Source organism: Bacillus sp. SJS (assembly GCF_000732485.2).
Lineage (GTDB): Bacteria > Bacillota > Bacilli > Bacillales > Bacillaceae > Metabacillus_B > Metabacillus_B sediminis.
On record NZ_JAQV02000002.1, the window covers coordinates 57,672 to 115,342 of the forward strand.

The 57,671-nt window shown below is 42.6% G+C and carries 61 protein-coding genes and 1 riboswitch (2 of these 62 cut by a window edge); of the genes, 6 read left to right on the plus strand and 55 right to left on the minus strand.

Features of this window, described 5'->3' with window-relative positions; translation table 11 throughout:
- The 26 genes from pulA to AS29_RS00715 form a co-directional block, all read right to left on the minus strand.
- Positions 1 to 959 carry the 5' end (the start) of a type I pullulanase gene (pulA, locus tag AS29_RS00590; protein ID WP_051860709.1) on the minus strand. 4,690 nt of this gene lie to the left of the window's left edge, so only the first 959 of its 5,649 coding nucleotides appear in the window; its start codon is at positions 957 to 959; the stop codon falls past the left edge of the window.
- A gap of 170 nt (positions 960 to 1,129) precedes the next feature.
- Positions 1,130 to 1,669, minus strand: coding sequence for a ReoY family proteolytic degradation factor (locus tag AS29_RS00595; RefSeq protein WP_035408680.1), 540 nt, complete (start codon positions 1,667 to 1,669; stop codon positions 1,130 to 1,132).
- Between the two features lie 74 nt (positions 1,670 to 1,743).
- Complete coding sequence (locus AS29_RS00600; protein WP_035408679.1) at positions 1,744 to 3,015, minus strand: tetratricopeptide repeat protein; 1,272 nt, start codon at positions 3,013 to 3,015, stop codon at positions 1,744 to 1,746.
- Between the two features lie 15 nt (positions 3,016 to 3,030).
- Positions 3,031 to 3,927: a hypothetical protein gene (locus AS29_RS00605; protein WP_035408677.1), complete on the minus strand. Its 897-nt coding sequence runs from the start codon at positions 3,925 to 3,927 to the stop codon at positions 3,031 to 3,033.
- Between the two features lie 453 nt (positions 3,928 to 4,380).
- A complete protein-coding gene (aroA, locus tag AS29_RS00610) occupies positions 4,381 to 5,664 on the minus strand; it encodes a 3-phosphoshikimate 1-carboxyvinyltransferase (protein WP_035408674.1) in 1,284 nt (427 codons plus the stop codon).
- Between the two features lie 11 nt (positions 5,665 to 5,675).
- Positions 5,676 to 6,779 carry a prephenate dehydrogenase gene (locus AS29_RS00615; protein WP_035408672.1) on the minus strand — a complete coding sequence of 368 codons (1,104 nt, stop codon included), beginning with the start codon at positions 6,777 to 6,779 and terminating at the stop codon, positions 5,676 to 5,678.
- 158 nt (positions 6,780 to 6,937) lie between these two features.
- Positions 6,938 to 7,063 carry a hypothetical protein gene (locus tag AS29_RS21860; protein ID WP_269449380.1) on the minus strand — a complete coding sequence of 42 codons (126 nt, stop codon included), beginning with the start codon at positions 7,061 to 7,063 and terminating at the stop codon, positions 6,938 to 6,940.
- Between the two features lie 89 nt (positions 7,064 to 7,152).
- Positions 7,153 to 8,232: a histidinol-phosphate transaminase gene (gene hisC / locus AS29_RS00625; protein ID WP_035408667.1), complete on the minus strand. Its 1,080-nt coding sequence runs from the start codon at positions 8,230 to 8,232 to the stop codon at positions 7,153 to 7,155.
- A 15-nt stretch (positions 8,233 to 8,247) separates the two neighbouring features.
- Positions 8,248 to 9,048 carry a tryptophan synthase subunit alpha gene (gene trpA / locus AS29_RS00630; protein ID WP_035408664.1) on the minus strand — a complete coding sequence of 267 codons (801 nt, stop codon included), beginning with the start codon at positions 9,046 to 9,048 and terminating at the stop codon, positions 8,248 to 8,250.
- Positions 9,014 to 10,237 (minus strand): tryptophan synthase subunit beta, encoded by a 1,224-nt coding sequence (gene trpB / locus AS29_RS00635; protein ID WP_035408662.1) that lies wholly within the window; start codon positions 10,235 to 10,237, stop codon positions 9,014 to 9,016. The genes trpA and trpB overlap by 35 nt, the downstream gene beginning before the upstream one ends.
- Positions 10,221 to 10,874, minus strand: a complete 654-nt coding sequence (locus AS29_RS00640) for a phosphoribosylanthranilate isomerase (protein WP_035408661.1) — start codon at positions 10,872 to 10,874, stop codon at positions 10,221 to 10,223. The genes trpB and AS29_RS00640 overlap by 17 nt, the downstream gene beginning before the upstream one ends.
- Complete coding sequence (gene trpC / locus AS29_RS00645; protein ID WP_035408659.1) at positions 10,871 to 11,629, minus strand: indole-3-glycerol phosphate synthase TrpC; 759 nt, start codon at positions 11,627 to 11,629, stop codon at positions 10,871 to 10,873. Before trpC ends, AS29_RS00640 begins: the two co-directional genes overlap by 4 nt.
- Positions 11,622 to 12,638 (minus strand): anthranilate phosphoribosyltransferase, encoded by a 1,017-nt coding sequence (gene trpD / locus AS29_RS00650; RefSeq protein ID WP_035408656.1) that lies wholly within the window; start codon positions 12,636 to 12,638, stop codon positions 11,622 to 11,624. Before trpD ends, trpC begins: the two co-directional genes overlap by 8 nt.
- Positions 12,610 to 14,148 (minus strand): anthranilate synthase component I, encoded by a 1,539-nt coding sequence (trpE, locus tag AS29_RS00655; protein ID WP_035408654.1) that lies wholly within the window; start codon positions 14,146 to 14,148, stop codon positions 12,610 to 12,612. Before trpE ends, trpD begins: the two co-directional genes overlap by 29 nt.
- 306 nt (positions 14,149 to 14,454) lie before the next feature.
- Positions 14,455 to 14,823, minus strand: coding sequence for a chorismate mutase (gene aroH / locus AS29_RS00660; protein ID WP_035408651.1), 369 nt, complete (start codon positions 14,821 to 14,823; stop codon positions 14,455 to 14,457).
- Complete coding sequence (gene aroB / locus AS29_RS00665) at positions 14,820 to 15,911, minus strand: 3-dehydroquinate synthase (protein WP_035408648.1); 1,092 nt, start codon at positions 15,909 to 15,911, stop codon at positions 14,820 to 14,822. Before aroB ends, aroH begins: the two co-directional genes overlap by 4 nt.
- Positions 15,911 to 17,083 (minus strand): chorismate synthase, encoded by a 1,173-nt coding sequence (gene aroC, locus AS29_RS00670; protein WP_035408646.1) that lies wholly within the window; start codon positions 17,081 to 17,083, stop codon positions 15,911 to 15,913. Before aroC ends, aroB begins: the two co-directional genes overlap by 1 nt.
- Positions 17,084 to 17,176: 93 nt before the next feature.
- The gene (locus tag AS29_RS00675; RefSeq protein WP_035408642.1) at positions 17,177 to 17,944 is read right to left on the minus strand and encodes a CheR family methyltransferase; all 768 of its coding nucleotides are present in this window, start codon (positions 17,942 to 17,944) and stop codon (positions 17,177 to 17,179) included.
- Between the two features lie 122 nt (positions 17,945 to 18,066).
- Positions 18,067 to 18,516 (minus strand): nucleoside-diphosphate kinase, encoded by a 450-nt coding sequence (ndk, locus tag AS29_RS00680; RefSeq protein WP_197491558.1) that lies wholly within the window; start codon positions 18,514 to 18,516, stop codon positions 18,067 to 18,069.
- Positions 18,517 to 18,610: 94 nt separating this feature from the next.
- Positions 18,611 to 19,573: a heptaprenyl diphosphate synthase component II gene (gene hepT, locus AS29_RS00685; protein WP_035408637.1), complete on the minus strand. Its 963-nt coding sequence runs from the start codon at positions 19,571 to 19,573 to the stop codon at positions 18,611 to 18,613.
- A 24-nt stretch (positions 19,574 to 19,597) separates the two neighbouring features.
- Complete coding sequence (locus tag AS29_RS00690; protein ID WP_035408635.1) at positions 19,598 to 20,308, minus strand: demethylmenaquinone methyltransferase; 711 nt, start codon at positions 20,306 to 20,308, stop codon at positions 19,598 to 19,600.
- Between the two features lie 2 nt (positions 20,309 to 20,310).
- Positions 20,311 to 21,126, minus strand: coding sequence for a heptaprenyl diphosphate synthase component 1 (locus tag AS29_RS00695; protein WP_051860708.1), 816 nt, complete (start codon positions 21,124 to 21,126; stop codon positions 20,311 to 20,313).
- Positions 21,127 to 21,299: 173 nt separating this feature from the next.
- Positions 21,300 to 21,527, minus strand: a complete 228-nt coding sequence (mtrB, locus tag AS29_RS00700) for a trp RNA-binding attenuation protein MtrB (RefSeq protein WP_035408631.1) — start codon at positions 21,525 to 21,527, stop codon at positions 21,300 to 21,302.
- A gap of 30 nt (positions 21,528 to 21,557) precedes the next feature.
- Positions 21,558 to 22,127, minus strand: a complete 570-nt coding sequence (gene folE / locus AS29_RS00705) for a GTP cyclohydrolase I FolE (RefSeq protein WP_035408628.1) — start codon at positions 22,125 to 22,127, stop codon at positions 21,558 to 21,560.
- Between the two features lie 260 nt (positions 22,128 to 22,387).
- Positions 22,388 to 22,666: a non-specific DNA-binding protein Hbs gene (hbs, locus tag AS29_RS00710; protein ID WP_035408626.1), complete on the minus strand. Its 279-nt coding sequence runs from the start codon at positions 22,664 to 22,666 to the stop codon at positions 22,388 to 22,390.
- 375 nt (positions 22,667 to 23,041) lie between these two features.
- Positions 23,042 to 23,473 carry a hypothetical protein gene (locus AS29_RS00715; RefSeq protein WP_051860707.1) on the minus strand — a complete coding sequence of 144 codons (432 nt, stop codon included), beginning with the start codon at positions 23,471 to 23,473 and terminating at the stop codon, positions 23,042 to 23,044.
- Positions 23,474 to 23,633: 160 nt separating this feature from the next.
- Here AS29_RS00715 and AS29_RS00720 point away from each other — a divergent pair, with 160 nt between their 5' ends.
- From AS29_RS00720 to AS29_RS00730, 3 genes are all read left to right on the plus strand, one after another.
- Positions 23,634 to 24,737, plus strand: coding sequence for a CotH kinase family protein (locus AS29_RS00720; protein ID WP_082883681.1), 1,104 nt, complete (start codon positions 23,634 to 23,636; stop codon positions 24,735 to 24,737).
- 124 nt (positions 24,738 to 24,861) lie between these two features.
- Positions 24,862 to 25,863 (plus strand): DUF2642 domain-containing protein, encoded by a 1,002-nt coding sequence (locus AS29_RS00725; RefSeq protein ID WP_035408623.1) that lies wholly within the window; start codon positions 24,862 to 24,864, stop codon positions 25,861 to 25,863.
- Positions 25,864 to 25,896: 33 nt separating this feature from the next.
- Positions 25,897 to 26,556 carry a hypothetical protein gene (locus tag AS29_RS00730; RefSeq protein ID WP_035408620.1) on the plus strand — a complete coding sequence of 220 codons (660 nt, stop codon included), beginning with the start codon at positions 25,897 to 25,899 and terminating at the stop codon, positions 26,554 to 26,556.
- A gap of 33 nt (positions 26,557 to 26,589) precedes the next feature.
- Here AS29_RS00730 and AS29_RS00735 read toward each other — a convergent pair whose 3' ends face one another.
- The 7 genes from AS29_RS00735 to AS29_RS00765 form a co-directional block, all read right to left on the minus strand.
- Complete coding sequence (locus AS29_RS00735) at positions 26,590 to 27,939, minus strand: ArsB/NhaD family transporter (RefSeq protein ID WP_035408617.1); 1,350 nt, start codon at positions 27,937 to 27,939, stop codon at positions 26,590 to 26,592.
- 282 nt (positions 27,940 to 28,221) lie between these two features.
- Complete coding sequence (spoIVA, locus tag AS29_RS00740) at positions 28,222 to 29,700, minus strand: stage IV sporulation protein A (RefSeq protein ID WP_035408616.1); 1,479 nt, start codon at positions 29,698 to 29,700, stop codon at positions 28,222 to 28,224.
- A 182-nt stretch (positions 29,701 to 29,882) separates the two neighbouring features.
- Positions 29,883 to 30,599 (minus strand): hypothetical protein, encoded by a 717-nt coding sequence (locus AS29_RS00745; protein WP_051860706.1) that lies wholly within the window; start codon positions 30,597 to 30,599, stop codon positions 29,883 to 29,885.
- Positions 30,600 to 30,617: 18 nt separating this feature from the next.
- On the minus strand, positions 30,618 to 30,821 hold the full coding sequence (locus AS29_RS00750; protein ID WP_035408613.1) for a DUF2768 domain-containing protein: 204 nt from the start codon (positions 30,819 to 30,821) through the stop codon (positions 30,618 to 30,620).
- Between the two features lie 309 nt (positions 30,822 to 31,130).
- The gene (locus AS29_RS00755; protein ID WP_035408610.1) at positions 31,131 to 32,168 is read right to left on the minus strand and encodes an NAD(P)H-dependent glycerol-3-phosphate dehydrogenase; all 1,038 of its coding nucleotides are present in this window, start codon (positions 32,166 to 32,168) and stop codon (positions 31,131 to 31,133) included.
- A gap of 36 nt (positions 32,169 to 32,204) precedes the next feature.
- The gene (der, locus tag AS29_RS00760) at positions 32,205 to 33,515 is read right to left on the minus strand and encodes a ribosome biogenesis GTPase Der (RefSeq protein ID WP_035408800.1); all 1,311 of its coding nucleotides are present in this window, start codon (positions 33,513 to 33,515) and stop codon (positions 32,205 to 32,207) included.
- A gap of 354 nt (positions 33,516 to 33,869) precedes the next feature.
- Positions 33,870 to 34,475: a YphA family membrane protein gene (locus AS29_RS00765; protein WP_035408608.1), complete on the minus strand. Its 606-nt coding sequence runs from the start codon at positions 34,473 to 34,475 to the stop codon at positions 33,870 to 33,872.
- A 229-nt stretch (positions 34,476 to 34,704) separates the two neighbouring features.
- Between AS29_RS00765 and AS29_RS00770 the strand changes: the two genes are divergently transcribed.
- Positions 34,705 to 34,833 carry a YpzI family protein gene (locus AS29_RS00770; protein WP_066098912.1) on the plus strand — a complete coding sequence of 43 codons (129 nt, stop codon included), beginning with the start codon at positions 34,705 to 34,707 and terminating at the stop codon, positions 34,831 to 34,833.
- 61 nt (positions 34,834 to 34,894) lie between these two features.
- Here AS29_RS00770 and fni read toward each other — a convergent pair whose 3' ends face one another.
- From fni to AS29_RS00865, 20 genes are all read right to left on the minus strand, one after another.
- Positions 34,895 to 35,947: a type 2 isopentenyl-diphosphate Delta-isomerase gene (gene fni / locus AS29_RS00775; protein WP_035408606.1), complete on the minus strand. Its 1,053-nt coding sequence runs from the start codon at positions 35,945 to 35,947 to the stop codon at positions 34,895 to 34,897.
- A gap of 12 nt (positions 35,948 to 35,959) precedes the next feature.
- A complete protein-coding gene (gene rpsA, locus AS29_RS00780) occupies positions 35,960 to 37,108 on the minus strand; it encodes a 30S ribosomal protein S1 (protein ID WP_035408798.1) in 1,149 nt (382 codons plus the stop codon).
- Positions 37,109 to 37,258: 150 nt separating this feature from the next.
- Positions 37,259 to 37,840 carry a lysophospholipid acyltransferase family protein gene (locus AS29_RS00785; protein WP_035408604.1) on the minus strand — a complete coding sequence of 194 codons (582 nt, stop codon included), beginning with the start codon at positions 37,838 to 37,840 and terminating at the stop codon, positions 37,259 to 37,261.
- A 5-nt stretch (positions 37,841 to 37,845) separates the two neighbouring features.
- On the minus strand, positions 37,846 to 38,517 hold the full coding sequence (gene cmk, locus AS29_RS00790; protein ID WP_035408601.1) for a (d)CMP kinase: 672 nt from the start codon (positions 38,515 to 38,517) through the stop codon (positions 37,846 to 37,848).
- 80 nt (positions 38,518 to 38,597) lie between these two features.
- Positions 38,598 to 38,771 carry a DUF5359 family protein gene (locus AS29_RS21175; protein ID WP_156505825.1) on the minus strand — a complete coding sequence of 58 codons (174 nt, stop codon included), beginning with the start codon at positions 38,769 to 38,771 and terminating at the stop codon, positions 38,598 to 38,600.
- Between the two features lie 210 nt (positions 38,772 to 38,981).
- Entirely contained in the window at positions 38,982 to 39,641 is a 660-nt protein-coding gene (locus AS29_RS00795) for a flagellar brake protein (RefSeq protein WP_035408598.1), read from the minus strand.
- A 132-nt stretch (positions 39,642 to 39,773) separates the two neighbouring features.
- Positions 39,774 to 41,123, minus strand: a complete 1,350-nt coding sequence (gene ypeB, locus AS29_RS00800; protein WP_035408596.1) for a germination protein YpeB — start codon at positions 41,121 to 41,123, stop codon at positions 39,774 to 39,776.
- 15 nt (positions 41,124 to 41,138) lie between these two features.
- Complete coding sequence (sleB, locus tag AS29_RS00805) at positions 41,139 to 42,068, minus strand: spore cortex-lytic enzyme (protein WP_035408595.1); 930 nt, start codon at positions 42,066 to 42,068, stop codon at positions 41,139 to 41,141.
- A gap of 290 nt (positions 42,069 to 42,358) precedes the next feature.
- Positions 42,359 to 43,012 (minus strand): glutamic-type intramembrane protease PrsW, encoded by a 654-nt coding sequence (gene prsW / locus AS29_RS00810; protein WP_035408592.1) that lies wholly within the window; start codon positions 43,010 to 43,012, stop codon positions 42,359 to 42,361.
- A gap of 84 nt (positions 43,013 to 43,096) precedes the next feature.
- Positions 43,097 to 44,068 carry an asparaginase gene (locus AS29_RS00815; protein ID WP_035408590.1) on the minus strand — a complete coding sequence of 324 codons (972 nt, stop codon included), beginning with the start codon at positions 44,066 to 44,068 and terminating at the stop codon, positions 43,097 to 43,099.
- Positions 44,065 to 45,036, minus strand: a complete 972-nt coding sequence (locus AS29_RS00820) for a YpdA family putative bacillithiol disulfide reductase (RefSeq protein WP_035408588.1) — start codon at positions 45,034 to 45,036, stop codon at positions 44,065 to 44,067. Before AS29_RS00820 ends, AS29_RS00815 begins: the two co-directional genes overlap by 4 nt.
- A 131-nt stretch (positions 45,037 to 45,167) precedes the next feature.
- The gene (locus tag AS29_RS00825; protein WP_035408586.1) at positions 45,168 to 46,439 is read right to left on the minus strand and encodes a Glu/Leu/Phe/Val family dehydrogenase; all 1,272 of its coding nucleotides are present in this window, start codon (positions 46,437 to 46,439) and stop codon (positions 45,168 to 45,170) included.
- Between the two features lie 243 nt (positions 46,440 to 46,682).
- Positions 46,683 to 47,270 carry a genetic competence negative regulator gene (locus tag AS29_RS00830; RefSeq protein WP_035408584.1) on the minus strand — a complete coding sequence of 196 codons (588 nt, stop codon included), beginning with the start codon at positions 47,268 to 47,270 and terminating at the stop codon, positions 46,683 to 46,685.
- 122 nt (positions 47,271 to 47,392) lie between these two features.
- Complete coding sequence (locus AS29_RS00835) at positions 47,393 to 48,310, minus strand: MerR family transcriptional regulator (RefSeq protein WP_035408582.1); 918 nt, start codon at positions 48,308 to 48,310, stop codon at positions 47,393 to 47,395.
- A gap of 100 nt (positions 48,311 to 48,410) precedes the next feature.
- On the minus strand, positions 48,411 to 49,184 hold the full coding sequence (locus AS29_RS00840) for a metallophosphoesterase (RefSeq protein WP_035408795.1): 774 nt from the start codon (positions 49,182 to 49,184) through the stop codon (positions 48,411 to 48,413).
- 19 nt (positions 49,185 to 49,203) lie between these two features.
- Complete coding sequence (locus AS29_RS00845) at positions 49,204 to 49,662, minus strand: YpbF family protein (RefSeq protein WP_035408579.1); 459 nt, start codon at positions 49,660 to 49,662, stop codon at positions 49,204 to 49,206.
- Positions 49,663 to 49,766: 104 nt separating this feature from the next.
- Positions 49,767 to 50,501, minus strand: coding sequence for a LysM peptidoglycan-binding domain-containing protein (locus AS29_RS00850; protein WP_082883684.1), 735 nt, complete (start codon positions 50,499 to 50,501; stop codon positions 49,767 to 49,769).
- A 4-nt stretch (positions 50,502 to 50,505) separates the two neighbouring features.
- Positions 50,506 to 51,093 carry a CPBP family intramembrane glutamic endopeptidase gene (locus tag AS29_RS00855; protein WP_035408574.1) on the minus strand — a complete coding sequence of 196 codons (588 nt, stop codon included), beginning with the start codon at positions 51,091 to 51,093 and terminating at the stop codon, positions 50,506 to 50,508.
- Positions 51,074 to 52,558, minus strand: coding sequence for a RecQ family ATP-dependent DNA helicase (locus tag AS29_RS00860; RefSeq protein WP_035408571.1), 1,485 nt, complete (start codon positions 52,556 to 52,558; stop codon positions 51,074 to 51,076). Before AS29_RS00860 ends, AS29_RS00855 begins: the two co-directional genes overlap by 20 nt.
- Before the next feature lie 7 nt (positions 52,559 to 52,565).
- A complete protein-coding gene (locus tag AS29_RS00865) occupies positions 52,566 to 53,603 on the minus strand; it encodes a helix-turn-helix domain-containing protein (protein WP_035408569.1) in 1,038 nt (345 codons plus the stop codon).
- Between the two features lie 268 nt (positions 53,604 to 53,871).
- Between AS29_RS00865 and AS29_RS00870 the strand changes: the two genes are divergently transcribed.
- Positions 53,872 to 54,120, plus strand: coding sequence for a ferredoxin (locus AS29_RS00870; protein WP_035408566.1), 249 nt, complete (start codon positions 53,872 to 53,874; stop codon positions 54,118 to 54,120).
- Positions 54,121 to 54,170: 50 nt separating this feature from the next.
- Here AS29_RS00870 and AS29_RS00875 read toward each other — a convergent pair whose 3' ends face one another.
- The gene (locus AS29_RS00875) at positions 54,171 to 54,746 is read right to left on the minus strand and encodes an ECF transporter S component (protein ID WP_035408792.1); all 576 of its coding nucleotides are present in this window, start codon (positions 54,744 to 54,746) and stop codon (positions 54,171 to 54,173) included.
- A gap of 145 nt (positions 54,747 to 54,891) precedes the next feature.
- Positions 54,892 to 55,026, minus strand: a riboswitch (FMN riboswitch).
- A 203-nt stretch (positions 55,027 to 55,229) separates the two neighbouring features.
- On the opposite strand from AS29_RS00875, the gene serA reads away from it, so the two are divergent.
- Positions 55,230 to 56,801 carry a phosphoglycerate dehydrogenase gene (gene serA / locus AS29_RS00880; RefSeq protein ID WP_035408564.1) on the plus strand — a complete coding sequence of 524 codons (1,572 nt, stop codon included), beginning with the start codon at positions 55,230 to 55,232 and terminating at the stop codon, positions 56,799 to 56,801.
- 124 nt (positions 56,802 to 56,925) lie between these two features.
- Here the strand turns inward: serA and AS29_RS00885 are convergent, their stop codons facing one another.
- Positions 56,926 to 57,671, minus strand: the 3' portion of a protein-coding gene (locus tag AS29_RS00885; protein ID WP_035408562.1) for a histidinol-phosphatase. Its footprint extends 67 nt past the window's final position; only the last 746 of its 813 coding nucleotides appear in the window; the start codon falls outside the window, past its right edge; it ends in the stop codon at positions 56,926 to 56,928.

Genomic DNA, 57,671 nt, shown 5'->3' on the forward strand with positions numbered 1-57,671 from the left:
TACATATAATATTTACCGTTTAAATCACTAGGTGCTTCGACAGACCATACTCCATTGTCTGCTCGATTCATTGCTATTTCTTTTCCATTGGAGTGCTGATTAACTGTTCCCTGATCTGTATATGTACCCTGGGTGTCGAACAGGGCAACACTGGCTTTTTTAGCTGTCGGTGCCCACACTTTAAAGTCTGTTTTTCCGAGAGTATATGACGCTCCCAAATCGTTTCCGCTGTGAAAGAATTTTTTATCATCCAACGCTTTTCTAACGGTTACTTTTCCCGTTCCAAAACGTGTGCTCTTAACTGCATACGCATTTCTAACATCAATTGAATTTGCATCAGCGATTAGGAGCATGACCTGATTGTCTTTCACTTTTTTTACTTGTGCTGCTATTTCCTTGCCATTTGTTTCATCAACCAGTTTAAACTGATTCAGGTCTTCATCTTTTAAGGAATGAGAGGAACTGACTATGATTCGATCAAGCGAATCCATTAATGCTGATGTCAGCCTTTCGCCAACATTTGTTTCTTCCTTGCTGAAGTATACAGCCGGATCTCCCTCAGCAATCCAAGCTTCGGCTGACTGCTGTCCTTCAGGAATTTGAATCGTCCGGGTCATTTCCTGCGAGGTCCAATTTCCAGGTCTTGCAATGACATTGATTTTGTTTGAGGATGCTTCAATCTTGGCTTGGGCAAAACCTTCCTTCACTTCGGTAAAGTCTACTTCTTTGCCATCTTTCCCGTCTTCCCAAACCCATAAGTCCCAATTCAAAGGCTTTCCATCATATCTGTAATAATTTATTGTGTAGCTGTAATTCTGCTGAGTCTGATCTGCCGCCTCCCCCAATGCAACCGTTTGCAATCTGGATTGAGCAAAAGCCCCAGGTGTGCTGATGAATGTACTTAGTACAAGCAGCACGGCTAATAATGATGATATGATTCCCTTGAATTTCCCTTTCATTTCCTTCCCCCTATGTTCGGACTATGAAACCGATTGCTTCTGCAAACGGTTTCATCCCTAATTTTCACACGTTAATAAGATAAAATCAATCGCGTGCAGAAAATTGAGAATATTTTACCATTTATAGAAATAGCAAGAAAAAAAGCCCTCAAAAATTGAGGACTTTCAGCTTATTTTAGTGCATTCAGCCTGCTCGTCAAATCCTTGAAAGCATGCTCGTCATGCCGGTCCAGCGCATCGTCAATCATTTGCAGGAGTTTATCCTTTTGGTAAGTTTGGATTGCGCTCTCAAGTACCCGTTCAGCAATGATGCGATCTTTCTCATTGCCGTTAAGGTGCTTGGGCATGAAAGGATTCCCTTCCATTACAGCCGCGTATTGAGGGGATTGATAGGCTGATCTGAAGTTAATTTGAATATAGAGCTCTTCCTCCCGATTCAGCCGAATATCATGAAACGATTTTTCAGCATCTGTCGTCATGACATTTTCTTTGTAGAAACGGAATGGAACTTCTTCCACACAATGAGTAGACATGATGATTCCGCGGGGACAATATTGGGCCTGTTCTACAAAATGGACTCTTTCCATCAGGGAATCATGGCTCATCAGGTAATTCAGAATCCATACACATTCTCTCCGTTTTAGCTGGTAATGGTTTAAAAACCATCTGATAAAATCCTTCTTCTCGTGGACAGAAACAGGGGTCATCATTATCGTTCCCTCCTCTGCAAGAACGTTTCTTTATACTAAAAATTTCAACACAGTGAAATCAAAATCCTGCCTGACTACTGTTTTAATTCGTCTTCCAAATGCATCAATAAGGCTTCAATTTCGACATTCGCAGGGTCAAGAGATAAAATCTTTCTGAATAATTCCATCGCTTTTTGGCGATTTCCCTCTTCCAATAGGAAACGGGCGTATTCTTCAAGGAAATCGGTCTGGTCTTTAAAAAATTTATATGCGCGATCATAATAGTCTAATGCCTGTGAAAAATTTTCGGTTTCATTGTAGCTTTTGCCAAGAAGCCAAAAATACTGCGGATCTTCTTCTTCAAATTTCATCACTTCTGTAAGCAAATCAATGATTGCCTGAAATTGCTCCTGATGAAGATAAATATTGGCCAGTGTCAGAACCGCTTCTGCGTGGCCTGGATCAATGGCCGCTGCTTCACGAAGCAATTGGACTGCCTTATCCGGCTGCTGATTTTTTAAAGAAATCTTCCCGGCGAATAAATAGAGGTCTTTATTAAACTCATCTTCTTTAATGCCTTCCAGAGCCGTTTCCTGGCTTTCCTGCAGCATCCCCTCTTCTTCATAAGCCCGTGCGAGCGGCAGATAAAGAGAAGAGAAGCCTGGATCCAGCTCTTTTAAATTCTCAAGCTGCTGAATTGCGGTTTTTGTCTGGCCTGCCCTCAGTGCAGCCAGCCCGTAGCCGAAGACAGAATGAGGATCTATCTTTTCATTGATTGTTTTTTCATAATAAGGCATTGCGGCCTCAAATTCACCTGATCCACTCAAAGCATCGGCTAATCTTTGGTTAATATTGACTCCTGCAAAAACTTCAGCTGAGAGTGCTGCTTTTTCATAATATGAAATCGAGGTTTTATCGTCTCCGCTATGATAATAAAATTCTCCTAGAGCAAAATCAATCAGGGGTTCATCAGGAAGAAGCTTCTTAGCTTCTTTCAGTTTACTTTCACTAACTTCCTGCAGTCCCTGCAGCTGATATAAATCGGCTTGGAGGAGCAAAGCCTGCGGATAGGCTGGATCATCCTTTGAAACTTGATCGAGAATGGAGATGGCTTCATCTTCCTGTTCCATATCAATGTAGGCTTCTGCCATCAAAAGGGAAATATCCGTTTCCTGAGGATATAAAAGATGAAGATCTGCCAGCAAATCCAAAGCTTTGTCCGGAAGGCCCCATTCATAATACTTGTCCGCAAGAAGAAACTTTTCTTCATCATGCAGGGTAGCCTGAAGCTTGGAAAGCTTATTCAATCCTTCCTCCGCTTCTCCTTGTTCTACCAGGTTAATTGCTTCTTCTAAAGAGATTGCCATGTGGCATGTTCCTTTCTATATAAGTGACAGGGTGCGGGCAAATGAGGACCGTATTGAAATGTGCCTTTCTTCTCCTCTGCCAGGATGAAAAAAAATACGATCCAGTGCCTTCACCACCCTGCCTCTGTGGATTGTTATGGTTGGAATATGACTATCATAATCGAGAAGCGGAATCGTTTCAACCGAATCGCTTAAGCAGGTTTTCCGATATAGATTATAATCCACGTCTCCATCAGGCCTGATCAGTCCCTTTTCAGGGTAGATACCGAGTTTCATCAAGTCGGCTGCAGGCAAGGGCTTCAAGGGGGCAAGTGCATGGGGCAGTACAGGAATGCCGATTTTCTTCATAAATTGATACCATTGCTTCTCTGCTTTAGGTTCCTCACTTTTCCAGACAGGAATTATCGTAATTGAATTTAAATATAGAGAATCCCGCAGCATTTGCCAATTAAACTGAGTAAATGGGAGATCAGAGCTGATTTCGGCAAACATGATGGCAATTCCTTGTTTCTTTAGCTCAAAAATTAAGGATGGGGTAAGAGCCTTTAACGGACAAGTGACGGCAAGATAATAGTCAGCAGATGAATTAACCAGGAGCTGCCGCCGCTTCTTCACTTTATCTTCTAGTTCACGCTTCCTTGAAACAGAAACAGCGGAAATAATAGCGGTGCATCCTTTTGCTGTGAGGCCAGTCATATGCTGCTTATAAGCTGAAAACGAGTGTCCTTCCTCCATTGTATCCAGGAAGATATATCCTGGAGTCATGATGTATTCCTCCAGATTCATTCGGGGATAAAGGCTGCGTTTTAAATCATCTCTGATCAGCCTGAACCGGTTCTTTTCTACACTGATTGAAACACGCCGCATCTTACCTTCATTCCATAATGTAACTTGATCGATAATATACGCCATCCGTTTCCTCCTGCAGCCCCTTTTAAGACAAGCTATGCGGAGAAAAGAAAAATTATGATCAGAACTAAAGGACAAGCCCTTTGAAGAATAAAGTACTGTTAAAGGTGCAGCGACCTGTCACTTCCTCGAACTGACCATCATCCTGCAGGCCCCGCAGGCTGATAAACTTATAACCTCAGATCTGGCTAGGCGCTGGATCTGGATGATAGTCCCCTCAGTTGAAGCTTATTTACAAGGACCTATTTTTTTAGCTCTGATAAACTTGGATGCTGATTGCTATTAGCAGGCGTTCGCTTCTCATTGCGCGGGCTGCTTGAGCCTCCTCGACGCTTTGCGCAGGCGGGGTCTCACCTGTCCCGCTGCTTCCAAGGGAGTCTCACGCCTTCCACTCCAATCAACACCATGCTTACTTTAAAACAATAACGAAAGCGGAAGCCAGTGCTCCCGCTTTTGTTATTGACTGACCCGTGCTAAATCATTAAAAAATCCTGGGTATGATACGTTAATCGCTTCAGCCTGTCCCAGTTCAACTGTTTTTTCAGTTAAACAAGCTGCAATAGAGAGCATCATTCCAATCCGGTGATCTCCATGACTGGAAACTTCAACTCCCCCGGTTAATGGTTTTTTTCCGTTGATGATCATCCCGTCTTCTGTCGCTTCAATATCTGCTCCAAGTTTTTTCAATTCATGAACCACTGTATCAATGCGATTGGTTTCTTTTACCTTTAATTCCTCCGCATCTTTAATGATCGTTTTTCCTTCTGCCTGAGTAGCTATTAAAGCGATGATTGGAATTTCATCGATTAATTTTGGAATCAGCTCACCGGATATAGTCGTTCCTTTTAAGTCAGATGTTTGAATTTCAAGATCTGCCATTGGCTCAAACGAAGCGGTTTCCACTTCGGTTACTTTGATTGCAGCACCCATCTGCTCAAGTACTTCCAATATTCCGGAACGGGTCGGATTGATGCCCACCCTTCTCAATATCAGTTTACTGTTTGGCACGATCGCTCCCGCAGCCAAAAAGAACGCAGCTGAAGAAATATCGCCAGGCACCTCAATTTGAGCACCTTTAAGCGCCTGTCCGCCTTTAATTGACACGGTTAAGCCATTTTCTTCGACTTCTGCACCAAATGATTTCAGCATTCGTTCCGTATGATCTCTTGATTTATGCGGCTCGGTTACACTCGTAAGTTCTCCTTCTGTACGGAGGCCGGCAAGAAGAATGGCGGATTTCACTTGGGCACTTGCTACATTGGATTTAAATGTTATGCCGCTTAAGCTGCCTCCTCTTATGGAGATTGGTGTAAAGTTTCCATGATCTCTTCCATCAATAGAGACGCCCATTTGCTTAAGAGGCTCTGTCACTCTTTTCATCGGACGTTTGGCGATAGATTCATCACCAATCAGACAGGAATGGAAGGGTGTACCGGCGAGCAGCCCAAGAATGAGGCGTGTAGTTGTGCCGGAGTTCCCGACATCGAGAATATCAGCTGGTTCCTGAAGACCTTCAAACCCTTTGCCATTTACTTCCACATTGGTCCCGTCAACGGTTATGTCCACCCCCATTTTTTTAAAACAGGAAATGGTACTTAAACAATCCGCTCCGTTTAAAAAATTCGTAATAACCGTTTTTCCTTCTGCAACTGAACCAAACATAACGGCCCTGTGTGAAATTGATTTATCGCCAGGGATATGAATTTCGCCCTGTAATCCTCTGCTCGAATGTAGTTTCATGTCATTTCCTCCTAGCCAAAAAACGTTCCGTAGCTTGTGTATTTTGCAATACAATTTTTTGCCCGTTCACGATCTGCTTCCCGTTGAAAGCTAATCCTCAGGACTCCGTTAATATCTTCTCTCGTTTCGATAATTCTAATATTGGTAATGCTTATTTTTTCCTTTGCAAGGTATCCCGTAATTTCTGAAATCACACCAGGATAATCAGGTACGTCTATATACAAATCATAGAAGGATGGAATCGCTCCCTGCTGTTTGACCGGCAGCCCGTCCCGAAATTCCTTTGCTTCATTAAAATATTGATAAATCGCACTGCTGTCTTCCCATTTAAGAAAATCGCGGACCCGCTCCATTTCCTGAAGCCAGTTTTCAAAAAGCTGCAGCATATGTTCTTTATTTTGAAGCAAAATATCACGCCACATTGCTGGACTGCTTGAAGCAATTCTCGTAATATCACGAAAGCCGCCGGCTGCAAGCCTTCTCGTAAGCGGATTTTCCTCTTCGTGCTGAACGGCCTGATGGACAAGCCCGGCAGCGATAATATGCGGGAAATGACTGATTACACCTGTTATCAGGTCGTGTTCCTTAGGATTCATGATGACAAAATTTGCTTTTGTTCCAGCAAATAGGGTTTTTAATTCTTCTATGTATGGAGCATGCTCTTCGCTTGAATCACAGAGCACATAAAATGCATTTTCAAAAAGGTGGGCTTTTGCCGCTGAAACACCAGACTTATGTGAACCAGCCATAGGATGCCCGCCTATAAAAATCATATCTTCAGTAAAAATTTTATTCGCATGAAGGGCAATCGTCTCTTTCGTGCTGCCTACATCCGTAATAATGACTCCTTTTTTCAAAGTCATCTTGCTCAATTGATCCATGATTAGCAATGTTTGCTGAACCGGTGCAGACAGAATGATGCAGTCTGCATGCTTTGCACCATCCTCAATTGAGAGAACAGCCTCGTCAATGACACCCAGCGTTACACCAAGCTGCGCTTGTTCAGGTTCAATATCATACCCCGCAATTCTGCAAGAGGGATGTTCTTTTTTTACCGCCATTGCTAAAGACCCGCCAATGAGGCCAAGTCCAATAAAAAACAGATTGTTTCTCATATCGGCACATCCTAACGTAAGGTGAGAAATCTGATGATGATCATTTTAGAAAGCTGCTTTCGCAAGTTTTGCTGTTTTGTCAGGCTGATTTCCGCTCCCGCCAGCCTAAACAGGATTCATTTAAAGAAGCTATTTAAAACAGCAGTCTTTTATAAAAGCTATGAAACCTGGCTGCTGATTTCCTCTGCAGGCGTTTGCTTGCTGCGGCGCGGGCACTGAGCTTCCACCGCGATATGCGCTTTCGGGGTCTCACCAGTCCCGCTTGCTGCCGCAGGAAGTCTCACGCATTCTGCTCCAATCAGCAGGAGTTAAAAACAACATCCCGCTCTAGAAAAGAGTTTTTTTAAAAACGCAAAAGAAGCTTCATGCCTCTTTAGAGCATCGTTTTTAATAAATCTATAATTTCACGGTTTTGTTCCTCAGACCCCACGGTAATTCTCAATGAGGTTGGAAACCCTAAAGCGGCACCTGATCTGACAATATATCCGCGCTCAAGCAGCTGCTGAAACAAGCTATTCGCATCACGGCTGAAATCAATCAGGATGAAATTTCCTTCAGAAGGATAGTAGGCAAGCTTCATTTCTTCGCAGAAAGCATAATACTGCTGCAAACCGGCTTTATTTCGGATCCGGCAGCTCTCGATGAATTCCTGGTCATCCAGTGCTGCAAGTGCTGCAGCCTGTGCAATTCTGCTTGTATTAAAGGGCTCCCTTGCCGGCTCAATTTTCTGTACCAGGCTTTTGCAGCCAATTCCATATCCGATCCTTAGTGCAGCAAGTCCGTAGGCTTTTGAAAACGTCCGGAGAATCATGACATTTTCGTACGTGTTCAGTAAGGGAAGCGAATTCGGAAAATCCTCTGCCGTTACGTATTCATAATACGCTTCGTCAAGAACAACGAGCACAGAGGCTGGCACTTTTTCAAGGAATGACTCTAAGCGGCTCTGATCCACATAGTTTCCTGTCGGGTTATTCGGGCTGCATACCCAGACAACCTTCGTGTATTCATCAATGGCAGCAAGCATCGCATCAAGGTCGTGTTCTCCACCTTTAAGAGGCACCTCTCTGATTTCAGCATTTTCTATGACTGCATTATGCCGGTACTGAGGAAAGGTTGGTGTAGCCATGATCGTATTGGACTGATGATCGAGCAGGGATCTGCAAATGATTTGCACAATTTCATCTGACCCATTGCCAAAAATAAGCTGATTTTTATCCACTCGAAGAAGTGCCGAAAGTTTCTCGCGGAGCTCCGTACTGTATCCATCCGGATAAAGAGCAAGCTGGCTCAGTTCCCTTTCAATGGCTTCCTTTGCTTTAGGGGAATACCCATATGGATTCTCATTAGAGGCCAATTTCACAATATGATTAAGACCGTATTCTCTCTTAACCTCATCAATTGGTTTGCCCGGCTGATAAGGTTTTAAATCAAGCAGCTGGCTTTTTACTTCCATCACAAACACCTCTCCCTAGACAGATTGAACGAATGATCTGGCGAAGGCTTCTACCTTTTGAAGGGCTTCATTGCGGTCAGCTTCAGACAGCAGCTGATCGTGAAGTTCTTCGAGCTTGCGAATGATAGAGCTTCCCACAACAACGCCGTCACCGACTTCATTCATTTTTCTGGCCTGCTCACCTGAGGAAATCCCAAATCCCACTGCAACTGGAATCGGCGAGACAGCTTTTACCTCATTAATAAATTGAAACACGTTTTGATCAAACGTTTTCCGCTCGCCGGTTACCCCTAAAGAAGAAACACAGTAAAGGAATCCGTCCGATGCCTGTGCAATTTTCTTCAACCGGGAAGAAGATGTCGGGGCTACCATTGAGATAAAATAAAGATTTTCAGCTTTGCAGCGGGTGCGGATCCGCTCATTTTCTTCAAACGGCAAATCCGGAATGAGCAGACCATCCACATTGTTTTCGCGCATTAAAGCGAAAAAGTTTTCTTCCCCCAATTGTAACACAGGATTGTAATAAGTGAACAGAATGACAGGAATCTCTACTCCATTTTCCCTCATTTGAGGTACAAGTTCCATTGCTTTTACAATATTCATTCCCTGTTTCAGCGCTCTTCCTGAAGCACGCTGTATAACAGGCCCGTCTGCAAGCGGATCAGAGTAAGGAATGCCAAGCTCAATTGCTGATGCTCCTGCTTTTTGAAGAGCCAGGGCGAGGTCAACAGTGGCTTCTGCATCAGGGTCGCCTGCTGTTATAAAAGGAATGAATAGTTTTTTATTTTGATCCAGAAGAGACTGAAAGTAATTCATCTTGATCCACTTCTCCTTTCAATGCTTTCATAAGGGTATGAACATCTTTATCTCCGCGTCCGGACAAGCATACGAGAATGGATTGTTCCGGTGACATCGTCTCAGCGATTATAAACGCCTTCGCCAGCGCATGCGCCGATTCAATGGCTGCAAGCAGCCCTTCCTCTTTAGCGGTCCTGTGGAGTGCATCAAGAGCCTCCTGATCTGTAGCGGAAATATATTGAACTCTTCCTGTGTCAGCTAAATGGGCATGTTCAGGACCGACGCCCGGATAATCAAGTCCTGCTGAAATGGAATACGGTTCAATGATTTGTCCAAATTCATCCTGAATCAGATAGGTTAAGGAGCCATGGATTACACCACTCGTTCCTTTTGTAATGGTTGCAGCATGAAGCGGTGTATCGATTCCCTTACCTGCGGCTTCCACCCCAATAAGTTCGACATCATCATGCAGGAAAGGATGGAACATGCCGATTGCATTGCTTCCCCCTCCGACACAAGCAATCACTTTATCTGGCAGCCCGCCCGTTCTTTCTGCAAATTGCTTTTTGGATTCCTCTCCAATCACTTTCTGAAAATCTCTGACAATCATAGGATATGGGTGGGGACCAACTACAGATCCAATCATATAAAAATGATCTTCGCAATGCTGCACCCAGTATCTGATTGCTTCATTTGTTGCATCTTTCAAGGTCTTATTCCCCGAGTGAACAGGCACAACTTCGGCTCCGAGCAACTCCATTCTGAAGACATTCAGCTGCTGCCTTTCAACATCTTCAGCACCCATGAACACTTTGCATTTCATACCAAACTTTGCTGCGACCGTAGCGGCAGCCACTCCATGCTGGCCTGCACCTGTTTCTGCGATTAGCTGATTCTTGCCCATCCTTTTCGCGAGCAGCGCCTGTCCGATTGCATTATTAATTTTGTGTGCTCCTGTATGATTCAAATCCTCACGTTTTAAATAGATGGACGCTCCGCCTATTGATTTCGTGAGATTTTCAGCGAATGTCAGCGCTGTGGGTCTTCCTGAGTATTCCTTAAGAAGATGCACATATTCTTCCTTAAATGCGGGGTCCGCAGCTGCTTCACGGTAGGCATTTTCCAGCTCTTCAAGCGGTTCCATTAACGTCTCAGGAACAAATTTCCCTCCAAAATCTCCATATCTTCCTTTAATGTCCGGATACATAATCAAACACCCTCTTCTCAAAATTTTTCAGCAGTTCTGCATCTTTGCTTCCATTCCGCTCAATTCCGCTTGCCAGGTCAATTCCTGCCGGTTCCGTCCTTAAAAGGTCTTGAACATTATCAGGGGCAACACCCCCAGCAATGAAACACGGTTTGCCCATTTGCTCTGCTTGCTCTAAATACCTCCCGGCTAATGACCAGTCAAAGGCCACTCCCGTTCCGCCCCATGAGCCCTTTACATGGCTGTCAATTAAAAATACATCTGTACAGGGTTCATATTGAGCCATCTTTGTCAATGCAGACTCATCATGCCTGATCGCTTTCCATAGTTCCTGGCTGTTCCTTTGTTTAAACTCTTCCAGTAAAGGAAGGGATTCTTCTCCATGAAACTGAACAGCATCTAAATTCAAGATTCGGCATGCTTCCTCAACCTCTTCAAGCGCTGGGTTCACAAAAACTCCAACATGCTTCTTACCGTTTTTCCCAAACTCGTCTATCCATTCTTTTACTTCAGAAGGTTCGGTTCTCCGTTTGCTTTCGGTGAAAATAAATCCAATGAAATCCGCTTTTGATCGGCTTGACAGTCTGTAATCCTCCTTGCTCTTGTTACCGCAATACTTAAGGAGCGGACGCTTCATTCTGCTTCACCAAACAGAATTCTTATTGCTTGCTCCTGATCCTGATGCCTCATGAGCGATTCTCCAACTAAAACGGCATGTGCACCGAATTCTTTTACTGCATCCAGATCAGCTTTTGTATGAATTCCGCTTTCACTTACTAATAATGACCCGTCTGGGATATAACCGGTAAATTCCCCTGCTCTTCTGATGTCTGTCTGAAATGTGGTCAAGTCACGGTTGTTTACACCGATCAGCTCAGGCGAGATCTCTTTTAAAATTCTCTCGAGAATCTGAACAGAATGGACTTCTACTAAAGCATCCATCCCGCGCTCTTTTGCATGATGATACAGCTCCGCAAGCAAGGAAGGATCCAGCGCTTCTCCAATCAGAAGAATGGCATCAGCACCGATAAGATCAGACTCTTCTATTTGAATGTGATCAACGATAAAATCCTTCCTTAGCACCGGCAAGCTCGTTTCACGCTTTGCAAGACTCAAATAGCTGTTTTCCCCTTTAAAGAACTTGCTGTCAGTCAGCACAGATAAACAGTCGGCCCCTCCAAGCTCATATTGTTTTGCATGAATTTCAGGAGAAAAAAGATCTTTTATAATTCCTTTTGAAGGAGAAGCCTTCTTCACTTCTGAAATCAGTCCAATCGTTCGTTTCGGATTTTTCAGCGCTTGATAAAACGGCCGCTTTGGGAGCTTTTGATCCTCTGGTTTCTGATAGGCAAGGATTTCTGTTTTTTTATGGTCAAGGATTTGGCTAAGCATATTTCTCCTCCTTTTTCATTTGCAGTCTCTCTAGCTGTGCAAGTGCCTTACCGGATATGAGGGCTTGTTTGGATAAGCGGACCCCTTCTTTCAGACTGCCGGAATATCCGGCTGTATAAAGTGCAGCTCCTGCATTTAAGGAAATAATGTCCTTTACGGCTTCAGGCCCTTTATTTTGAAATGCCTGGCATATAAGTGAGGCGCTTTCCTTCGGATTGGCTGCTTTCAAGTCAAGCGGATTCCCGCGCTCCATTCCAAATTCCTCAGGAGATATTGTATACCGTGATATCTCTCCGCCCCTCACTTCCAATACATTCGTTTCATCTGTGATCGTAATTTCGTCAAGTCCGTCTGCTCCTGTTACCAAAAGGGCATGTTCGGTTCCAAGCTCGCATAGCGCTTTAGCCATTAGTTCCGCATAACGATCTGAGAATACCCCAATCACCTGTCTTGAAGCATTCGCCGGATTAGCGAGGGGCCCGAGAAGATTAAAGGCAGTTCTAAACCCAATTTCCTTTCTCGGATTAACTGCATGCTTCATCGACGTATGGTACAGGGGGGCAAACAGGAATCCCATGTGGTTTTTTTCCACTTCTGCCGCTGCCTCCCGAGGGGTTTCCAGAGGCTTGATACCCAATTCTTCCAGTACATCGGCACTCCCGCTCTTGGAGGTGAATGAACGGTTTCCGTGTTTGGCTACTTTCACCCCGAAAGATGAAGCTGCAATGGCAGCAGACGTGGATATGTTAAAGGTCGAGGCATGATCCCCTCCCGTTCCGCACGTATCAACGGCACTCTCCAATCCGTGGATCACAATCATTTTTTCTTTCATCGCCTCAGTAAAGCCGATGATTTCTTCCACGGTTTCTCCTCTTAATCTTAAAATGGATAAAAAACTGGCAATCTGGCTTGGTGTGGCTTGCCCCTCCATGATTTCAAGCATGGCCTCTTTCGCCTCTAGTCTCGTAAAAAATGTACCTTCAACGGCTCGTGATAGGATGTTTTTCATAACGGACCTCCTTGCCAAAATGATCGTTTGCCAGCTCGATTGCTTTAATCAATGCGCTTGCCTTGCTTCGTGTTTCCTCATACTCGCTTTCCGGCACAGAATCAGCAACAATTCCTGCCCCCGCCTGGACATAGGCTTTATTGCCCTTCACCACAGCTGTACGGATGGCAATGCATGAGTCAATGTTGCCATCGAACCCGATATAAGCAATGCTCCCGGCATATTGATTTCTTGGGGTGGGCTCAAGCTCCTGCAGGATTTCCATCGCCCTCACTTTCGGTGCTCCGGAAACCGTTCCTGCAGGGAACGAAGCAAGCAATGCATCAGTCGGATGGATCCCCTCCCTCAGCTGTCCGGTCACTTTGGAAAGCAGGTGCATAACATGGGAAAAATACGTCAGTTCCATATAGTTTTCGGTTTTAACAGAATGATAGGCTGCTACTCTGCCAATATCATTTCTTGCAAGATCAACAAGCATCAGATGCTCCGCCTTTTCTTTTTCATCACCGAGCAGGCTTTCTCCCAGGGCAGCATCCTCCTGATCATTTCTCCCCCTCTTCCTTGTACCTGCAATCGGATGAATTTCTAAATGGCCGTTTTGAACATGGATCAATCGCTCAGGAGAGCTTCCCACGATTTCAATCCCGTCTGCTTTTAAATAAAAGAGATAGGGAGAAGGATTAACCTTTCGCAAAATTCTGTATAAATCAAATCCATTTGCCTGGATCGGGACCTCGAATCTTTGGGAGAGGACTGTTTGAAAAACATCGCCTGAAGCAATATATTTTTTGATCTTCTCGACTTTTTCAATGAATTCTTCTTTTTTCATGTTTGATTGGACCTCATCAAAACGAACGTTTGACCTATGATCATAGCTTAAAAACATTTCTTTCAGCGGCTTATTCTCTTCAAGCTCCTTCAGAATGCTATTGATTTTTGCATCTGCTTTTTGATACCTGGAAATGAGCTCTGCCTCTTCTTCCTTTCCATTCAAAAAGGAAAATTCGATAATGTACAGCTGATTCTCGGTATGATCAAATGCTATATATGTGCTGCATACAGCAAGGCTGCATACTGGCTCTGCCGGATTCAATCCGGGATGCTTTTTAACTTTTTCAAAAAGACTGACGGAATCATATCCAATACAGCCAACCGCTCCTCCCTTAAATGGGATGGGAATCTCGGGAAGCTTAATTTGCAGTGAATCATCAAGGTTCTTGAACACATCTGAAAAACTGGAAGACTCATATTTACTGCAGCCGTTTTTGTCCCGGATTGTAAATAGTCCTTGTTTTTCTTCTATGGTAAAGACTGTATTTAACCCGATAAATGAATAATTGGACCAGCTGGATTCACGATCGCTGCTTTCCAATATATAAACTGCCTGTTTTTCTAAAGCATTAAAAATTTGAATGGGAGTTAATGTATCAATTTTGTAGGTGTGGACGACCGGGATTGTCCGGAAGTCTTTTGCATCATGTAAAAATGAGGGTAAATCTGAATGGTTCATTCCTGGTTCCTCCTCTAATTTTGCAGAGGAGAATGGGATGAGTCGGAGGTTTTTTGACCGGCTATGCATTTTGGGTATGCGAAATAATATAAGCATACCGCCTATAACAAAATAAGCCCAAAAACATACATATGTATGTCTTTGGGCAGCATAGTCCGAATCATATACAAGAAAGTGATTCCTCAGCTATACTCATTCATTCTCAGCTACCCTAAACTCTTCTCTGCTCTTGCTCTCAACTAATTACTCTCTTGAACTTATTGAATATTCTAGTACGTTTGCGATGCTATGTCAACGCTGAAGAGTTTACTGCGATGGAAGCAAATCCGGTCTTAACACCACAGCTCCTTCTAAATAAACATGCTGTACCTGATCCTGCTTCAGTTCTGTATCTGCGTTTATCATAACGCGGATGCATTTTTCCAGGGCTCCAGGGACGGCGATTTCTGCCATGCACATAACCGGTACATGCTTCCACCCATCTAATTCCCTTAGTGCCTTTGCAGGAAACGCAGCATCAAGATCCTTCGTTGCCGTAATAATGACACTTGATACGTTTTCAGGAACGATATGATTATCTGCGGCTATTTTCCTGAAAAGCTGTTCAGATACGGCCCAAATCGATTCCTTTGTATTGTCAGGAGATGTCGTAGCGCCTCTAATCCCTCTAATCAAACAATCTCCTCCTTTCGGAATTCTTCCAGCAAGTCTTGAAGTCTCTCAGGAAGATACGAATGGATTACAGGTGTTCCGATTTCCTTCAGGAGCACCATATTTACTTTGCCGGATGCCGTCTTTTTGTCACTGAGCATAAAATTCATCAGTTCTTCAGAAGAAAGCTCTTCCGGTACAGCAACTGGAAATCCAATCTCTTTGAACCAATCCTTTAGCTCACCAGCAGACAGGTCGGCATTAAGCTCTTTTTCACTTAGCCAGCTGGCGAAAAGCATTCCTGCAGCTACGGCATCTCCATGCGTTATTCTGCCATAGCCAAGCGCTGCCTCAATAGCATGTCCAAGCGTATGACCAAAGTTCAAATAAGCCCTGACACCCGTCTCCTTTTCATCCTGAGAAACAATTCCCGCTTTTATTTTTATTCCTTCTTTGATCATCGTGGCAAGCTGGTCTGCATTTGGATTCACTACAGCTGAAAGATCTTTTTGCAGCCATGAAAGAAAGGAAGCATCAGCAATCATGGCATGCTTGATTACTTCAGCCATCCCAGACCGCATTTCCTCAGCAGGGAGACTTTCTAAAAACTGAGGGTCAAAAAAAACGGCCTTTGGCTGGTAAAATGCACCGATCATATTTTTGCCTTTTGGATGATTAATAGCCGTTTTGCCTCCAACAGCGCTGTCATGGGCAAGTAGGGTGGTGGGAATTTGTATAAAAGGAATTCCTCTCATAAAGGTAGCGGCAGCAAAACCCGCAAGGTCCCCTACAACCCCTCCTCCGAGTGCTGCAATCATACTTTTCCTGTCCAAGCCTTTTTCCAGTGCATATGTAAGGATCGCGTAATACTGTTCAAAAGATTTTGCTTCTTCACCGCTCTGGACAGCAAACATTGCAACAGGAGAAATTTTTTCAAGCCTTTCTTTAACCTGTTTACCGTAAAGTCTGTGTACCGTATCATCTGTAATCAGAAGAATTTTTTCAGGAACTGTTCCCCCGTCAGCCAGCACCTTATCCAACAGCTCAAGGGCTTGATTCCCAATCAGTACTGGATAAGACAATTCACCAGCTGCTACCATAACGGATTCCATTAAAATTCCCTCGCACGCTGCCGCATTTTCTCAGCATTTTCCCGGATCAAATCCATACGGTCCTGACCAAATTGCTCTGTTATTGCCGCTGCAAGCTCCCAGGCAACGACAGCCTCAGCTACAACACTTGCTGCTGGAACAGCACAGCTGTCAGATCGTTCTATACTTGCAGAAAAAGGCTCTTTTGTTTCAATATCGACGCTTTGCAGCGGTTTGTACAACGTCGGAATCGGCTTCATAACACCTCTGGCGATAATCGGCATACCAGTCGTCATGCCGCCTTCAAGACCCCCAAGACGATTCGTCTTCCTGTAGTAGCCACGGCTCTCATCCCAGGCAATTTCATCATGAACCTGGCTTCCAAACAGCCTTCCCGCCTCAAAGCCAATGCCGATTTCAGCACCTTTGAAAGCATTTATGCTCATAATAGCCGCAGCAATTTTCGCATCTAATTTTCTGTCGTAATGGACATAGCTTCCTACACCGGGAGGCATGCCCTCTGCGACTACTTCTACTATTCCTCCAATGGAATCTCCATTTTCTTTAGCCAGATCGATGGCTTCCATCATTTTAACTGCTGCCTTTTCATCCGCACAGCGGACAGGAGAATCTTCTGTTTTAGCAATTAATTCGTCTACGCTGGAAAACGGTGCATGTTCAGACCGTATTCCGCCGATTTCAATGACATGCCCGGCAATTTTAATCCCGCAGTCCTCCAGAATTCTCTTTGCCACCGCTCCAGCAGCTACCCTGACCGTTGTTTCTCTCGCAGAAGAACGTTCCAGCACGTTTCTCATGTCACGGTGCCCGTATTTAATGGCTCCGTTTAAATCTGCATGCCCGGGTCTCGGACGGCTGATCTGCCGCTTGACTTCAGATTCTTCATTTTCTTCAATTGGCTCAGCACCCATAATTTTTGTCCAATGCTTCCAGTCTTTATTTTCAACGATCAAAGCAATAGGAGAACCAAGCGTTTTTCCGTGCCTCACGCCGCCGGCAATAAACACCTGGTCCTTTTCAATTTGCATTCTCCGGCCTCTGCCGTGCCCTTTTTGTCTTCGGGCCAAATCATGATTGATGTCTTCCGCAGTCAGGTGCAGACCTGCCGGAATTCCTTCAAGAATTGCTGTCAGCTGCGGTCCATGTGACTCACCTGATGTTAAATATCTCATCGACGGACTCCCCCTTCAACGCGTTAACGCTTTTATGTATAAATTCATTATAAGACACTATACCATAGATTTTTTATAAAAAGTAGCATCTTCCTATTTTTTGCGGTAGAAAAACGGCTCTGTTGACTCAAAGCCATATTTATCTGGATGAAAGATTTGTTCCGTGCTCCCTACAAATAAATATCCGCCTCTTTTTAAAGATTGGCTAAATTTACTGTATACGATTTCTTTTGCCTCTTCAGTAAAGTAGATCAGCACATTACGGCATACAATCAGATCGAGCTGGCTCTCATAGGAATCTGAAAGAAGATTATGCTTTTTAAACTGTACCATTTTTTTAATATCTTCCTTCACTTCAAATGAATCCTCCAGTGAATGAAAGTATTTCCTTTTTATAAGCTCCGGAACCTCTTTAATCGCCCTGTCTGCATATAACCCAAGCTTTGCTCTCGCAAGAACGTTATCATCGAGGTCCGTTGCAAGGATCCAAGGTTCCTTTATCCCATTATTCTTGGCGATCATCGCAATGGTATATGGTTCCTCACCTGTTGAGCAGGCAGCACTCCAAATTTTAAGCTTGGTTCTATCCGTTGAAAGCTCTGGAAGAACCGTTTTCTCAAGCACTTCCCAGCGCTTGCTGTTGCGGAAAAATTCGGATACATTAATCGTCATCCGATCCAGAAATTCAAGCAGAAGCGCGTCACTTTTTTTCAGTTCCTGAAAATAAACGGTAAAGGAGGCATATCCTTTCTTTTCATATAAAGAGGTTAACCGTCTTTTCATTTGTGCCTCTTTGTATAAACTAAGATCAATCCTTGTAAGCTGATAAATATTCTTTGCAAAAAGCTGGTATTCATCCATATATTTTATTCTCCTGTATGCTCAATTCTCTGTAAATTCTTTAAAATGAGTATAGCGTAAAATGAGTTCGAAATGGGAGGAGTAAACAAAAAAAGGCCAGCCTGGCAGGCTGACCGCAAAAATTAATAAATGCAGCTATTCATTAGTTTTTCGTATCCAACAAGCTCCTCCTGCTTAAAGAAAAGACCAATCTCTCTTTCAGCAGCTTCAGGCGAGTCAGATCCATGAATAATGTTCTTCCCGACAATCACACCATAATCCCCTCTGATGGTGCCTGGAAGTGCTTCCTTCGGATTTGTTTTGCCCATCATCTGGCGGGACGTTTCGATGACATTCTCCCCTTGCCATACCATTGCAAAAACCGGACCGGAAGTAATAAATTCTACCAGCTCATTATAAAAACTTTTCCCCTTATGTTCCCCGTAGTGTTCTTCAGCAAGCTCCTGAGAAATTTGCATTAATTTAGCTCCGGCTAATTGAAAGCCCTTTCTTTCAAACCTTTGCAAAATTTCCCCGATTAGTTGTCTTTGAACACCATCAGGTTTGACCATCAAAAAAGTATTTTCCACAATTCTCCACCCCGTCAAATTATGTATGGGTTTTCATTTACCCTTTAGAATCGTACCATTTTTAATGGTAATTTACAATCAGGAGTGGAGAAATGGGTTAAATTTTTCTTTTCCCAATATATTTCGCAATCGAGTGCATTGTACTTCTCGCCTTATTGGAGGGCATTTCATTAAGCAATGCGAAAGCTTTGTTAAGATACCGATTGCTTACATCATATGATTTTTCAATCGCACCTGATTTTTTTATGGCGTCAATAATCGGTTTGATTTCATCAGGCTTTGTGTCAGAGCTTATTTTCATAATTTCATTTTTTAAATTCCGATCCTCCATCGCGATCAGCACAGGGAGTGTAATATTCCCTTGCAAAAGGTCGCTTCCTACCGGCTTTCCGAGCTGCTTTTCAGAGGAAGTAAAATCAAGAATGTCATCAATGATCTGAAAAGACATTCCTACATTATAGCCGAACCAATACAATTTTTTATGAAGCTGTGGATCTGTTCCGGCAGATATAGCCCCAAGCTGACAGCTTGTTGCAATCAATATGGCGGTTTTCCTTTTTATTCGCTTCAAATAATCCTTCATTGTCTGTTCGTATCGGTATTTATCTTTAAGCTGCTCGATTTCTCCGATGACAACGTCGACAATTGTCTTAGAGAGAATCTTATGTGCGAGCGGATCTTCGAGTGCCGTCATTTGTTCAAGTGATTTTGCAAGCAAATAATCCCCGGTATACATGGCAATTCGATTGTCCCACCTTGCTTTGACTGTGGGTCTTCCCCTTCTGAGTTCAGCATCATCAATAACGTCGTCATGAACGAGTGTAGCCATATGAATGATTTCAAGTGCCACAGCAACGTGCTTGATTTTGTCGATATGATAGTCACCGAACATTCCCGAAAGGAGAACAAAAACCGGACGTATCCGTTTTCCGCCTGCCTGGAGCATATCAAGTCCTGCTTCGCTAAGCATCGGATAACTGGATTGAACCACATCTTCAAGCTCCTGCTCAATCACATCCAAATCTTTGTTTAAAAAGGTATATAAATTTTTAAATTTCATTCAATCCACCAACAATCAAGTGTGTTATTTAACAGGTTTGGAGCCCATATGCATCGCAGCTACTCCACCGGTATAAGGCTTAACTTCTACCTTTTCCAGTCCTGCTGATCTGAACATGTCAGCAAGCTCGTTCATTCCAGGAAAGTCTCTAGCTGATTCCTGAAGCCAGGAATATTCTTTGAAGCTCTTGGCAAACACCTTTCCAAACATTGGCATTACGTATCGGAAATAAGCGTAATAAAGCTGTTTAAATCCAGGCATTTCAGGCTGTGAGGTTTCCAGACAAACCACTTTTCCGCCGGGCTTTACCACCCTCTGCATTTCTTTAAGAACGGTCATGTAATCAGGAACATTGCGCAATCCAAATCCAATGGTTACATAATCGAATGTTGAGTCCTGAAACGGAAGCTTCATCGCATTGCCATGAAGGAGAGAGACTTGCTGCATTCCGGATTTCTTTACTTTTTCATGACCGACTGAAAGCATATTCTGGCTGAAATCAAGCCCGACTGCTTCCCCTTCAGGACCAACCGCTTCACCAAGAGCAAGAGTCCAGTCTGCTGTACCGCAGCAAACATCCAACGCCTTTCCCCCGGACTGTACGTTCATGCGTTTCATGGTTTCCTTCCGCCAGGCAACATGGCGCTGAAAGCTGATTACTGAATTCATTTTATCGTAATGCGGGGAAATTTTCTCAAATACCCCATGTACCCGTTCTTCTTTTGACTGCTGCATTATTAAAACCCTTCTTCCGCAAGCTTAGTGGATAAGGTATCCTCATGAAATCTCATATTTTCAAGCCTGCCAAGCAAAGCCTGCTTCATGGTATGTGAGCTTTCAAGGCTTCTCTCAACAAGTGAAACCGCCTCATCAAAATAAAAATTGCAACGTTTTATTAAGTCCGTCCGAATTGTTTCTACATCCTGAAAGGGTCCTTTTTCTGATGAATATTTCTTCATCATCAATGAACTGCCGGATACCATTTTCATTTTCTCAGCGGAAAGGCGTTTATATGAAAGGAATTTTCTGGAGACCGCTTTCCATAGGTCAATACCAAAATGGTCTGAAAGGTGCTGGCAAAGTGCTGTTTCAATTACAATCATACTTTTTACCGCTTCTTCAATATCCATGTTTGATGCCTCATATAGCCTTATTTTATGTTCATTGATTTCTTTTATCGCCGTTGCTAACGTTCGAACCATCCTGACATCATTCATTTCTGCCAGAAGAGCATAATAAAGGCCGCTGTAATAGTCCCCGGCCAGGACAGTAAGCTGCCGTTTAAAAAACTGCCCTTTCTCTACATGAACAGAAGTCGATACTTTATCATGGGTATCAAGGGCAATCTGGACCAGCATAGCTGTGACCGTATAATTTTTCTTTTCCTCTTCTGTTACAGGAGCTTCATCTAAAATTGCATAGAATAGAAGCAATTTATCTTCATCCACTACAGGTGAAGATAAAAAGCGCGCCAAATACGGATGGCTCAATTTCAAATCCAGCCGCTCTTTTAATTCCGCCAAAGTTTCATAGATGTTCTGCAAAGAAATCACCCTTGTCCCCTAATCATTTAATCGTCCATTCGACATGCTAGCAAAGACGTAAAAGTCAAGACCGGCACATTTAATTATAGCATATTGTGCCCTTACCATCCCTAAATAAGTATTCGTCCATTGAAGCGCTTAGAGAAGCACGCCTTGAAGCCTGCTCTCTGTTTAAGCGCCGCCTATTTTCTGGGATCACTTTCCATTTCTCCGTGGCTGGTCAGAATCTTTGCATTTCCGCGTACTTTTATTGCAGATGTATGCTCTGTAAATTGGGCAATCATTACCTCGCCTTTGTCCAATTTCTCTGAATGGTGAAAGCGTGTATCGGAACCTCGTGTCAGTCCGATAACGTGGACACCGTCTTCGATCGCTTTAATGACCACAAAATCATTTGCCGGATTTTTCATTCTGCTTTTCCGCCCATCTATTAAAAATTATTAAGAGCTGCGTATGAGGGAAAGTACCTCTGCTCTTGCTGCCTGATCGTTTTGAAATACCCCTCGGACTGCAGAAGTAATCGTTTTTGAACCTGGCTTTTTGACACCCCGCATCGTCATACACATATGCTCAGCTTCTACTACAACCATAACCCCATGCGGATCAAGCGTATCTAAAATGCTGTCTGCTACAGTCGACGTAATTCTCTCTTGCAGCTGAGGGCGCTTTGCAACTGCTTCAACAGCCCTGGCCATTTTGCTCAGTCCGGTTACTTTGCCGCCTTTTGGAATATAGGCAACATGGGCATGACCGTAAAAAGGGACAAGGTGATGTTCGCACATTGAGTAAAATGGGATGTCTTTTATAAGGACGAGTTCTTCATGGTCTTCCCCGAAGATCGTTTTGAAGTGTTCAGAAGGGTCTTCATTCAAGCCTGAAAAAATTTCCGCATACATGCGGGCTACCCTTTTAGGGGTATCCATCAGCCCTTCGCGGTTTGGATCTTCTCCAATCGCTTCCAGGATTAGTTTTACAGCTTCTTCAATTTTCCCGTGGTTAATCTCGTTCATTTAGCTGCCTCCTGCTTACATGTCAAAAGTTTTTTTCGTTCGTTTTATTCAGATTTTAGCACATCAAAGAGTTTAAAAGCAAAAGCTAGACCCTTCCTGGATGCTCTGCAGCATATGAATAGTTATGTATTGCTGGTCTTGGGATTACGATACCCATCAACTTTGCAGAAAACAAATGAAAAGCCCCTTAAAAAGGGGCCATCTGTGAAGAAACGTGTATGTATTTGCTCATGCCATACACAAATAAAAGAATGTGCTAATTATTTGCCAGCAACAGCATCTTTAAGAGCTTTACCTGGTTTGAAAGCAGGCACTTTGCTTGCCGGGATTTCAATCTCTTCACCTGTTTGCGGGTTGCGACCTTTACGGGCTGCACGCTCGCGAACTTCGAAGTTACCAAAACCGATAAGTTGTACTTTATCGCCGTCTTTCAACGCGTCAAGAATCGTATCGAAAACGGATTCAACTGCTTTAGTCGCGTCCTTTTTGGATAGTTCGCTAGCCTCAGCTACTGCATTGATTAGTTCTGTTTTGTTCATGCCTTTCACCTCCTCCCAAGAATGGGTAGAATAACAGTTAAGCTGTTATTACATTTCTTCACAGAAATCGCCTGAAATATACGTTAAATCAAGCTTTTACTGTTAACACGCTTATCTTAACGGATACCAAAAGAGAATTCAATGATTTTCCGCTTAAAAAGCGCATATTTTAGGCAAATCTGACCATTAGAGAGAAATTATTCTCTAAATGCTGTTAGTAGATTATCATAATTAATTTGCCTTAGCAAGAAATAACGATGAAATTCGTTGATATTAAAGGGATTATGAGCATTATAAGGCATTTCTCAGCCTGTTTTCCATATTATGTAAATAGCAAAGAAAGGCTGTTATACCAGCCTTTCTCAAAACCTAATGTTAGTTTCCGCTTCTGCGAATAGAACGGCAAACCCATGGATTTCTGTTTCTTGAACCTCTGCCGGAACGGCGGGCTGTACCTCTGCGCGAACCTCTGCCAGAGCAGCGGCTGCCTCTGCGTGATCCTCTGCCGGAACGGCGGCTGCCTCTGCGCGAACCTCTGCCGGAACGGCGGCTGCCTCTGCGCGAACCTCTGCCTGAGCGGCGGCTGCCTCTGCGTGAACCTCTGCCTGAGCGGCGGCTGCCTCTGCGTGAACCTCTGCCTGAGCGGCGGCTGCCTCTGCGAGAGCCTCTGCCGGAACGGCGGCTTCTTCCCGGAGGCATCATTAACATCTCTTCTACCTCTGCTTCAGAGGGATCTTGAAACAAAAATCCTTCAAGACCATTTTCTAAAGCAAGCTGATGAGCATCAAAAATATCATGTTGTGTCATATATTTTCTAACCCCCTTTATTCTTTATGCTCTAGAATACGCTTCAGCGTCTGCGATTGCTTGGTTTGTTGTCCCACACTTTGAAAATATACTCGTGCCCTTTAACAAAGATTAGTTGTCTTTGCATAAGATGGCATACCATCAAAAAGGTGTGATGAATATGAACTCTGCCGAAGCATCCATCAAAAAGCTGAATTGTTCCATCACTCCCCGTCATTTGACTGAACTTAGACGAGATTTGTGGAACGATGAACCTCTCCCTACTACACTTGTCTTTCAGGATCAAATAAAGGTTCATGCCGAAATAGCATACAGGGGAGCACATACAAGGAAAGCGAAGAAAAAATCATATTTTATTAATCATGCAGGAAGGAAAAAGGTGAAGGGAGAACGTGAATTCCATTTAAATGCTGAATATTACGATCCTTCTTTTATGAGAAATGCATTGTCATTTAAGTTCCTGGATTTAATCGGACTGATTGTCCCTCACTGGGAATATGTAAAATTTTATATAAATGGAAAATACGAAGGAATTTATTTGAAACTTGAGTCTGTAAATGAAGATTTCGCAGAAAAACACAGGCTTAATCCGTGCTCCATCATCTATGCAATTGATGGAGACGCTAACTTTTCTCTGCACAGTGACCTTGATAAGTCGCTGAAAAAAAACTTGCTTCAGGGATATGAACTTAAATCAGGCAATAAATCAGCGCTAATGAGGCTAACTGAATTTATTGTATTTGTAAATACGGCCACACATCAGGAATTTGAAAAAAGAATTACTGAATATATAAATGTCCGTCAGTACTTGTCTTGGCTGGCAGGTGTCGTTTGCCTGCAAAACTTTGACGGTTTTGTCCACAATTACGCACTATTGCTGGATGAACAGACCAATCAATTTATTATTATCCCCTGGGATTATGATGCAACCTTTGGAAGAGACGTGAATGGGACCGATATGGGAGCTGAATACGTCAGAATTGAGGGATACAATACACTGTCTGCAAGACTCCTGGCCATCGAATCTTTTAAAAATATTTATGCAGGGCTTATGAACAGTTTATTGGATCAAACATTTACTACCAAAACAATTACTCCAATGATGGATGATCTGTTTGCCCAATTGGAACCAGAAGTTCAAGGAGATCCTTATGTCGGGAAATATGTACAGGAATTTAGACAGGAGCCACGCTTTATTAAAGATTTTATTCAGGCTAGAAACGATTTTTTATCCAGGGAATTGTCCAGCAGAGGATGGAAGTAGGCAACAGAACCAATTGCTGCTGTTTTGCTAAATTTGGGTTCTAATCTTGGTTCAACTTATGCCATGGGTGAGTATAAATGCATTATAAATAACTACTATGGACATTTTCCGAGGAGGAAGAATGATGAAACAAAAGCAAAACTCAAGATACTGGAAATCCTATGTTGGCGAAACAGTGAAAATTAACCGCGGCGGCCCTGAAGCCAAAAAAGGGACGCTCCTTGATTTAGGTACAGATTTCCTCGTTTTAGCCGTAGAAAAACCTGGTCCTAAAAGTCCGGTTGTTTACTACCAGCTTCACCACGTTAAAAGTGTGACCGCAGAATCCAATTCAGAACAAGAAGCGGATGAAAGAGCAGTTGCAGCTGAAGAAGCAGAAAGAGAATTAGCAGCCGAAGAGGCGGAAAGAAGATTAGCTGCTGCTGAAGCTGAAGCAAGATTGGAAGAAGCAGAAGCACAGAAAGAAGACGTGAAAGCACAGGAAATTCCTGATTATTACTATTCTCGCAATTTCCGCAGCCTGCTTCGCATGCATGAAGGCGAAGAAGTTCAAATCAATCAGGGCGGACCAGATTCTGTAAAAGGGACAATTTTGGACGTAAAAAGTGACTTTGTCATTGTAAAATCCAAAAAAGATGTTCTTTATATAAGCATGTATCATATTAAAAGCCTTGCAGGCATTGTCAGCAAAGAACAAGAAAACGAGCAGGAAAATGAAGGAAAAGAGGATTGCGGCTGTGAGGATGAATACTTTCTTGCACATAGCTACGACAGATTGTTTCAAGCACTCAGAGGATCTGAAATAGCCATTCATAGCGGCGGTCCTGAAAAAGCAGAAGGAACCTTGTATGAGCAGGGCCGCGGCAGATATGTCTTGGAAGGAAAAAAAGAATCCATCGTTATTGAACCAGGACACGTTCGCAGCATTAAAGCCAAAATGTCCAATGAAGAAGAAAGCAATGCAGAAGAAAATCAAAATGGGAACGAAGAAAATGAAAACAAATCCCAGGACTCAAATAAAAACAACCAGGAAGCGAACGGGAAAAGTGAACCGGTCCGCGAACACAGCTACGACAGAGTGTATACTCAAGTAACGAAAACAGTGGATTTCCATTGGAAAAGATAAGCAGCACTCAATAACTGCAAGGAGGAGCGACCGTTGACTTACACACAGCTGATCGGAAAACCGGTTGAAGCAGAAATTACCGGCAAAGTGAAATTTTTAGGACACTTAGTAGACGCAGGACTGGATATCATCGTTTTATTCAACGGCACTCAGCACCTTTATATCCCCCTTCTGCACGTTCACAGCATCCAGCAGACATCTGAAATGGAGAGTTTTGAAGGTGAAATTCCAGAAAAACCGGTAAAGTCTGATGAACAGATTTCTTACCGCAAAACGCTGAATCAGGCGAAGGGAATATTTGCAGAAATTTACGTGACCGGCAATAAATCTCTGCATGGATATATTACGAATGTGTTGAATGACTATCTGGTTTTTTATTCACCTGTCTTCAAAAATGTACTGATTTCCCTTCATCATTTGAAGTGGCTGATTCCATATCCCGCTAATACTACTCCCTATACATTAAACAGCCAGGAGCTGCCTGTTACGATTGCAGGATTAAGTGTAAATCGGAATTTAGAAGAGCAGCTAAAGAAATATACCGGCCAGATGCTCGTTTTTGATTTAGCAGAAAATCCTGAAAAAATAGGACTTCTCAAAAACATCGAACAAAACATGATGGAACTGATAAAAGCAGACGGACAGCCCATTTATCTGAAAATCAGCCACGTTAAGGCAGCTCATTTGCCATAAAAAACACAAACCAATGAGAAAATCTCATTGGTTTTACATATTTATGTTGAGATATATCCAGCCAAGCAGGAAGAAAACGGTTACCACTACAGTTAATGGAATAGCAAGCAGTGTTACTTTCATATAGCTCTTCCACTTAATTTTGATCCCGTTTTCTTTTAAAATATACAGCCAAAGCAATGTGGCAAGCGTTCCGATCGGCGTTACGAGAGATCCAATGTCACTGCCGATAATAATCGCCATATACGAAGCTTTAAGAATTATTGGATTGAGATGCAGGTCTGATAGCGCCATCATCATTAGCATCAATGCCGGATGATTGTTTATCAGGTTTGACAGAGCTGCTGTAACAAGTGCAATTGTAATTGAAGATTCGGCAAGAGGCATACTTTTAATCATATCGGCCATATACTTTGTCAATTCAGCTGTTATTCCCACATTGTTTAAACCATAAATCAGAATATACATAGCAAACGCAAATAGAAACACGTGCCATGGAGCCTTCGTTAGCGTTCGTCTCATCGATATCTGATACGTTTTTCGAGTGAACAGATATAGAAGCAGCACTCCTGCGATGGAAAGAAAGGATAAAGATAAACCGAGCATAGAGCTGCTTATTAAAATAATTCTCATCCCAAGAATAAAGGAGCAGATCATCAGAACGTGCTTAGGATTGATTTTTGCTGAATTAAGGGGTTTGAGGGGATGATGAAATCGGCTTGAATCCGGAGAGAATGGTTTTGAGACAAATGTTTTAGGAATACTCTTTCGCAGCAATCCGTACAAAAGAAAAGTTAAAAATACAACCCCAAGCGTAGCAGGCAGGAACATCATCCATACGTGTTCATGCAGGGACATGCCGATAATTTTGAGTGCCACTAAGTTTACGATATTACTGACTCCTATTGGTGCACTGGAAGCAGTAGCTACAAGGGCACTTGTTAAGAGAATCGGAAATTTTTCATGCTTCTTAAAAGAGGTGGCATTAAGCAATTTAATAAGCAGCGGGGTTAGAATTAAGATGCATCCATCATTATTAAAGAGCAGTGTCATTAAATAGCTAAGTCCAGCTGTCAGCCAGAAAAGTCTTGGTCCTGAATTCCTGGATAATCGAATCAGATACTCTGCCACAAGCTGGAAAAATCCAATTCTATCAAGAATCAGAGCGAGAATGAAATTAGAAATAATGGTAATCGAGGCATCTTCAATTTTAAAGTATATTTCCGCTATATCTGCCAAGGATACAATCCCTAAAAGCATAACGGTTATTGCTCCTGCACATGCATAAACAGCTTCATTCAATTTCATCGGCCTTGTTATAACGAGTATCATGGTAAAAAAGAAAACAATGGTTGCAGCGGCAAAGCCGGGTGTAACGATCATTATTTTCCTCCTCTCTCTATTTATTAAACGCTTGTCTTTTCCCATCATCCGTACTCTATTTATATGAGGCCACTTTCTTTTTGTCTGATATGAATACCTAACGCAGCAGAAATCCGCTTGAACCCGCGTGAGGCAGCTGGCCCGACTTGGCAATTGCCTGCAAAGTCCCCCTCCTATTCGGATAGATCTCCTTAAATCAAGGCTTTTTATTTACTGGCTAAGTGTCTTATATGTAAATAAACACAAAAAAACCCGTCTCCTAATTGGACGGGTCAGGTGCTTTTATAGAATGATTGCGATCAGTCCGCCTGATCCCTCGTTAATAATTCTCTCCAGCGTTTCCTTCAGCTTGTATCTTGCATTCTCCGGCATTAGAGAAAGCTTCGCCTGTATTCCTTCTCGAACGATGGAACTGAGTGAGCGTCCAAAAATATCTGAATTCCAAATGGAAAGCGGATCATCTTCAAAGTCCTGCATTAAGTATCGGACCAGCTCTTCACTTTGCTTCTCTGTTCCGATAATCGGTGAGAATTCTGATTCAACATCCACTTTAATCATGTGAATAGATGGAGCGACCGCTTTCAGCCTCACCCCAAACCTCGAACCCTGGCGGATTATCTCCGGTTCATCAAGACTCATATCTGACAATGCAGGAGCAGCTACACCATATCCGGTTTGCTTCACCATACGCAGCGCATCTGAAACCTGGTCGTACTCTGCCTTTGCGTAAGCGAAATCCTGCATAAGCTGGAGAAGATGATCCTTCCCTCTGATCTCCACTCCCACAACTTCACGAAGGATATCATCGTAAAGATAATCCGGTGCATATAAATCGATTTCCGCAATCCCCTGCCCCATTTCAATTCCGGCAAGACTTGCCCGTTCAATAAATTCATATTCACTGAAGAAACTCACGACTCTGTCTACATCTCTTAATCGCTTAATATCCTTTACTGTGTCCTTAACCGCTTCCTGGTAGCTTTCGCGGAGCCAGTGGTTTTCCCTAAGCACCATGACCCAGCTCGGAAGATTGACGTTTACTTCAAGCACAGGAAACTCATAAAGGGCCTCTCGCAGGACATTCATGACATCGCTGTCTCTCATGCTTTCTACACTCATCGCAAGCACAGGGATATCATACTTTTCATTAAGCTGCGCCTTTAGTCTCTCTGTTTCAGGATGGTAAGGCTGAACTGTATTGATAACCATAATGAACGGTTTACCCACTTCTTTCAGCTCATCAATGACGCGTTCTTCTGCTTCGATATAATCCGTTCTTGGAATTTCTCCAATTGATCCGTCCGTTGTCACGACCACACCGATCGTTGAATGTTCCTGAATCACTTTGCGTGTCCCGATTTCAGCAGCTTCGTGGAAAGGAATAGGCTCTTCATACCAAGGAGTCGTAATCATCCTTGGTCCGTTTTCATCTTCATACCCTTTTGCACCGGGGACTGTGTACCCGACACAGTCTACAAGCCTGATGTTCACTTCCAGGCCATCCTCCACATGGACGCTGACAGCCTGATTCGGTACAAATTTTGGTTCTGTCGTCATAATGGTTCTTCCGGCTGCACTTTGAGGCAATTCATCCTGGGCACGCGCTTTGTCCGCCTCGCTGCCGATGTTTGGAAGCACCACTAATTCCATAAACTTTTTAATAAATGTAGATTTTCCTGTTCTAACTGCTCCGACAACGCCAAGATAAATATCACCGCCGGTGCGTTCAGCAATATCTTTAAAAATATCTACCTTTTCCAAGCGATCCCCTCCCGGTTTAGCTATATTGGGATACCCCGATTTTTTTCACATTGTTAAGGACACTTTATATTTATGATGTTGTCCTAATTGTTTATGCCTGATTGAGAAAAATTTTCTATCCTGTTCCTCAAAATAAAAAACCCTTCTATCGGAGTCTATGGGTCTCCAGAAGGGTTCATTCCTTAATTCTTCATAAAAACAGGTTCATTTTTTTCATTTACCGTGTAAGGTTTTGAAAACGCAGGTACAAACACCGAATCCTGGACTAGGAGCCCTCTTATGTCCTCATCAGGTTTAGGGTGATTCCCGGTTTCTTTCAATTTTTTCTGCAGGTCAATCCGATAGTCCACAAAAATTTCTCCATCGCTTCCTATCAGAAGAGGCAGCTGATTTCCTGTAAATGGACTCGTAACTGCCGGGGCAGTTTTAAGTCCAAGCTTTGTGTAGTCAAGGGTGAACACGCCGGACTCAAGGACTTCCTTGTAAGGAGGGTACTGCTTGGACTGGGTATAGGCACTCAGCCTGATGCGCAGATCTCTAATCTCTTCGGCCATCCGAAGATCGATGAGCTTAACAGTAGGGGTTTTTTCCGCATCTATAAGTACGTATTGATAGATCCCCCCATTTTCATAGGATGTTCCAGGAGGCTCCGGCAAAAAACTTGGTACCAATTTTGAAAAATCAACTGGATATTTTTCATAGATTGGCGTTTTCATATCCTTGTTTTTAATGGGCAATAGCCCCCCTGTGTCGTCCCTGTAATCCTTGACGGCTTTTTGGACGCTTTCCAGCTGATCTTCATATGGAATTTGATTTTGTGTAAGCTCTGCCTGAGGGTACAAACATCCGCTAAGAAGCACCAGCATGCCAATCCATCCGAGTGCTGCCCATTTCTTCATTTCCTTCACCTCACAGTCCTATTTGGATACTGGACCGCTGAATACGACAAAAATCATAAGCAGACCGGCCGCAATCATAAAAAAGTAAGCAGCTGCTGAAATTAGCATCTTCACTATTCCACTCTTTATCTTGTATCTGCTTATGTAGATAGAGAAAACAGCAACAAACATAAAAGCGATTGATGATAAAGCAATCCACATTTTTAAAAGACCAGGCGTCATTCTTTTCCCTCCCAGCAGCGTTGTGAGCGGTTACAATTCCACTTGTCCAAATTATAAAAAAATAGAAACTGAAGTAAAGAGGGGGCTTCCTTACTTCAGCTTAGGGGAAACAGACTAATGAACCCAGTCAAGAGAAACAACTCTTCAAATGCTTCGATTTATGATATGCGATTCAATGATTGTCTGCATCCTCAAATGCCCATATTTATGAGTTATTCATGCAAGGGTGATCGGGCTTATCGGAGAGGAATAGGTTGAGCCTTGAATCTCCAGATATAATATGCAGGTCCCCCGCAATAAGTAGCATGGCTATTGCAAACGATTTTCCATAATGTTAACAAGGTCTTCCATTTCGTGTGTTCTTCCTCTGCCCATTAATGAATCCACGGCTTCTTTTGGTGAATGCCCATTAAATAGAACATTGTAAAGCGCTTCAGCAATCGGCATGTTAACCTGGTACTTTTCAGCAAGCTGATGGGCAGCTTTTGTTGTACGGACACCTTCGACCACCATTCCCATGCTGTTCAGAACCTCGTTGAGATCATGGCCTTTACCGAGCATATTGCCCGCTCTCCAATTACGCGAGTGGACACTGGTACAAGTAACTATTAGATCCCCGATTCCCGTTAATCCGGAAAAGGTCAGCGGGTTTCCTCCCATGACACTGCCAAGCCTAGCAATTTCAGCAAGCCCTCTTGTAATTAAAGCGGCTTTCGCGTTATCTCCATAGCCCAGGCCATCCGTAATGCCTGCTGCGAGCGCAATGACATTTTTTAACGCACCGCCTATTTCCACACCAATCATGTCCGGATTCGTATAGACTCTGAAATGCTGATTCATGAACAGCTCCTGAACGCGTTCAGCAGCCTGGACATTATTAGAGGAAGAGGTCACTGTTGTAGGGTGTCTTAAGCTAACCTCTTCTGCATGACTCGGTCCTGATAATACAACAAGATCCTTTAATATTTCAGCCGGCATTTCCTCTGAAATAATCTCTGATACCCGCTTAAGCGAATCCGGCTCAATACCTTTGCATACATGGACCATTGTGACCGGCTGTTTCATTAGCTCCCTTACATTCGCAAGAACTTCCCGGATGGCTTTTGAAGGAACGGCAACCACGATCGTCCGTGCATCAACCAATGCACTTTGAAGATTGTGGTATGCAGTAATTCCTTCCGGAAGTATGATATCAGGCAAATATTTGCTATTTTGCTTCTGCGTATTGATTTCATTTGCAAGCTCCTGCCTATGGCTCCATAGCCTCACATCATGTCCATTATCAGCAAGAACTAAAGCAAGAGCCGTTCCCCAGCTTCCTGCACCAAGTACTGCAATCTTTTCCATCTTACATACCCCCCCTGCCCTTTATATGCCGATCAATTATTTACGTGCCCTGGAGAAGATCTTAATCGGCGTTCCTTCAAATCCGAAGGCCTCACGGATCCGATTTTCTAAAAATCTCTCATAGGAGAAATGCATTAACTCAGGTTCATTAACAAAAACAGCAAAAGCAGGCGGTTTGACTGCAACTTGAGTAGCATAATAAATTTTTAGCCTTTTACCTTTATCAGAAGGAGTTGGATTCATTGCTACAGCATCCATGACAACTTCATTCAAAATATTTGTTTGAACCCTTTGAGAGTGGTTTTCACTTACTTTTACAATTTCGGGAACTAACGTATGAATCCGCTGTTTCGTTTTAGCCGATAGAAAAATAATAGGGGCATAGCTTAAGAAAAGGAAATGCTCTCTAATATTTGTCTCGAACGTTTTCATTGTTTTGTCATCTTTCTCAACAGCATCCCATTTATTCACAACAATGATGATGCCTTTTCCCGCTTCATGGGCATATCCGGCAATTTTCTTATCCTGCTCAATGATTCCTTCTTCCCCATTGATGACTACAAGAACGACATCAGAGCGGTCAATTGCTTTCAGTGCTCTTAGGACGCTGTATTTCTCTGTGGATTCATAGACTTTTCCTTTTTTTCTCATTCCAGCCGTATCGATAATTACGTATTCCTGGCCGTTATGCTTGAATGTTGTATCCACTGCGTCTCTAGTCGTGCCGGCAATATCACTGACGATTACACGCTCTTCGCCGAGCATAGCATTAACAAGCGATGATTTTCCGACATTCGGTCTGCCAATCAAGCTGAACTTAATAATTTCCTCATCATAATCCGACTGGCTGATTCCGGCAAAATGCTTAATGACATCATCCAGCATATCTCCAAGGCCAATCCCATGAGATCCTGAAATCGGGAACGGATCGCCAAAGCCGAGTGCATAGAAATCATACATTGCTTCACGCATATCCGGATTATCGATTTTATTTACAGCCAGTACGACAGGCTTTTTCGTTCGATAGAGGATTTTAGCAACTTCTTCATCAGCTGCCGTAACCCCTTCTCTGCCGTTTGTCATGAAGATGATGACATCTGCTTCATCAATCGCAATTTCTGCCTGGTGCCTGATTTGGGCTAAAAACGGTTCATCGCCAATATCGATTCCGCCTGTATCAATGATGTTAAATTCGTAATTAAGCCATTCTCCTTTATTGTATATCCGATCCCGTGTAACTCCTGGACGGTCTTCTACAATGGAAACCCGCTCTCCGACAATTCTATTAAAAATAGTTGATTTACCGACGTTTGGTCTCCCTACTATTGCAACTACTGGTTTTGGCATATCTTTTACATCCTTTCCAACACGATCCTGCATGACAGCCTGCTCAAAGGCATGCTTATTCTGCTTGTATTAAACATTTAATTTATTATTAATACGATCATATCATTTCAATTTTCATTAAGGTGATGTCCGCGTTTAATTATGGTCACACATAGGTTGTACCTTGTTTATGCGGGTCCGGGCTTTATAGGGCAGCCGCTTTATTTTGTTTCCTGTAAGCCCGAAAAACGTGATGAAATAAACCCTTCCATCAAATTCCGAAGAAGGGCGTCCAAACCTATCATATCAGCTTTTCTCGTATTTAACAATTTAAGTTCGTACATCCTGTAAAGTTCTTTTTTCCCGTCTGCTTTTTCAGACGTTCCGGCTTTGCTTATTCTTACTCGGCTTTCCGTAGGCGTTACCGAAGTTTACATAACGTTCCATCAGACCCCAAATACTAAAGCCGCCCATTCCAAGTAATGAAAAATCCAGAAACGTATCCTGGCCTATGCTTACTGCTCCGGAAACGGGAAGGATGATTAATTCATAAAGTAATTCTCCGTTGCAAATTCCAATTAAAAACAAACACATTTTACCTGAAAAGGATGTACCCAGTAATCCCACGGCTATAAAAATGATCAGAAATAACAATAAGAACGGACTGATTGTAAACCACACCGGATCAAAAAGCTGCATAAGCTTTAACCCGGCATATCCAGATGCAATTCCAAGTGCCCCAATCATAAACCGCAAAGATCGATGCAATCGATATTTAGCTGCCAATCCGCATGCGCCGATGTAAAGAAGTAAAAAAGCCACTCCCATTTCACCATCTGGCAAAGATATCTGAAATCCCGCGGAAATAATAAGCAGGAGAAGGTAAAAAGAAAAAAAAGTTCTGAGATTCGATTTATTCATTAAAAACGATGACGCAATCCATAAAGCCCAAGAAATCCAGTAAAATAATATCCCCTGCATAAAAAATCCTCTCCCATCTCTATCATTATGGAAAAGATCAGCCGGTTTTAATCAAATTTAATGATTGAAAGATGAAGTTTGAAGCAAACTATTTAAAAATAGGCTTGTTAAACCTGTCTGTAGATTTTCTCTTGAGGACTCAGCACTTTTTGCTAAGAGGATCATGAGCAACAAGGGAACCAGAGTCATCAGTCAGTCTTAACAAAGTCTGCAGTCAGGGGGTGTATGTATGGGAAAAGACCGTCAAGAGAAGAAATTGAAGGAAAGCAGAAGAGTTGAATCCGACCGTGATCAGAAATTGGAAAACAAGGGCGCTACAAGCCTTGAAAGTACTGAACAATCAAGAGAAAGAAATTAAAACAAAAAGCCCTTTGCCAGCATGCTTCTCATTGAGAGAGCATGTCTGGCGAGGGCTTTTTTTATCGGCGGCTGTATGAGGAGGTTTCAAATCCCCTCTCATAGAGCCAATGATGGGAGGCACCGGAAATGACTAATGGAGCGTTTTGCAGCTCTTTTATCGTCTTCGTTCCCAGCGCACACATGATCCATTTGAACTCTTCGTGCAGCAGCCTGAGTTCTTCATGAAGACCTTCTTCTCCGTGCTCTGTAAAAACGGAGAGAAGGATTCCTGCCATCCCTGCTGCGGAAGCACCTAAAGCAATGGCCTTCGCCGCATCAAGAGAATCCTGAATTCCCCCGGATCCGAGGATACACACCTCGCCCCTTGCTGCATTTGATCCTTCGGCTATAGAAATCGCAGACGGTATACCCCAGCCATTGAATGCGTGCAATGCTCTGTTCCGTCTGGCATTCTCAATTTTTGAAAAATTCGTTCCGCCGTATCCGCCAATATCGATGGCTGATACGCCTGCGTTTTTCAATTGAAGGACCGTATCCCAATCCATTCCAAAACCGGTTTCTTTGACAATAACCGGTACACCGGCATGACGGACAATTTCTTCAATCCTAGTCAATGCACCTTTGAAGTCCCGATCACCCTCAGGCATAACCAGCTCCTGTATGACATTCAAATGAATCTGGATGGCGTCTGCTTCAATCATATCAATCGCACGCTTTGCCTGATCTGCATTAGCTTCACTTCCAAGGTTCGCAAAAATGACTCCCTTCGGATTCACCTTTCTCACCACTTCGTAGGAAGGCTGCTCTGATTTGTCGCGGATTGCCGCCATTTGTGAGCCAACTGCAATCGCCATGCCAAATGCAGCGGCTGCAGTTGATAGGGCCTCATTAATTTGTTCGGTTTTTTCCCCGCCTCCGCCGGTCATCGCGTTGATAAAAATAGGCGAACTTGTAGAAAGTTCGCCTATCCTTGCCGACATATCAATGTCTTCAACGGATGTGTCCGGCAGGCTTTTATGAACAAACGTTATATCATCAAACCCATTTTGCCTGCTTTGTCCGGTAGTCAAAGCATGATTTATATGATCTAGTTTGCGTTTAGCTCTGCTCAAGAATCATCACCATTATTTAAGTTTTTTTAACTGATCGCCAATCATATCGCCCAATGAGAATCCTGTTGATTCTTCTTTCGGCTGATAATTTTTATAATCGTTCTCATCTGCCTTTTGAGGCTCTTCAAGCTCCTTCATGCTGAGAGAAATTCTTTGCTCATTCTCATTTACATCCAGCACTTTCACACTCACTTCCTGTCCTTCTTCAAGAACTTCCTGAGGTGTGCCAATATGCTTGTTGGAAATTTGAGAAATATGAACAAGTCCTTCTACTCCAGGCAATATTTCAACAAAAGCTCCAAAGCTTACGAGGCGCTTGACGGTACCGTCTTTAACATCTCCAGCTTTCACTTTTTCAGAAATTTGCGACCATGGCCCAGGCAATGTTTCTTTAATCGATAGTGAAATACGCTCATTATCACGGTCAACTGAAAGGACTTTAACAGATACTTTTTGACCTTCTTCAACTACATCGGATGGCTTATCCACATGTGTATGGGAAAGCTGGGAGATATGAACGAGTCCGTCTACTCCACCGATGTCAACAAAAGCTCCAAAGTCTGTCAGACGCTGAACGGTTCCTTCCAAAACCTGGTCCGCTTGAAGGGATTCAAGCAGTTCCTGTTTTTTATCCGAGGACTCCTTTTCAATAACAGCTCTGTGGGAGAGAATGACGCGGTTTTTTTCCCGGTCCAGCTCTACTACCATTAAGGAGAGTTCTTTCCCTTTGTAGTCTGAAAAATCTTCTACAAAATGAGTTTCCACAAGTGATGCCGGAATAAATCCTCTAACGCCCAGATCCACTACAAGTCCGCCTTTTACAACGTCTTTGATCTCAGCTTCGAAAATCCCTTTTTCTTCATACTTCTTCTCAAGGTCGTCCCAAGCCTTGTCTGCATCTACTGCACGCTTGGATAAAATAATGGCTTCTTCTTCAACCTTGGAAACCTTTAGTTCAAGTTCATCGTTTTCCTTGACTGCATCAGAAGCTTTTTCAATGTGAAGGCTGGAAAGCTCGCTGATTGGAATAATGCCTGTGTGCTTGTAATTGTCAATTTCAACAATTACCTGCTTCTCCTCAACCTTCGTTACCGTACCTTTAAGGATATCCCCAACTTCAGGTACAGCTACTTCCACGTTATTCATTTCCCCATTGTTCATTTCATCTACCATTCCATTTACCTCCTTGGTCAAAACCTGCACAACTTTGATAATATGTATGGTATTCCATTCGACAAACGAATGAAATGAAAACCCCTCTTTGTACTAACTTCTAATAAATGCTACTTTTTGTCAAGTCAAAACTCTTGATTAACGATGTTTTTCGAGCAGTTCTCTGATTTGTTCCATTATGACTATTGTCATTTCATCCGCAGTGACTTTTCTCTCTCTGTACTCACTGGCATCCAGAGGTTTTCCGAAATAAATACGGACTTTCTTAAAAGGTTTGTACGGCCCAACGACTGCACAAGGGACAATGAGCGCATCTGACCGAAGAGCAAAAAATCCCGCTCCTGCGAGTCCTTTTCCAAGCTGGCCGTCTTTACTTCTTGTTCCCTCAGGAAACAATCCTAAAACCTCTCCATCCTTTAAAACTTTTAGTCCTTTTCTCAGTGCTTCCCTGTCACTCAATCCCCTTTTTACAGGAAAAGCTCCGACCTTCAGGAGAATCTTCCCTAATACAGGAATAGTAAATAATTCTTCTTTCGCCATAAAATGGACCATGCGGGGTGTACAGGCACCGACGATCGGGGGATCCAGGTTGTCAATATGATTGCTGCATAACAGAACGGAGCCTGATTTGGGAAAATTCTCTCTCCCATGTACTTCCATTCTGTAAATTGGCTTAAATAAAACTAATACAAGGTTTTTTCCAAACTGGTATAAGGACATTGTTATCAGAGCCTCTCTATCATCAATTCTTTAATGCGGTCTACAACCTCGCGTATACTGAGTGAAGTCGTATCGATTTCAACAGCATCCTCCGCTTTCTTTAATGGAGACACTTCTCTTTCGGAATCCAGTTTATCCCGGCGCGCAATCTCATTGGCTAAAAGATCGATGCTTGATTCATATCCTCTAAGCAGATTTTCTTCATGTCTGCGCTTTGCCCGCTCTTCGACGGAAGCAAGCAGAAACACTTTTACATCTGCTTCCGGAAGGACATGAGTTCCGATATCACGGCCATCCATGACCACTCCCCCGGCTTCAGCCATTTTCTGCTGTCTTCTGACCATTTCTTCCCGTACCAAACGATGCATGGAAACGGCCGAAACCTGATTGCTGATTTCACTTGTCCGAATTTCTTCCGTTACATTTTCCCCATTGATCAGAACAAGCTGATTTGAACCCTCCGGCACAAGAGTGATTTCCATTGAATGAAGCAGTTCCATCAATTCACCCTCATTTTCAGGATCTTTTTTATTTCTGATTGCTTTAAAAGTCAGGGCTCTGTACATTGCCCCTGTGTCTATATAAACATACGAAAAGTCCCTGGCTACTTGTTTAGCGACAGTACTTTTGCCTGCTGCGGCAGGTCCATCTATTGCTACCGATAGTCTTTTATTCATGTTCAATCTCCTTCTAAGAGTAATAGATTCATTGCAGTCCGCAGCAGAAAAGAATGCAGACCGGTCATCTGCACACGTGATTATTTAAATGTTTCCAGCCATTCACTAACTGTCTGCCTGTTTACGCCCTCATACCGGATTGCTTTAGATACATACGGCTTAACCGCGGGCTGCTGCATAATCGCCTGTGCAGCAATTAATGCGGCCAGATGAAAAATAATCAATTTCATTAACATTCTTTCTGCTCGTTTCATATCCCGCTCACACCTGACCTTTTTAAGACTCTGTCAAATCAGGCTGTCGATTTCCACTGCAGGCGTTCGTTTATCTTTGCTGGGCGGTGAGCCTCTTATGCGCTTTGCGCCTTCGGTGTCTCACGCCTTCCGCTTCAATGAACAGTGTTAAAAATCAACATCATGCTTAGCATAGCCTTTTTTAAAAAGTATCGGTCTAAGGAAATGAACTTATTCAGCGGCAGCTTCTTTTTTCCTATGAAGAATTTGCTGATCAAAACAAAAACGAACAATTTTCTGCTGTGCGGTTTCAGTCATGTTGATAAATTTAATCGTAGCTTTTTTGATCCCTGAAGAATCCTCTAAAATCCGGACAGATTCCGAGTCGACCTTAACATAGCTAATCGTTCCATCCTGCAAGGGAAGAGACATCCATACTATGAGCTGCTCTTTCTCGCTTAGTTCAGTATGTTTCGGAATAATGATACCTGCTCCTCCTGCACTTATATCGGATGTAACAGTCACGAATGGTGCAAAGGCTTCAGCTGGAGAATGGACAGCGACATTAACATCTGAATCAATCCGGACGTATTGTCTTCTTTGTATTTTCAAAACGTCTTGATTATCAGGTTTTTTCAGGAGGATAACGGGAATGTTTTCTTTTCTTCTGCCCATAACGGCTGTTTCGAACTTGTAAGGGTTTTGATCGGAGGCCACATACAGACAGGTAAGAAGCGTGCCGTTCATAATAAAGGCTGTTTTCCCTGTACTTTCATTAAGAGGATAATCAATTGATATCGTGCCTTCGTCCATTGATACGATTTTGCATTTATACACATCGCCAGACTGGTCCAGCGGTTCAAGTGTTATCACATTCCCTATCTCAAGCATTTCATCACTCTTTTCAAATCGTTTATTCTATTTTGTTCCCACTCTTTATTAAATCATGGAATAAGAAAAAGGAAAAGTCTCGACTTTTCCTTTTTCAATCGGATTAATTACAGCAGAAGCATAATCAGACCATTACAGTTCGTTAAAAATGGGCTCCGCATTTTTAAGTTTTTCTACTTTTTCTTCCATTCCAGTGCTTGCATTGATAAACATCCTGAACGTATCGTCATCAATGGTTCCTAGAAATTCATAGCATAAAACCTCTTCACCGAGCTCATTTGTAATAACAGCAAGTCTGCTTTCCTGCACCATGACTTTTTGATTAATTTTTTCCCTCGCCTGATTTTCTTTTAATTCAGGTTTGGGGACTTGTCTTTTTCTATGCGCGGCTAGAAAATCCTTTGCAGAAAATCCGATGATCTGTCCGTCATCCAAAGCAACTTTGATCTTTAGTGTATCCGGGTAAAGCAGAATTCCATTCTCATTGGGAACGTAAGAGAATACACCGATCGAATCATATTGCGCACTCTCATTCAATACGAGATCCTCAGCTTCGAAGCCATGTTCTTTCAAGAAGGATACGGCATTATTTGAAGCGTCATTAAGGCTGATGTTTTCTTCATTCACCTTTCTGCTTTGTATAAGCCAGATCGGATAACCGCCTTTTTTCGTAATATCCATGTACAAATCTGCTTTATGCTTTTTATCGTACATGGATACACTGTAAAATTCGAATCCCGCGCCCTTTCCGCTTTGTGTAACCTTCAATTTATCGACATCAGTAGACGCAAACTCTTTTGCCCTTTGTTTTGCCTGCTCTGGTGTGATGTCATTGCCCTTAAGCTGTTCAAAACCCTTTTCCATCGTTTTCATAGAAGTGAAGCCCGGACCAAAGTCGGTTTCTGAGTAGGCACTTACGTTGTTTTCTACAGATTTGAATCCATCTACAATGGTATTGTCCTGCTGCTTCTTGCCAGAAGCCAATGCAAGCTCCACATCCATCCACCGCAGATTTTTATCAATAACCATATGCTGAACATTTCTCAGCTCATTTTGAATATCAGAAGATTTTTCATAAAGCTTTTGAAGCGATGCATATTCATCCTTTGATAATGGCTTATTTTCCAAATCTCTAATCGCTGCTCTGTAGCTGAAATCTCCTATGCTTGCAAGGAATTCTTCTGTCTTATTAAACGGAAGAAGGGTAAGAGGAAGCTGTCCTACATCATTATGAGCCTCTGAAGTGATTCTCCATACTTCAGCAAGTGCCGGAGATAAAGATTCCCTTGAGTTCATGGCAAGCGTTGTTCCGATTTTGTCATGAAGCTCATCCATTTGATAGGACAAATCATGAAACGCACGCTGGTAATTGTTCTCTGCATGGATAAGGACCGCGTTTTTTTCCTGATGCTCTTTGTAGCCCCAATATCCGGTTCCAATAACGGCGATTGCAAGAAACGCAATAAGTATTCCGCGTATCACAGGTAAACCCCCTTCTTATTTACAGAAAATATGTTTTCCGATTTTTTTAATTTGCGGTCTGCCCCAAATCCATCCGCTTGTAGCTGTATCAGGATTAAAATAATACAAAGCGCTTTCTGTGGGATCCCAGCCGTTTATCGCATCAAGAACCGCTTTCTTAGCCTGTTCATTCGGTTCAAGCCAAATCTGCCCATCTGCTACAGCCGTAAATGCACCTGGCTCGAAAATAACGCCAGCTGCTGTATCCGGGAATGTCGGGCTGTCAATGCGGTTCAAAATAACAGCCGCAACAGCTACCTGTCCTACATAGGATTCTCCCCTTGATTCCCCATAAACAGCATTCGCCATCAGCTGAAGGTCATTTTGAGAGTATCCTGCAGGCATATTAACTGCCGTATTGTTTGATTTCTGTTTCTGTGCAGTTTGTTTTTGATTTCCTTTTGGAGCTTTCTGCTTTTGGCCGCCGCCCTTTTGATTTTGAGCCAGCTTTTGACCATTCCCCTGATTTTTAGCTCTCATTTGGGTTCTGAGTTTTTTGGAAGGACCGGTTTGTTTTTCAAGGGGAATCCCGCCATAATGAGTAAAGTCTTTTCCTTTCGAAAGCTGTGTATGAACAAATTGGTCATTAAAATCAGACTGGTTAACCAGCTTTTGCTTTGTTGTCAGTCCAACAAGCCCGTCAACATTTTCAAGACCGTAATCATGCTGAAAATTCCTTACAGCCCAATAAGTGCTCCATCCATACACTCCATCAATTTTTCCGTGGTAATACCCTATATACTGAAGCCTCGCCTGCAATTCAATGACATCATTGCCGACTGCTCCCCGCTGAATGACCTGCTGCGTAAATGCTTTTGATTTTGGTAGATCCGAATACACGTAAGACGACGTTAATATGAAGGTAACTGATAAAAGTACCATCCATGCAAAACGTATTCTGTTCATGATGCTGCCTCCTAAGTTATGGATGATTTTTGTTATATGTATTTTTTGTAGTGAATGGCATTTTATTCATGATCTTCGGGATGGGATATAATGGGATACTTTAAGTGATACAATTTGTTTTAAATAATGTTTGCTATTTCAATTTAGGTCATTCATATTTGGGGACTGTTTAGAATGGCCTGCTGAGGCAGCTAAAGCAGCTTTTAAAAACAGAATGTCTATGTGAGTGGAATCTAACCTTTTTCGTCATACAACAAAAAAAGCCCGGAAAAGTACCGGACTCCTGAACATTATATATGTCTGGCAAGTCTCGCCTGCTTAGCTTTATGCAAAGCAAACCACCAAAGAATCAGCATAAACGGCAGCATGATAACAGGCCAGAATTTGTAGGTGAACAGTATGTAATCATAAAATCCGTGTAAAATTACCGGCAATGTTAAGCTAAGCACCAGCCATTTCTTTTTTTTCTTACGATTTTGTGTGAATTTACTTTTCCCTAGGTAGTAGCCCATAATAACACCAAACAGCGCATGGCTTGAGACTGGAAAAAAAGCTCTTCCAATTGCAAATTCAAGACCGTTGGCAAAAAGGAACAGAATGTTTTCCAATGTCGCAAACCCCAAAGAAACCGCGCTTCCGTAAACGATTCCATCATAATGTTCGTCAAAATGCACATGGGGGTATATGGCAACAAATAAAATGAACCATTTAAAGAATTCCTCTAAAAAGCCATACGCAAAAAAGATACGAATAAAATCGTTTGAAAATACTTTTTCTACATCTATTATGTATTGAATAAACATAAGCGGGAAAACAAGGACCATACCGAAAATAAATGCCCGAACTACCATATATACAGGCTCTTTATCAAATTGATCTTTTAAGTAAAAATAGCATAATATTGCCAGACCAGGGGCAATTCCTGCCGATACTGCCGCAATCATACAGAAAGCCTCTTTTCAATTTTTGTCAATTGCATCCAGTTATATCGTAACACGTACAGCTGCAATTGAACATGCCTTCCGAACTTAGAAATTTTCAAAATCTCCCTGATCAGCGAATCCTTTACTTGATAATAATACCCCTAGTTTGATTCGCGCTTTTTTACTATCATAGTCCCCCCCGAGCAAAACACCCTTTTGCTGAAGATCCTCTGCACTGCCCGAGTAACTGTAGGTTGGATGGACTTTCCCTTCTTCGGCGCTTGTTGTAACAACAACCGTTATTCCTTCTTTTAATGCCTCTTCGATTGCCGGAACCATAAACGGAGTGACTTGTCCTCTGCCTACTCCTTCAATTACAATCCCTTTCGCACCAGCCTGTACAGAAGCTTGTATAAATAGTCCATCCTGACCTGTATGGGATTTTATAATATCGACCCTAGGAAACTTCCGTACGAGATGATGCTGGTCTCTGCGAATCGGTTTTTGATAAATGAAAACCCGGTCATTATCGATAATTCCCATATACCCATACCCAAATGATTCAAAGCCCTGCAGGTTTGATGCATGCACCTTTTTAACATATTTAGCTGAATAAATTCTTTCGTTAAATACAACAACCGCACCTGCATCCGCGAGAGAATCGCTGGCCGCTGCATAAATGGAATTCCGTAAATTTGAATATACGTCCGTTCCTACATCGTGCGGAGCCTTCTGCGAGCCTGTTATCACAACCGGTCTTTGATCTTTAATCGTCAAGTCGAGAAAATAAGCCGTTTCCTCCAGGCAGTCCGTTCCATGGGTAACCACGATGCCTGATACTTGAGGATCTTGAAATTCCTGTTCTATCACTTCTTTCAGCGAAACCATTTTATCCATCGTAATATGCATACTTGGCAGCTGCATAACATCAATAACCTTTACTTCAATGTCTTCAGGAAGTCTGCAAAGAGCAGCAAGCTCTTCACCTGACAGCTCTCCTGATGATAGAAGGCCTTCTGATATTTCCTTGCTGGCTATTGTTCCTCCCGTTGTTAAAAGAAGCACTTTCTTCTTCATTCATTTTCCCCCTTTTTTATATTCTCAGCAATAAGGCCCCCGTGGAATCGTCCATTTTCAATGAATATTTCATTCGCATTGTTGCCTGCAGCCAGTACTCCCGCAATATAGAGACCCTCTATATTCGTCTCCATCGTCTCCGGGTTATAAATTGGCCTTCCTGATTCCTCATCCACATTTATGCCCATTCTTTTTAAAAATTGATGATCAGGATGATAGCCTGTCATCGCGAAAACAAAATCGTTCTCAATTCTTTTCTTTTCATTTCCAACGGTGTATTCGATTTCATGTTCAGTTATTTCAGTTGCACATGCTCCGAATTCCATCGTAATTGCGCCATTCCGGACAAGAGCTTCAAACTCAGGCAAAATCCAAGGTTTTACACTTTTAGAATAAACGCTGCCTCTATATAAAACCGTTACTCTTGCCCCTGCTTTTACAAGTTCTAAGGCCGCATCAACACTGGAATTTTTCCCGCCAATCACAGTTACGTCCTGATCAAAATAAGGATGACCTTCAGTAAAATAGTGAAAAACCTTCGGCAAATTTTCGCCTGGAATGTTCATATAGTTGGGATGATCATAATAACCTGTCGCAATAACGACATAATTTGCACCATATCTTCCTTTGGAAGTCTCCACTGCGAAGAATCCATTCTCCATCTTCTCTACATGCTCTACTTTTTCAAAAGGCAGAACACGGATGCCCTTTCTTTTCACTACGGATCGGTAATAAGCAAGTGCCTGATTTCGAACCGGCTTGCGGTTTTCCGTAATAAATGCGACATCTCCGATTTCAAGCTTTTCACTTGAGCTGAAAAATGTCTGATGGGTTGGATAATGATAAATGGCATTCACAATGTTCCCTTTTTCAATCACAACCGGGTCAATCCCAATATTTTTTAATGCTATAGCGGCAGCTAATCCGCATGGACCTCCGCCGACAATTAAAGCTTTTTCATTTCGCATAACCATCTCACTCCCGTATAGATAGGACCTGTTTCAGAGAAGTGTTCCCATTAATCTCTGTTCATTGAACTTTTCTTCAATTAAAAATCTCCTATCTAATGATAGGAGATTTTTTCAAGGCTTGCAACGGATTAGATCCAGCCTCTGAATCTGCTCGCTTCAGCTGTTTTTCGGACACCGACCATGTAGGCTGCGAGCCTCATGTCCACTCTTCTGTTTTGGGCTGTTTCATATATGTTATTGAATGATTTCACCATTACTTTTTCAAGCTTTTCTTCGACTTCTTCCTCTGTCCAATAATAGCCTTGGTTATTCTGAACCCACTCAAAATAGGACACGGTAACTCCTCCTGCACTTGCCAGCACGTCCGGAACAAGAAGAATACCTCTGTCGTTCAGGATTTGAGTGGCTTCAAGGGTTGTAGGACCGTTTGCAGCCTCAACCACAATGGAAGCGCGGATATTATGGGCGTTCTCTTCTGTAATCTGGTTTTCGATTGCAGCCGGAACCAGAATGTCGCAATCCAGCTCAAGCAATTCTTTATTTGTAATCGTATCATTGAAAAGCTTCGTAACGGTTCCAAAGCTGTCCCGCCGATCCAATAAATAATCAATATCAAGCCCCTCTGGATCATACAAGCCGCCATACGCGTCTGATATTCCAACTACCTTCGCGCCTGCATCATGCATAAACTTGGAAAGGAAGCTCCCTGCATTACCAAAGCCTTGAACTACAACACGGGCACCCTCAAGGGAAATCCCTTTACGTTTAGCTGCTTCAAATATACAAATGGTTACACCCTTTGCTGTCGCTGATTCACGTCCATGTGAACCGCCAAGCACAAGTGGTTTACCAGTAATGAACCCCGGAGAATTAAATTCATCAATTCGGCTGTACTCATCCATCATCCAAGCCATAATTTGAGAATTTGTAAATACATCCGGTGCTGGAATATCTTTAGTCGGTCCAACAATCTGACTGATGGCCCTTACATACCCCCGGCTTAAACGCTCAAGCTCTCTAAAGGACATGTCTCTTGGGTCGCAGACAATTCCGCCTTTACCGCCTCCATAAGGGAGATCAACAATTCCGCACTTCAAGCTCATCCAGATTGAAAGCGCTTTAACTTCGGTTTCTGTTACATTTGGATGAAAACGAATTCCGCCTTTAGTAGGACCGACTGCATCATTATGCTGAGCCCGGTATCCCGTAAAAATCTTTACGGATCCGTCATCCATCCGTACAGGAATTTTCACAGTCATCATACGAATAGGCTCTTTAAGCAGTTCATAAACTTCTTCAGGATAACCCAGTTTTTCCAGGGCTTTATGTATCACCGTTTGTGTCGCTTTTAACACATCATGCTTTTCATGGTTACTCTCGGTGTTTTTCTCGGCTACCATAAGTAAACCTCCTAATGTCAATCAATTGATATAGACGGCCTTTCAGACAATAGTATACACCTTCACTGTAGTTATGCAAAGACATAATGGCTGTTTTGGGGGAAATTTTGGCATGAATTTGCGAGCGGTTGCAAGAGCATATATGACGGTTATTTTATTGAATTTTCAGACCTTTTGATAATACCTTTAAATTGAAATGAAAAACCGGCCGCTCCCTCGAATTAGAGAGCGGCCGGCCTTAAGTCAATGAAAATACTTAGTAAGCTGATTGATTGCTTCTTCTTTCATAATTTGCTTTCCATATTCATGCAGCCTGTGCAAAGTCAGTGTAGTGGAACTCCCAAACTCCGCTAATACGGCAATCACCGTTTCTATTTGAGCAGGAGCATAATCATCAAGATGAAGAAAATATCTCTGATTATAAAAATATACGGCTCCTTGGGTAAGACCTATTTGTTTCAATGCCTTTGACAATTGAATCAGGTCTTCGAAAGCATGAAATTCATAAACGATATCGATGCTTTCATCGAGCTTAACCTGCATTTCAATATAATCATCCGCATAATCTTCTTCTTCTTCCTCTATATCTTCATTGCTTTTTGTAACGATAACAACCATCCCTTGAGCCTGGAGAGAAAAAACTTCCACAGCAAGAGATCCGTGAGCCTCAAAGCCAAGTTCAAGGCTTGCTTCATTCATCATATCCTTGAAGAGCTGATGCACCTTGAATGAATCCTTCCAAAGGTCTTCCTTAGTCAGACCGCGATCCATAAGATCGTCAATCGTAAGAAATATCTTGATTTTGTTATAATTAAGGCGCTCCAAACGCATCTCTTTCCCTCCTGCCGTAAAACCCTTACCATGTAATTATTCTATGTTTTACAAGTAAGATGGTTCGTTAATTTGTTAACAGTTTACAACGGCAGCGAAAAATAGACAAGTTTATTCCATTCCTACATCGCAAGCTTTTCCTTCAGCCATATTTCCCACTCATGATTGGTTGATCCGAGCAGACAATCCTTATAGGAGCTCTTCTTTTCTTCATCCATAAACTGAAACGCTCCCCCGCCAAGTCCCACCTGCAAATCTGGAAACCTACCTTTCAGAACATCAACGGTTTTAAGCGTCCGTTCAACATTTTCTTCAAGTGTGCAGGCGAGAAACAAAAATTTGGGATGCACTTCCTCCAGCACAATTGGAAGATCGTCCTCTGCTATACTTGAACCTAGATAGATTACTTCAAATCCTCTTCTGCGCAGGAAAAGGGTGAAAATGAGCAGCCCCATCTCATGCCATTCTCCCGGTCCGCACACAGCGATAACCTTCGGAAGGAGACCATTCACTGGCAGAGTATGCAGGATCATTCCAATCCTTGACCGCAGAAAGGAGGTCGCAAAATGTTCATGTGCCGTTGTAATCTTCCCCTGCTCCCACAAATCCCCGACCTTGGCGAGCACAGACCCAAGTATATCAATCATCACTTTATCAATCGAATAAAGACTAAAAGCTCGGTTCATCAGTTCATGTGCCAGATTTTCATCAAAAGAAAGCAGTGCTTTAAGCAAATCGTCCATAAGTTCAACAGAGCGGTCTGCAGTCTGTTCAGGTTCAATCATTCCGTCATTAACCGGAAGGCCCGTATTTTCGAGTAAGTTAACAGCCTGACTGATGGAAAATCCTTTATTCACTTTGCTGATCAGCCATTTTAGAATTCGAATGTGGTCTTCTGTATACAATCTGTGTCCGGATTCGTTCCGTACTGGAGCGATCATCTGGTATCGTCTCTCCCATGCCCGGAGTGTTCCCGGCTGAATGCCCAGCATTTTTGAAACAGCTTTAATATTATATTTACCTTCTTCTGGATTCGGCATTGTTTATCCTCCATCACCGCACAATAAAACATATATGCAAAAACTTCTTTTTTAAATTATATCGAAATGAACACTTTGTGTAAACTTTGTATAAGTATTGTTAATCAACTTTATCTGCTGTAATGGTAATAAAATGTGCTTCTGCAGGTGCACCAAGTCGAAATGGAAGCTGGGTAGTGCCATATCCATTGCTGATAAGCTGGGCTCCGTAAGCTTTATTATGTAACTTTCCTTTTTCATATAATCCGAATCCGAACAGTCTTATTTGTCCGCCATGCGTGTGTCCTGATAAAACAAGCCGGATGCCGTGCTCTTTATTTATTTGTTTATCAATATCAGGGTTATGGCAAAGCAAAATCCGGAAATCTGCGTTTTTTGATTCCTTTAACGCCTGGTCGAGCCTGTCCCACCCGAATTTTATTTCGCTAACGCCAAGGAGGCTTATCTTTTTTTCGGATATTGAAGGAATCGAGTGCGCTTGATTTTCAAGGAGCTTAACATTCTCCTCTTTCAATAAACTCTTCAGCTCAAGCAGGTCACATTCCGGGTCATTATTTCCGAGGACCATAACAACTGGCCCTTCTTCTCCTAATCTCCGTAAATTACGGCGAATTCTTTCAAGCGGCACTCCCTTTTCTGTTAAATCTCCTCCAATACAAACCAGATCAGGCTTCTTTGGCAATTTCGCCATCAATCTCTCTGAAACCCTTCTTCTATGGATATCGGAAATGAAAAGGATACTCAATTCGCCATGCCCGCTCGGAAAATCTTGAAATTGAAGCTTCTGTCTATCCAATCGGTTTCCATGAGCTTTTATAAACATGACAGAAGTCATAAAGAGAACCAGAACAGCCCCTGCTATTAGATAAATCATGTAATCACCTGATTTCCGCTCATTTGCTTTCGTAAAAAAGATTAATATCAAATTCATTCTTCATCATTTGAAAAACGGACGTTCTTTTCTTCCAATGATATGGCTGCGGCCATAATTCTCCGCTTTTCCGAATAACCTCGCACCGTAAAGCATGATATTCTGTTTCAGCTTTGACTTCCTTCTTTTTAAAGTAAAGGGCTGTTGCATAAGCACCCGCTATAGCTACGATAAAATATAGATGAAAAGATTCGTCGACAAAACGGGACACCACGATGGAAAGACTGTTGTCACTTGTCAGGACAATCACTTTGTAAAAATAAACCATAAAAATAATCATACATACGAATGCAGCAAGCTGAAGGCTCAGCACTTTTTTCTTCAGATTTTCAAACTTTCTCTTTTTATCAACTAAACTTTGGAGCATTTTTTTTGTCGGCTCATCCGTGATCGGCTCAAGCTGCTCAATCGCTTTTTCCATCTTAATCACCCTGCCTCTGGACTTTTCTAATATTTATTCAAAAAGGGGACAGGGTATGAAGAAGAGGAGACAAAAATAATCTTCGTTCACTTGAACGAAGATTATCACTGCTTCAAAGGAATTTCAAGCACTTGTCCCGCATATACCTCATTGGCTGAGAGCTGATTATAGTCTTTAATAATGGCTTCGCCTTCCCTGCTTTTAAAATATTTAAGCGAAATGCGATATAAGTTTTCTTTAGGTTTCACCACATGCTCAACTACTTTACCGGCTGGCTTGTCATCTGCTGCAGGGTCTGCCGTTTTAGAGGTTTTTTCCCCTTCGGCGGGTGCAGAATCCGGAGCTTCAGATGGTACAGCGGGTTCTTCAGGCGTTTCCTGCTGCTGCGGGCCCGCTGTCTCTCCTGGATCTTCCACTTCCTCCTCAGTCCCGGAAGCAGCTGCGGTATCTTGAGATGATTGGGCATCCTGCGGAGAACTGCTTTCGTCTGTTTCCCTTACCGGCTCAGATTTTTCAGGAGCTTCATTATTTGACCGATTATTATCAATAATAATCGACTCGTAATCTTTGAGCTTCTGCCCGTTATCCAAAGTCGTTCCATCTTTTTCATAATAGTATGTAAATGACAGGAATAATATGGGCAAAAGGATAAAACATAGCGCCAATAAGCTGATAAGCGGATATTTTAGTTCTACTTTTTTCCCGGTTTTCTTCGCACGCCGCCTGGTTTTGTGAATCTCACTTCTTGAAGGATACTGGCCATTCTTTTCTTTACTATCTGCAGCCAATTGCTCCTTTATTTGACCGTTTCTTCCGGAGGAATTCATTCTCCTGTTCATGGGGTTAAGATTCACCTCTATTTAGATACTTTAATCTGATTTGAATACCAAACACTAAATCAATCAGAAAATGGGCAGTGACAGCAGCAAGCAGATTGTCTGTAAGTTCAAATAAAATACCTATCAGAACGCTGACTGCCGTAACCATTATGAATAAAAGAAATTTTGATAGATAGCGAATATGCAAGATGGAAAAAAACAGGCTTGCAGCAATCAATCCGAATTCTGTTTGTAAAACGCCTCTGAATAACCATTCTTCCGCAAAGGCAATAATGGCAGTCATTAATACAATATGCGGAATGGAACAGCTTCTGAAAAGCTTTTCATTAATTCCCCCGTCATCATACCAAGCCTGGGGAGCTGTTCTCATTACCACTAAATCCAATAAAATAACAGCTGCTGCAGCTCCTGCTCCGGCCGCAAGACCCATAAATGTAAAATTCATTTTCTCAGCAGGGACAAACCAGCCTCCCAGAAATAAATAGGAGCCAGCAAGGCCGGTAATAGCTAAGAGAAGCTGAGTCAGATAAAGCTGCTGAATCATCTGACGGTCTGTCAGTGTATGAATCAGTTCATTTTGTCTTTTGAACAATCGGTTCACTCACTTTAAACATCATTTTAAGTTCGTTTTTCCATCCCTCTGCCGTTTCATAGCCGGATGAAGCCTTGGTCTGGCCATAATAGGCTTCAATGTCCATTCCGCACGAATCACAGCAGAAGCGTGTAAATGATGGAGAATCGCTTTTTTCACCGAAATGTGCCAGGATTCCGCTTCTTCTGCACGTTTCTGTCGAATACCATTTTATCATATTCCATAGCTTTTCGGTTTTATTTTGCTGGCGCTCCTGAATTTTTTTCCAGATTTGATCCACTTTTACTTCCCAATTCTCACTCTTAAGCTTTTCAGCATGATGAAGAATAAATCGCTCATGTGTTTCCTCAATCTCAAGTTTAAAGGATGGATCGATTTCTTTTGAAGACAGATAAGCTTGCAATTCATCACGTGCAGGGAATTCTTTTTCAATCATAAAAAGAGGCAGCTGCACATCTTCAGGATCATACAAGGTAATTGCAATAGCTGGCAGTCCGTCGCGCCCCGCTCTTCCGATTTCCTGCATATATGCATCCATTCTTGCAGGTATATGAAAATGAATGACATAACGGATGTTGTTTTTATTCACACCCATTCCGAAAGCATTTGTACAGCAGACAAGTTCAAGCTGTCCATTAATAAATTGCTGCTGAATCAGCATCCGCTGTTCATTTTCCATACCTCCATGATAGAAGGCAATTCTCTTAAACCCTTTTTCTTTCAAATATGAAACTGCTTTTTCACTCCATTGTCTCCCCCCGCAGTAAATTAGCCCCGGCCCTTCCAGCCTGCCAACAAGCTCTGATAATTGATTGAGTTTATCCTCAAGACCTCTTGCTTCACTAACCATGATTGATATGTTCGGCCGGTTAACTGAATATACGTGCCGGATAGGATCTGTCATATGTAAAGATAAATGTATATCTTTGAGAACTTCTTTGGTTGCAGTTGCTGTCATAGCAAGGCAAGGAGCCTTATTCAGCTTCCCTCTTGCCTGGCCGATTAATGAATAATCCGGTCTGAAATCGTGACCCCATTGTGAAATGCAATGAGCTTCATCGACTACAAACAGCGAGATATGAATTTTATTCAGCGCATTCAGAACCCTTTCATGCTTGAGGCTCTCGGGAGAAAGGAAGATAAACCGATACTCAGGCAGATGATAAAGAGCTGACTTTTTCTCATCAAATGATAAGAAACTATTCAGGGCAACCGCGCGTTTTTCCCCATTCATTTTAAGCTGGGCAACCTGGTCCTCCATTAAAGCAAGCAATGGAGATATAATAACTACATCTCCCTCCAGAATGTATCCCGGAAGCTGATAGCATAAAGATTTTCCTCCTCCAGTCGGGAGCATGGCAATAACATCCCTTCCATTGACAAGGTCCTCGATAATCTCCTTTTGCCCTTCCCTGAAGGCATCAAACCCAAAGTGCTTTTTTAATACAGCATTTAAATTCAGCAATTGTATTTCACCTCTTTGCGACAGCCATTCCGAGCCTGATTTGAAAATAGGTATATTTATGATCTAAATGTTCCTTAATATTTTTAAGCTGCTTGGTTTTCAAATGTTCAATGGCTTCTGCTATTTCCTCTTTTTCGACTTGAAGCAGATAAGGATTGATGTTAAAGCTTGGGTCCTGCATGGCAATTTCTACAAGATGATCTTCTATTGTACTCATCTTCAGGTTCCTGATTTTACAGGCATCTTCCTTGCTTTTCCCCTGTTTAAGCAGCATATATGTTCGTTTGGCAGATTGCGTGAGGGGTAGGGAATCGGGCACCTCCCTACTAAGTTTTGAGAGCAATACAGCGTTTGAGGCCACCGCATTTTCCAGTAAATCATGCATTAAGCTCCAGAAACACAACTCCAAGTATACCGGGTCCTTCTCAAGCTTCTCTGCCAGCTGATCATAGGTCAATCCAGCCCGCTCAGGTGTTGTGAGCCTATAGACAAAAAGTTCTGCCATGAAATCCTGTTTGCCTGAAAGAAATAAATTCAGCTCTTCATTTAATTTTAATGCAAGACCTGTTCTGTCTGAATTTGATTGTGCCAAAAATGATTTTATCCACTGCTGCGCATCTTCATCAGAGGTTAAGGGCAGGAACCGCGACTTATTACGAATCAAATGGGTTACGGTCTGGATCAGCAGTGATAATCTGACCCAAGCCTCCCTGCCTCCCCTGCCATGCTTCCAGCTGTTCAGCTCTTTTGGAATCGGCATGGCTGTTAAGGAATGATGCAAGGCTTCTTTCCCAGATGATGTTAATTTCCCGTTGTTCCCAATTAACTTTTTCGTTTCCAGGCTCCTGCATGCATCTTCAATCGTTTCTCTGTTGATCTGCGGAAAAAGTGAAAAAAAACTCGAAAGCCCAAACAGCTGCATATCCTGAAGGGTTTGGGACGTCTTTTTCCCTCTCAACAGATGATAAATAGCGGAAAAAGATCTCTCCCCGTTAAAACGATCCAGGCACAAAAGACAAATGTATGAATATCCTGTCACTACCATATTTAATCACCAGCGCTTCGCAGATTCTGACAATACTTGATTATATTCTAGCAGATTTTTTATCGGCCTGAGATGTTTAAAGCTTAAGCAAAAGGGTACGGTAAGGATTAGAAACGTTGTTATGATAAGAATTCTCATCGACTTTTTTATTGAAAAGTTCATACAACACCTATACAATAGGTATAAGTTAAGGACTTCACATCCAAAAAATGTGGTTTATCGGACCTTTATCCGTTTAGTCCTAAGAATGATCCAGGAGGTATTTTACATGGCAAAGTATACAATCGTTGATAAAGACACTTGCATTGCTTGCGGAGCTTGCGGAGCAGCAGCACCGGATATTTATGATTATGATGATGAAGGTATCGCATTCGTTACACTTGATGAAAATCAGGGAATCGTTGAAATTCCAGACGTACTTGAGGAAGATATGATGGACGCTTACGAAGGCTGTCCTACAGATTCCATTAAAGTGGCTGATGAGCCATTTGAAGGCGACGCACTTAAATTCGAATAGAGTTCAAAAAAACCCCCCGGCCGATTAAGCCGGGGGGTTTTTTTATTGTATCATCCAGTTTGGATGGATTTTTGTTCAAACCAGGTTTTCATTCTTACATAGACCATTGTAAAGATAGCAGAAATCAGAATACCTTTTATAAGATTGAACGGGAGAATTCCCAGAATGATGAATTGATAAATTTGTTCCGCATTCATTTGCTGCGCCCCTAAGAAATAGGTGTAAGCCGGAAGGATCACATAATAGTTAAATACCGACATCAACACTGCCATTGCAATTGTTCCGGATGCCATCCCAATCAACAGGCCTTTCACCGTCTGATTTTTTTTGTAAAAAAACCATGCGGGCAAAATCAGCAATGCTGCTGAAACAAAGTTCGCAGCTTCCCCTATTGGTACGCCTGTTCCGCTGCCCTGAATGAAGTAGTGCAAAATATTCTTAAGTGCTTCCACCGCCATCGCCGAACCCGGTCCGAATAAAATCAGCGCCGCCAGAGCTGGAAGATCGCTGAAATCAATTTTTAAAAATGCACTTCCCGGATAAGGGATTTCGAGCATCATCAGCAAAAATGCAATGCTGCTTAATACTGCTGTAATGACTCTTTTTCTTAGTTTGTTTTGAACCATATCTGTTTCTCTCCTTTTCATGATCTCTCTCTTGAAAAGAAGGGCTGTTCTGATTTGCCAAAAAACCCCCTGCCGTTTTGGACAGAGGGAGTTAAAGTGCAATCTGAATAAACGTGAAAAAATACATATTTTTTCAGCGTTCAGCCACCATCTTCTCCCATCCAGACTATACTGTCGGCTCTGGAATTACACCAGATCCTGCCCTTATCAGGCTCGCGGGCTTAGAGACTTTCGCCTCATCACCGCCGGTAGGGAATTACACCCTGCCCCGAAGAATGATCATATTTAATTTGTATTCCAAGTAAGTATATCGGCTTTTTCATCATTTGTATAGGAAAAAGTCTTGTAAGCCACTTTTTCAATCTTCATGAAAAAAATATCGCCCAAGAAACCGCTTTCACACTTTACCGCACTGATTTGTATTGTTACACTATTCTCAATATGATAAATTATCTAACAAATTGCAACCGGAGGAGATGCTTTATGTTTAGAGTTCTTGTTTCAGATCCAATAAGCAGAGATGGTCTTGAACCGCTGCTTGAAGCGGAGAATATAGAAATCGTTCAAAAAAACGTATCCGAAGAAGAAAATTTGGCTCAATATGATGCACTATTTGTTAGAAGCGCTACGAAAGTTACGGAAGAATTGATGAATCAAATGCCAAAGTTAAAGATCGTCGCAAGAGCAGGAGTCGGTGTTGACAACATTGATGTCGATCAGGCTACAAGAAAAGGCATTATAGTCATTAATGCACCTGATGGGAATACGATTTCAACTGCCGAACATACCTTTGCCATGATTGCCTCTCTCGTCCGGCATATCCCACAGGCGAATATGTCTGTAAAAAACCGGGAGTGGAAACGGTCTTCCTTTGTAGGAAGCGAACTGCACGGTAAAATGCTGGGTATTGTGGGACTGGGAAGAATTGGGACGGAGCTTGCTAGACGGGCGAAGGCATTTGGGATGAGAGTGGCCGTGTTCGATCCCTTTTTGACGAAAGAGCGATCTGAAAAAATCGGGGTCGAAAAACATGACTTTGAAGAGCTTCTTACTCAAGCCGATATCATTACCGTTCATACCCCGCTGACAAAAGAAACGAAAGGTCTCTTAAATAAAGAAACGATCGGCAAAACGAAAAAAGGGGTTTATCTTGTCAACTGTGCCCGGGGAGGCATCATTGATGAAGATGCGCTATGTACATATCTCGAGAACGGCCATGTGCGTGGAGTGGCGCTGGACGTATTTGAAGTCGAGCCTCCCGAGCATACACGCCTGCTTGAATTTGAACAGGTCATAGCAACACCCCACCTGGGCGCTTCTACAAAAGAAGCGCAGCTGAATGTTGCTTACCAGGTATCAAAGGAAGTGCTGTTATTTATTCAGGGGAAGCAGGTAACGACCTCTATTAACCTCCCTGCCATGTCTGACGAAGCTTATCAGAAAGTAGCTCCTTACGATTCTTTGGCTCAAAAAATCGGATCTTTTCTTTCACAATATATGAATCAGCCGGTTCAGAGCATTACGATTGAATACGAAGGTACAGCTGCTGAAATTGAAACGGCCTATGTGACGAAAAGTATGATTGCTTCTTTCCTTAAACAGCGCATGGATATAAATATTAATACGGTGAATGCCGGAGTGCTTGCAAGAGAACGCGGCATTCAATTTATTGAGAAAGTGTCCGATCAAAACTCCGGATATTCTAATAGCATGAAGGTTACCATTCACGGGGAACAAACCACTTCAGAGATAAAAGGCACCTCTATCCCCCACTTCGGAGAGCGGATTGTATCGGTCAACGGATTTTCAATTGATTTTCATCCATCAGGCCATCTGCTTTATATTCAGCATACCGATGTTCCGGGAGTAATCGGAAATGTTGGAAGAATCCTTGGCAATCATTCCGTGAATATCGCCACGATGCAGGTGGGGCGGAAAGAAAAAGGCGGTGAAGCCATCATGATGCTGTCGTTTGACCGTCCGCTTGATCAGCCTATATTATCCGCTTTGACTGAGCTTGATGAAATCGTGTTTGTAAAAGCCATTGAGCTTTAATTAATTAGCTCTGTTTAACTTGGCTGTTGATTGCAGCTAAGCAGGTACAGGCTTCAAAAAATCAACATCATGCATTAACATAGCCAATTAAAAAGGGGTCTTCCGCAGAAGACCCCTTTTTGATTTATCCAATTGGTACAACGGTTCTTTCACCCTTGGAAAACGTCACAATGGTTTCATAGCCGGTTTCCTTTGCAAGCGCAAGCGCCTGATCGTAATCAGCCCCTACATCCTCTGGCTGATGAGCATCAGATGAAAGGACAATCGGCACCCCTTTTTCATAGCACATTTTCAGCAGTCTTTCATCAGGATAAAGCTTGCCTGTCGGCTTTCTTAATCCCGCTGTACTGATTTCCACACAAGTTTTGCTTTTGGAAAGGGCTGCTGCAGCTCTTTCATATTGCTCCAGTAAAAATTCTTCTTTTTCAGGAACGTAGTTAAAAATTTTCACTAAGTCCAAATGTCCGATAATATCAAAGAGATTCGACTCTGCGAGGGTTACGACCTGGTCAAAATATTTTCTGTATGTATCATATACATCCCGCTTATCCCACTCGTGAATGAACTCCTTTAAATCAATGCCGAAGTCGTCTACCCAATGAATGGAGCCAATTACATAATCAAAATCATATTGGCGGATAAAACGCTCCATTTCCTCATGTTTGCCTGGTGTATAATCCATTTCGATGGACATTTTTACATCAATCCCAGCCTTTTCGGCTTCCTGGAAAAGTGAGGTGTAATCGTTCATATCATAAAATCTTCGTTCATCGACCCAGGGATTGCTTAATATATCTGCGGTCTGATAAAAATGATAAGCATGCTCCGAAATCCCAAAATGCTCAATGTTCTTTCGTTTTGCTTCATCGG

Excerpts from the sequence above, each read along its gene's own strand:
- AS29_RS00830 (WP_035408584.1), bottom strand. The coding sequence starts at position 47,270 with ATGCGTTTGGAGCGCCTTAATTATAACAAAATCAAGATATTTCTTACG.
- aroC (WP_035408646.1), bottom strand. The coding sequence starts at position 17,083 with ATGAGATATTTAACATCAGGTGAGTCACATGGACCGCAGCTGACAGCA.
- AS29_RS00605 (WP_035408677.1), bottom strand. The coding sequence starts at position 3,927 with ATGGCGTATATTATCGATCAAGTTACATTATGGAATGAAGGTAAGATG.
- AS29_RS00765 (WP_035408608.1), bottom strand. The coding sequence starts at position 34,475 with ATGCAGGGGATATTATTTTACTGGATTTCTTGGGCTTTATGGATTGCG.
- der (WP_035408800.1), bottom strand. The coding sequence starts at position 33,515 with ATGCCAAAACCAGTAGTTGCAATAGTAGGGAGACCAAACGTCGGTAAA.
- AS29_RS00690 (WP_035408635.1), bottom strand. The coding sequence starts at position 20,308 with ATGCAGCAGTCAAAAGAAGAACGGGTACATGGGGTATTTGAGAAAATT.
- AS29_RS00865 (WP_035408569.1), bottom strand. The coding sequence starts at position 53,603 with ATGGTAGTGACAGGATATTCATACATTTGTCTTTTGTGCCTGGATCGT.
- AS29_RS00755 (WP_035408610.1), bottom strand. The coding sequence starts at position 32,168 with ATGGAAAAGATTGCAGTACTTGGTGCAGGAAGCTGGGGAACGGCTCTT.
- trpA (WP_035408664.1), bottom strand. The coding sequence starts at position 9,048 with ATGAATTACTTTCAGTCTCTTCTGGATCAAAATAAAAAACTATTCATT.
- rpsA (WP_035408798.1), bottom strand. The coding sequence starts at position 37,108 with ATGAACAATGGGGAAATGAATAACGTGGAAGTAGCTGTACCTGAAGTT.
- hepT (WP_035408637.1), bottom strand. The coding sequence starts at position 19,573 with ATGAAATTTAAAAATTTATATACCTTTTTAAACAAAGATTTGGATGTG.
- trpD (WP_035408656.1), bottom strand. The coding sequence starts at position 12,638 with ATGAAAAACATCCTATCACGAGCCGTTGAAGGTACATTTTTTACGAGA.
- AS29_RS00595 (WP_035408680.1), bottom strand. The coding sequence starts at position 1,669 with ATGATGACCCCTGTTTCTGTCCACGAGAAGAAGGATTTTATCAGATGG.
- AS29_RS00715 (WP_051860707.1), bottom strand. The coding sequence starts at position 23,473 with ATGACACAACATGATATTTTTGATGCTCATCAGCTTGCTTTAGAAAAT.
- AS29_RS00640 (WP_035408661.1), bottom strand. The coding sequence starts at position 10,874 with ATGAAGCGTCCGCTCCTTAAGTATTGCGGTAACAAGAGCAAGGAGGAT.
- AS29_RS00815 (WP_035408590.1), bottom strand. The coding sequence starts at position 44,068 with ATGAAGAAGAAAGTGCTTCTTTTAACAACGGGAGGAACAATAGCCAGC.
- AS29_RS00820 (WP_035408588.1), bottom strand. The coding sequence starts at position 45,036 with ATGCGAAATGAAAAAGCTTTAATTGTCGGCGGAGGTCCATGCGGATTA.
- trpE (WP_035408654.1), bottom strand. The coding sequence starts at position 14,148 with ATGAACCATTCAGATTTACCCTCATTTTTACATGATGCAAAAGACTTC.
- AS29_RS00725 (WP_035408623.1), top strand. The coding sequence starts at position 24,862 with ATGAAACAAAAGCAAAACTCAAGATACTGGAAATCCTATGTTGGCGAA.
- AS29_RS00825 (WP_035408586.1), bottom strand. The coding sequence starts at position 46,439 with ATGGTAGCCGAGAAAAACACCGAGAGTAACCATGAAAAGCATGATGTG.
- sleB (WP_035408595.1), bottom strand. The coding sequence starts at position 42,068 with ATGAACAGAATACGTTTTGCATGGATGGTACTTTTATCAGTTACCTTC.
- AS29_RS00875 (WP_035408792.1), bottom strand. The coding sequence starts at position 54,746 with ATGGTTCAAAACAAACTAAGAAAAAGAGTCATTACAGCAGTATTAAGC.
- hisC (WP_035408667.1), bottom strand. The coding sequence starts at position 8,232 with ATGGAAGTAAAAAGCCAGCTGCTTGATTTAAAACCTTATCAGCCGGGC.
- AS29_RS00745 (WP_051860706.1), bottom strand. The coding sequence starts at position 30,599 with ATGAAGAAATGGGCAGCACTCGGATGGATTGGCATGCTGGTGCTTCTT.
- folE (WP_035408628.1), bottom strand. The coding sequence starts at position 22,127 with ATGAACGAGATTAACCACGGGAAAATTGAAGAAGCTGTAAAACTAATC.
- AS29_RS00675 (WP_035408642.1), bottom strand. The coding sequence starts at position 17,944 with ATGGATGAATACCAGCTTTTTGCAAAGAATATTTATCAGCTTACAAGG.
- AS29_RS21175 (WP_156505825.1), bottom strand. The coding sequence starts at position 38,771 with ATGAAACGAGCAGAAAGAATGTTAATGAAATTGATTATTTTTCATCTG.
- AS29_RS00600 (WP_035408679.1), bottom strand. The coding sequence starts at position 3,015 with ATGGCAATCTCTTTAGAAGAAGCAATTAACCTGGTAGAACAAGGAGAA.
- AS29_RS00770 (WP_066098912.1), top strand. The coding sequence starts at position 34,705 with ATGGGAAAAGACCGTCAAGAGAAGAAATTGAAGGAAAGCAGAAGAGTT.
- AS29_RS00870 (WP_035408566.1), top strand. The coding sequence starts at position 53,872 with ATGGCAAAGTATACAATCGTTGATAAAGACACTTGCATTGCTTGCGGA.
- AS29_RS00845 (WP_035408579.1), bottom strand. The coding sequence starts at position 49,662 with ATGGAAAAAGCGATTGAGCAGCTTGAGCCGATCACGGATGAGCCGACA.
- serA (WP_035408564.1), top strand. The coding sequence starts at position 55,230 with ATGTTTAGAGTTCTTGTTTCAGATCCAATAAGCAGAGATGGTCTTGAA.
- aroA (WP_035408674.1), bottom strand. The coding sequence starts at position 5,664 with ATGAAACTACATTCGAGCAGAGGATTACAGGGCGAAATTCATATCCCT.
- AS29_RS00850 (WP_082883684.1), bottom strand. The coding sequence starts at position 50,501 with ATGAACAGGAGAATGAATTCCTCCGGAAGAAACGGTCAAATAAAGGAG.
- hbs (WP_035408626.1), bottom strand. The coding sequence starts at position 22,666 with ATGAACAAAACAGAACTAATCAATGCAGTAGCTGAGGCTAGCGAACTA.
- trpB (WP_035408662.1), bottom strand. The coding sequence starts at position 10,237 with ATGTATCCGGACATTAAAGGAAGATATGGAGATTTTGGAGGGAAATTT.
- AS29_RS00795 (WP_035408598.1), bottom strand. The coding sequence starts at position 39,641 with ATGCTTGAGATAGGGAATGTGATAACACTTGAACCGCTGGACCAGTCT.
- AS29_RS00750 (WP_035408613.1), bottom strand. The coding sequence starts at position 30,821 with ATGACGCCTGGTCTTTTAAAAATGTGGATTGCTTTATCATCAATCGCT.
- mtrB (WP_035408631.1), bottom strand. The coding sequence starts at position 21,527 with ATGAAAAATCCGGCAAATGATTTTGTGGTCATTAAAGCGATCGAAGAC.
- AS29_RS00735 (WP_035408617.1), bottom strand. The coding sequence starts at position 27,939 with ATGATCGTTACACCCGGCTTTGCCGCTGCAACCATTGTTTTCTTTTTT.
- cmk (WP_035408601.1), bottom strand. The coding sequence starts at position 38,517 with ATGAATAAAAGACTATCGGTAGCAATAGATGGACCTGCCGCAGCAGGC.
- aroB (WP_035408648.1), bottom strand. The coding sequence starts at position 15,911 with ATGGAATCCGTTATGGTAGCAGCTGGTGAATTGTCTTATCCAGTACTG.
- AS29_RS00785 (WP_035408604.1), bottom strand. The coding sequence starts at position 37,840 with ATGTCCTTATACCAGTTTGGAAAAAACCTTGTATTAGTTTTATTTAAG.
- AS29_RS00840 (WP_035408795.1), bottom strand. The coding sequence starts at position 49,184 with ATGATTTATCTAATAGCAGGGGCTGTTCTGGTTCTCTTTATGACTTCT.
- prsW (WP_035408592.1), bottom strand. The coding sequence starts at position 43,012 with ATGATTGCGGCAGTATCGGCAGGAATTGCCCCTGGTCTGGCAATATTA.
- trpC (WP_035408659.1), bottom strand. The coding sequence starts at position 11,629 with ATGCTTAGCCAAATCCTTGACCATAAAAAAACAGAAATCCTTGCCTAT.
- AS29_RS00720 (WP_082883681.1), top strand. The coding sequence starts at position 23,634 with ATGAACTCTGCCGAAGCATCCATCAAAAAGCTGAATTGTTCCATCACT.
- AS29_RS00835 (WP_035408582.1), bottom strand. The coding sequence starts at position 48,310 with ATGCCGAATCCAGAAGAAGGTAAATATAATATTAAAGCTGTTTCAAAA.
- AS29_RS00615 (WP_035408672.1), bottom strand. The coding sequence starts at position 6,779 with ATGAGAAACAATCTGTTTTTTATTGGACTTGGCCTCATTGGCGGGTCT.